53 protein-coding genes, 2 tRNA genes and 1 pseudogene (1 of these 56 running past the window's edge) are annotated in these 57,671 nt (G+C 67.8%); 20 read left to right on the plus strand and 36 right to left on the minus strand.

What is annotated here, in order from left to right; translation table 11 throughout:
• Together VNF92_09120 and VNF92_09125 are read right to left on the minus strand one after the other, a co-directional pair.
• The coding region (locus VNF92_09120) for a hypothetical protein (protein ID HVA58039.1) at positions 1-2,600 on the minus strand (2,600 nt) is incomplete at its 3' end.
• 345 nt (positions 2,601-2,945) lie between these two features.
• Positions 2,946-3,317: a hypothetical protein gene (locus tag VNF92_09125; GenBank protein ID HVA58040.1), complete on the minus strand. Its 372-nt coding sequence runs from the start codon at positions 3,315-3,317 to the stop codon at positions 2,946-2,948.
• Between the two features lie 832 nt (positions 3,318-4,149).
• On the opposite strand from VNF92_09125, the gene VNF92_09130 reads away from it, so the two are divergent.
• Positions 4,150-4,542 carry a hypothetical protein gene (locus tag VNF92_09130; GenBank protein HVA58041.1) on the plus strand — a complete coding sequence of 131 codons (393 nt, stop codon included), beginning with the start codon at positions 4,150-4,152 and terminating at the stop codon, positions 4,540-4,542.
• A gap of 501 nt (positions 4,543-5,043) precedes the next feature.
• Here VNF92_09130 and VNF92_09135 read toward each other — a convergent pair.
• From VNF92_09135 to VNF92_09165, 7 genes are all read right to left on the minus strand, one after another.
• A complete protein-coding gene (locus tag VNF92_09135) occupies positions 5,044-5,166 on the minus strand; it encodes a hypothetical protein (protein HVA58042.1) in 123 nt (40 codons plus the stop codon).
• Between the two features lie 43 nt (positions 5,167-5,209).
• Positions 5,210-5,479, minus strand: a complete 270-nt coding sequence (locus tag VNF92_09140) for a hypothetical protein (GenBank protein HVA58043.1) — start codon at positions 5,477-5,479, stop codon at positions 5,210-5,212.
• Between the two features lie 6 nt (positions 5,480-5,485).
• Positions 5,486-5,692 carry a heavy-metal-associated domain-containing protein gene (locus tag VNF92_09145; GenBank protein HVA58044.1) on the minus strand — a complete coding sequence of 69 codons (207 nt, stop codon included), beginning with the start codon at positions 5,690-5,692 and terminating at the stop codon, positions 5,486-5,488.
• 373 nt (positions 5,693-6,065) lie between these two features.
• Positions 6,066-6,281, minus strand: coding sequence for a hypothetical protein (locus tag VNF92_09150; GenBank protein ID HVA58045.1), 216 nt, complete (start codon positions 6,279-6,281; stop codon positions 6,066-6,068).
• A 295-nt stretch (positions 6,282-6,576) separates the two neighbouring features.
• On the minus strand, positions 6,577-7,215 hold the full coding sequence (locus VNF92_09155; protein HVA58046.1) for a response regulator transcription factor: 639 nt from the start codon (positions 7,213-7,215) through the stop codon (positions 6,577-6,579).
• A gap of 286 nt (positions 7,216-7,501) precedes the next feature.
• Positions 7,502-7,816, minus strand: coding sequence for a heavy-metal-associated domain-containing protein (locus tag VNF92_09160; GenBank protein HVA58047.1), 315 nt, complete (start codon positions 7,814-7,816; stop codon positions 7,502-7,504).
• Positions 7,817-7,964: 148 nt separating this feature from the next.
• Entirely contained in the window at positions 7,965-8,465 is a 501-nt protein-coding gene (locus VNF92_09165; protein ID HVA58048.1) for a hypothetical protein, read from the minus strand.
• 199 nt (positions 8,466-8,664) lie between these two features.
• On the opposite strand from VNF92_09165, the gene VNF92_09170 reads away from it, so the two are divergent.
• From VNF92_09170 to VNF92_09180, 3 genes are all read left to right on the plus strand, one after another.
• Entirely contained in the window at positions 8,665-11,025 is a 2,361-nt protein-coding gene (locus tag VNF92_09170) for a heavy metal translocating P-type ATPase (GenBank protein HVA58049.1), read from the plus strand.
• A gap of 56 nt (positions 11,026-11,081) precedes the next feature.
• On the plus strand, positions 11,082-12,401 hold the full coding sequence (locus VNF92_09175; GenBank protein HVA58050.1) for a hypothetical protein: 1,320 nt from the start codon (positions 11,082-11,084) through the stop codon (positions 12,399-12,401).
• Positions 12,402-12,473: 72 nt separating this feature from the next.
• A complete protein-coding gene (locus tag VNF92_09180; protein HVA58051.1) occupies positions 12,474-13,049 on the plus strand; it encodes a cytochrome c in 576 nt (191 codons plus the stop codon).
• Here VNF92_09180 and VNF92_09185 read toward each other — a convergent pair.
• On the minus strand, positions 13,043-13,579 hold the full coding sequence (locus tag VNF92_09185) for an Ig-like domain-containing protein (GenBank protein ID HVA58052.1): 537 nt from the start codon (positions 13,577-13,579) through the stop codon (positions 13,043-13,045). The two genes, VNF92_09180 and VNF92_09185, sit on opposite strands and share 7 nt — an antisense overlap.
• 333 nt (positions 13,580-13,912) lie before the next feature.
• Here VNF92_09185 and VNF92_09190 point away from each other — a divergent pair, with 333 nt between their 5' ends.
• The 8 genes from VNF92_09190 (at position 13,913) to VNF92_09225 (ending at position 24,313) form a co-directional block, all read left to right on the plus strand.
• Positions 13,913-14,590: a response regulator transcription factor gene (locus tag VNF92_09190; GenBank protein HVA58053.1), complete on the plus strand. Its 678-nt coding sequence runs from the start codon at positions 13,913-13,915 to the stop codon at positions 14,588-14,590.
• Positions 14,587-16,065: a HAMP domain-containing sensor histidine kinase gene (locus VNF92_09195; protein HVA58054.1), complete on the plus strand. Its 1,479-nt coding sequence runs from the start codon at positions 14,587-14,589 to the stop codon at positions 16,063-16,065. The genes VNF92_09190 and VNF92_09195 overlap by 4 nt, the downstream gene beginning before the upstream one ends.
• A gap of 165 nt (positions 16,066-16,230) precedes the next feature.
• On the plus strand, positions 16,231-17,028 hold the full coding sequence (locus VNF92_09200; protein ID HVA58055.1) for a DUF4396 domain-containing protein: 798 nt from the start codon (positions 16,231-16,233) through the stop codon (positions 17,026-17,028).
• A gap of 149 nt (positions 17,029-17,177) precedes the next feature.
• On the plus strand, positions 17,178-17,546 hold the full coding sequence (locus VNF92_09205) for a hypothetical protein (GenBank protein ID HVA58056.1): 369 nt from the start codon (positions 17,178-17,180) through the stop codon (positions 17,544-17,546).
• Positions 17,547-17,644: 98 nt separating this feature from the next.
• Complete coding sequence (locus VNF92_09210) at positions 17,645-19,003, plus strand: TolC family protein (GenBank protein HVA58057.1); 1,359 nt, start codon at positions 17,645-17,647, stop codon at positions 19,001-19,003.
• Positions 19,000-20,364: an efflux RND transporter periplasmic adaptor subunit gene (locus tag VNF92_09215; protein HVA58058.1), complete on the plus strand. Its 1,365-nt coding sequence runs from the start codon at positions 19,000-19,002 to the stop codon at positions 20,362-20,364. The genes VNF92_09210 and VNF92_09215 overlap by 4 nt, the downstream gene beginning before the upstream one ends.
• Positions 20,365-20,373: 9 nt before the next feature.
• Positions 20,374-23,718, plus strand: coding sequence for a CusA/CzcA family heavy metal efflux RND transporter (locus VNF92_09220; GenBank protein HVA58059.1), 3,345 nt, complete (start codon positions 20,374-20,376; stop codon positions 23,716-23,718).
• A gap of 280 nt (positions 23,719-23,998) precedes the next feature.
• Positions 23,999-24,313, plus strand: a complete 315-nt coding sequence (locus tag VNF92_09225) for a DUF411 domain-containing protein (protein HVA58060.1) — start codon at positions 23,999-24,001, stop codon at positions 24,311-24,313.
• A 43-nt stretch (positions 24,314-24,356) separates the two neighbouring features.
• Here the strand turns inward: VNF92_09225 and VNF92_09230 are convergent, their stop codons facing one another.
• Entirely contained in the window at positions 24,357-24,773 is a 417-nt protein-coding gene (locus tag VNF92_09230) for a c-type cytochrome (GenBank protein HVA58061.1), read from the minus strand.
• A gap of 380 nt (positions 24,774-25,153) precedes the next feature.
• Here VNF92_09230 and VNF92_09235 point away from each other — a divergent pair, with 380 nt between their 5' ends.
• From VNF92_09235 to VNF92_09250, 4 genes and pseudogenes are all read left to right on the plus strand, one after another.
• On the plus strand, positions 25,154-26,344 hold the full coding sequence (locus tag VNF92_09235) for a permease (protein HVA58062.1): 1,191 nt from the start codon (positions 25,154-25,156) through the stop codon (positions 26,342-26,344).
• A 34-nt stretch (positions 26,345-26,378) separates the two neighbouring features.
• A complete protein-coding gene (locus VNF92_09240) occupies positions 26,379-27,020 on the plus strand; it encodes a hypothetical protein (GenBank protein ID HVA58063.1) in 642 nt (213 codons plus the stop codon).
• A 150-nt stretch (positions 27,021-27,170) separates the two neighbouring features.
• Complete coding sequence (locus VNF92_09245; GenBank protein HVA58064.1) at positions 27,171-27,809, plus strand: cation transporter; 639 nt, start codon at positions 27,171-27,173, stop codon at positions 27,807-27,809.
• Positions 27,810-28,133: 324 nt separating this feature from the next.
• Positions 28,134-28,502: pseudogene (locus VNF92_09250) on the plus strand (DUF2127 domain-containing protein).
• A 100-nt stretch (positions 28,503-28,602) separates the two neighbouring features.
• Here the strand turns inward: VNF92_09250 and VNF92_09255 are convergent.
• Positions 28,603-29,475: an undecaprenyl-diphosphate phosphatase gene (locus VNF92_09255; protein HVA58065.1), complete on the minus strand. Its 873-nt coding sequence runs from the start codon at positions 29,473-29,475 to the stop codon at positions 28,603-28,605.
• A 197-nt stretch (positions 29,476-29,672) separates the two neighbouring features.
• Between VNF92_09255 and VNF92_09260 the strand changes: the two genes are divergently transcribed.
• Both VNF92_09260 and VNF92_09265 read left to right on the plus strand, forming a co-directional pair.
• Positions 29,673-30,464: an isocitrate lyase/phosphoenolpyruvate mutase family protein gene (locus VNF92_09260; GenBank protein HVA58066.1), complete on the plus strand. Its 792-nt coding sequence runs from the start codon at positions 29,673-29,675 to the stop codon at positions 30,462-30,464.
• 192 nt (positions 30,465-30,656) lie between these two features.
• Positions 30,657-31,727, plus strand: coding sequence for a hypothetical protein (locus VNF92_09265; protein ID HVA58067.1), 1,071 nt, complete (start codon positions 30,657-30,659; stop codon positions 31,725-31,727).
• A 427-nt stretch (positions 31,728-32,154) separates the two neighbouring features.
• Here the strand turns inward: VNF92_09265 and VNF92_09270 are convergent.
• From VNF92_09270 to VNF92_09385, 24 genes are all read right to left on the minus strand, one after another.
• Positions 32,155-32,228: transfer RNA gene (locus tag VNF92_09270), tRNA-Met, on the minus strand.
• An 80-nt stretch (positions 32,229-32,308) separates the two neighbouring features.
• Positions 32,309-32,382: transfer RNA gene (locus VNF92_09275), tRNA-Met, on the minus strand.
• A 35-nt stretch (positions 32,383-32,417) separates the two neighbouring features.
• Positions 32,418-34,274: a heavy metal translocating P-type ATPase gene (locus VNF92_09280; GenBank protein ID HVA58068.1), complete on the minus strand. Its 1,857-nt coding sequence runs from the start codon at positions 34,272-34,274 to the stop codon at positions 32,418-32,420.
• Positions 34,264-35,160 carry a universal stress protein gene (locus tag VNF92_09285; GenBank protein ID HVA58069.1) on the minus strand — a complete coding sequence of 299 codons (897 nt, stop codon included), beginning with the start codon at positions 35,158-35,160 and terminating at the stop codon, positions 34,264-34,266. The genes VNF92_09280 and VNF92_09285 overlap by 11 nt, the downstream gene beginning before the upstream one ends.
• Positions 35,161-35,307: 147 nt before the next feature.
• The gene (locus VNF92_09290; GenBank protein HVA58070.1) at positions 35,308-35,625 is read right to left on the minus strand and encodes a hypothetical protein; all 318 of its coding nucleotides are present in this window, start codon (positions 35,623-35,625) and stop codon (positions 35,308-35,310) included.
• Positions 35,622-36,902, minus strand: a complete 1,281-nt coding sequence (eno, locus tag VNF92_09295; protein ID HVA58071.1) for a phosphopyruvate hydratase — start codon at positions 36,900-36,902, stop codon at positions 35,622-35,624. The genes VNF92_09290 and eno overlap by 4 nt, the downstream gene beginning before the upstream one ends.
• A 16-nt stretch (positions 36,903-36,918) precedes the next feature.
• Entirely contained in the window at positions 36,919-37,680 is a 762-nt protein-coding gene (locus VNF92_09300; protein HVA58072.1) for a lysophospholipid acyltransferase family protein, read from the minus strand.
• Complete coding sequence (gene thiL, locus VNF92_09305) at positions 37,680-38,627, minus strand: thiamine-phosphate kinase (protein HVA58073.1); 948 nt, start codon at positions 38,625-38,627, stop codon at positions 37,680-37,682. Before thiL ends, VNF92_09300 begins: the two co-directional genes overlap by 1 nt.
• Positions 38,624-40,309 (minus strand): NAD(P)H-hydrate dehydratase, encoded by a 1,686-nt coding sequence (locus VNF92_09310; GenBank protein ID HVA58074.1) that lies wholly within the window; start codon positions 40,307-40,309, stop codon positions 38,624-38,626. The genes thiL and VNF92_09310 overlap by 4 nt, the downstream gene beginning before the upstream one ends.
• A 42-nt stretch (positions 40,310-40,351) precedes the next feature.
• Entirely contained in the window at positions 40,352-40,552 is a 201-nt protein-coding gene (locus tag VNF92_09315; GenBank protein HVA58075.1) for a hypothetical protein, read from the minus strand.
• The gene (locus VNF92_09320) at positions 40,549-40,935 is read right to left on the minus strand and encodes a Minf_1886 family protein (GenBank protein ID HVA58076.1); all 387 of its coding nucleotides are present in this window, start codon (positions 40,933-40,935) and stop codon (positions 40,549-40,551) included. Before VNF92_09320 ends, VNF92_09315 begins: the two co-directional genes overlap by 4 nt.
• 138 nt (positions 40,936-41,073) lie before the next feature.
• Positions 41,074-42,423 carry an amino acid permease gene (locus tag VNF92_09325; protein ID HVA58077.1) on the minus strand — a complete coding sequence of 450 codons (1,350 nt, stop codon included), beginning with the start codon at positions 42,421-42,423 and terminating at the stop codon, positions 41,074-41,076.
• Positions 42,420-43,718, minus strand: a complete 1,299-nt coding sequence (gene glyA / locus VNF92_09330) for a serine hydroxymethyltransferase (GenBank protein ID HVA58078.1) — start codon at positions 43,716-43,718, stop codon at positions 42,420-42,422. The genes VNF92_09325 and glyA overlap by 4 nt, the downstream gene beginning before the upstream one ends.
• Positions 43,715-44,182 (minus strand): ribose 5-phosphate isomerase B, encoded by a 468-nt coding sequence (gene rpiB / locus VNF92_09335; protein ID HVA58079.1) that lies wholly within the window; start codon positions 44,180-44,182, stop codon positions 43,715-43,717. Before rpiB ends, glyA begins: the two co-directional genes overlap by 4 nt.
• 6 nt (positions 44,183-44,188) lie before the next feature.
• A complete protein-coding gene (locus tag VNF92_09340; protein ID HVA58080.1) occupies positions 44,189-45,262 on the minus strand; it encodes a Glu/Leu/Phe/Val dehydrogenase in 1,074 nt (357 codons plus the stop codon).
• 14 nt (positions 45,263-45,276) lie between these two features.
• Positions 45,277-46,455: an acyl-CoA dehydrogenase family protein gene (locus VNF92_09345; protein ID HVA58081.1), complete on the minus strand. Its 1,179-nt coding sequence runs from the start codon at positions 46,453-46,455 to the stop codon at positions 45,277-45,279.
• A 4-nt stretch (positions 46,456-46,459) separates the two neighbouring features.
• A complete protein-coding gene (locus VNF92_09350; GenBank protein HVA58082.1) occupies positions 46,460-47,305 on the minus strand; it encodes a 3-hydroxybutyryl-CoA dehydrogenase in 846 nt (281 codons plus the stop codon).
• A 1-nt stretch (position 47,306) separates the two neighbouring features.
• On the minus strand, positions 47,307-48,170 hold the full coding sequence (locus tag VNF92_09355; protein HVA58083.1) for a CPBP family intramembrane glutamic endopeptidase: 864 nt from the start codon (positions 48,168-48,170) through the stop codon (positions 47,307-47,309).
• Positions 48,167-48,712: a biotin transporter BioY gene (locus VNF92_09360; GenBank protein ID HVA58084.1), complete on the minus strand. Its 546-nt coding sequence runs from the start codon at positions 48,710-48,712 to the stop codon at positions 48,167-48,169. Before VNF92_09360 ends, VNF92_09355 begins: the two co-directional genes overlap by 4 nt.
• Before the next feature lie 5 nt (positions 48,713-48,717).
• Complete coding sequence (locus tag VNF92_09365) at positions 48,718-49,926, minus strand: acetyl-CoA C-acetyltransferase (protein ID HVA58085.1); 1,209 nt, start codon at positions 49,924-49,926, stop codon at positions 48,718-48,720.
• Between the two features lie 80 nt (positions 49,927-50,006).
• Positions 50,007-51,938: a threonine--tRNA ligase gene (gene thrS, locus VNF92_09370; GenBank protein ID HVA58086.1), complete on the minus strand. Its 1,932-nt coding sequence runs from the start codon at positions 51,936-51,938 to the stop codon at positions 50,007-50,009.
• Positions 51,939-51,952: 14 nt separating this feature from the next.
• A complete protein-coding gene (locus VNF92_09375; protein ID HVA58087.1) occupies positions 51,953-52,108 on the minus strand; it encodes a hypothetical protein in 156 nt (51 codons plus the stop codon).
• 246 nt (positions 52,109-52,354) lie between these two features.
• Positions 52,355-53,356 carry a hypothetical protein gene (locus VNF92_09380; protein HVA58088.1) on the minus strand — a complete coding sequence of 334 codons (1,002 nt, stop codon included), beginning with the start codon at positions 53,354-53,356 and terminating at the stop codon, positions 52,355-52,357.
• 422 nt (positions 53,357-53,778) lie between these two features.
• A complete protein-coding gene (locus tag VNF92_09385; GenBank protein ID HVA58089.1) occupies positions 53,779-53,979 on the minus strand; it encodes a hypothetical protein in 201 nt (66 codons plus the stop codon).
• A 1,142-nt stretch (positions 53,980-55,121) separates the two neighbouring features.
• Between VNF92_09385 and VNF92_09390 the strand changes: the two genes are divergently transcribed.
• On the plus strand, positions 55,122-55,589 hold the full coding sequence (locus VNF92_09390; protein HVA58090.1) for a BON domain-containing protein: 468 nt from the start codon (positions 55,122-55,124) through the stop codon (positions 55,587-55,589).
• Positions 55,590-55,722: 133 nt separating this feature from the next.
• On the plus strand, positions 55,723-57,671 hold the 5' portion of the coding sequence (locus VNF92_09395) for a valine--tRNA ligase (GenBank protein HVA58091.1). Its footprint extends 841 nt past the window's final position; only the first 1,949 of its 2,790 coding nucleotides appear in the window; it begins with the start codon at positions 55,723-55,725; its stop codon lies beyond the right edge, outside the window.

Consider the following 57,671-nt stretch of genomic DNA (forward strand, 5'->3'; position numbering starts at 1 on the left):
AGCGTCATCGACCGCACGTCCTGACCGCAGTAGACGTCCGCTGTGAGCTTGATGTCGGTATGGTCGAGTAGCCGCGAGCATACGAGAAGGTTCCGGCGTGCCCAGTAGCTGCCGAACAGTCGACGGACCGTGTGATAGCCGAGCGCTCCTTCGATCTTCTGCAGTACGGCGAGGTTGATTGAGAGTGACACCGCATGCCGGGTGACAATGCGCTTGAAAGCCGCGCTCAATCGTGTGCGCCGCCAACGCCCGGGCGCGGCGTTCACCTTTCGCCCTTTTGCGGCGTGCCCCCGGACCGGCGGCCGGCCCCGCGCCGTCCCATACTCGTCGCCAACGGCGTCCGGAAAGAGCCACGGCACGTCCTGCAGCGTCCGGCGGCCGGTCCGAGCGTCGACCTGCGTACGGCACACATCGCGACCTCCTCCTTCCATGAACCACAACTCGAACAGGTCGCGCCGCAGACGGTGTTCCCGCATGGGGTCACCCTCTCGCTCCGGCGTCCGCACGAACTCAGCCTGGATGAGGCGGCCAGGAAAATCTCGCTTCGACTTCATCTTGCGTCCTGGCACATCGATCCCCAGCTGGCCTTCCCAGGCCGCTAGCGCCCCCATGTTGGCGAGCGCTTGCTGCGCGGGGCCCACGGGAAGGTTGAGCCATTCGGGCGTCGTCAGCCGGACCAACGTTCCCGCACGGAGTGGGAGGCGCTGGGCGATCAACAACACGACCATCATGCGAAGGGTCTTACCCCACTGGCTTCCCGGATTAAAGCTGCCGGTTCGAATCGCACCGATCTGATCGGCGATCGACTGGCCACCGGCGTGGCCGACCAGTTCGGCTTCCATGCACTCGACCAACTGCTCGAGTTTGACGAGCCCATCGACACCATCACCGCCCTTCCATCCGTTGGCGATTGCAAGCACATGCGCGGCGACCGCTCGCCGGTCCAGATGTTTGGGCCGCGGCAAACCCGCGCAGATTGACTCCAGATCTCGATACCACACTCCAAGTTGCTCCACCCGCTCGCTATCACCGACACGCTCCGCCTCGCCGGCGAGGAATCCATTCACGAGCCACGTAATCGTTCGCACGCGCTGAGCGAGCGAGTTGTAGCGGGTTCCCCGCGAGTCTTCTGGCAACTCAAGCATCCATCGCATGAAGTCGTCCACGAACTTGGGATCGGCGAGCACCAGCAAGCCCGGCACGTTCTCATCCGTCCAGTCGACGCCGCGCATCTTTGCCGCGAATCCCGCCAAGTACGCGAACATCGCGAGCCGCGACCGAAGGGTCTCTGCCGACACGCGGAAGGGGGCCGCCCCCTTTCGCCGGGTGGTGAGCGAGGAGGGCCACTTCCAGACACGCGCAGCGAGCGGGGGATTACTGAGTCGCAACTTGAGATCTTCCAATGTGCTCCACGCCGCCCAGCGGCGGAGACCATATTGGCCCTCAACGAGTCCAGCGGCGAACCGGCCGTCCGGCAATACCCATCCGGAGAAGTCACGGTCTCGCTCCGACGTGTCCGGGTCGGCCGCGGCCTCGATCGCACGAGCCCCGACGAGCGTCACGGGGGCCGTGGACTTTAGCGCCCAAGTATACTCGTCCCCGAGGCCCAACCGGGGCCCGAAGTGCGCGACGACCGCGCGCCACACCCAGCGGGCCGCGATCACCCGGTGCGTCGGGAGGATGTGTTGCGCACCGTCCGTGAGGATGAGGTCCCGAACGGCGAGCCAGTCGGTGCTACGCAAATCCACCCCGCCGAGCTTGGTCGCATAGGTTGCGAGAACCCGTGCACCATGGCTCGCCCGCGACGGATTCGTCGCGCCGCTGTATCGTTTCATCCAGTGGATGACCCGCTCCAGGATGGGGATCCATCCCGGCGAGTACATGTAGGGCCCACCGGCCTCCATGGCCGGGGCGCGTGAAATCAACCCGTACGTTGCCGCCAGGTACATGAGATTCTGCGCGGCCCCAACGTTCTTGCTGACCGATTCCTCGGCCATGTCCGGCTGCCATGGCGTCTGACTGCGCTTCGCCACGTGCTTCTCGCGGTGCTGGTCTCGCGTGAGGTTCCGCACCGTTTCGACGAGGGCCCACTCCCCTTGACCGCCCCGGGCCTCGGGGGCCCACGTGAGCAGCGCCCCTGTGACCGTATACAGGTTGCCGTGCGCGCCGGGCAATCGGGACGCCACCAAGGTAGCCATTCGTTCGATGTCGTCCCACTGGGCGTTGGACAACACCCACACCTCCCGATTCGCATCGAGAGCCTTCCGCCCCTTCGGCGCCGCGTAGGTCGGGTCCGTGTGTTCGCGCGCGATGTCCAGGAGCGCGGCCAGCGACGTCGGCATGAACGCCCGGTGCGGCGCCGTCGCCAATACCCATCCTCCATGACCGATCATCTGCTGGATGGCCCCGCGGTCTGCCAGCAGCTTGATTGCGCGGCGAGCAGCGTTCGTTGAACAGCCACAGACGGACCGGAGTTTGCCGATGTGGATGGGAAGGCCGCGCTGTGCCTGACGCTCGGCATGCGCCAGGATGCGATCCTCCAACGGCGCGTCGGCCAGATCGGTGAGTGCGGGCGGTTGGGGAGCGAGTACGGTGGTCATAGTGTGTTGCCGGTAGCTGGGGGTGGCTGAAGGCTTCTTTTCTGTTTATTCACGCAACGGACCGGTGCCATTCTGTTGCCTGCGAAATGGAAATCAGCTGCGGGACCGGTCGGCGGCGCAGCGTAGGCTCTTCGCCGGCCGATGGTTGGAGCCGGTAGCCATCGGTAGCCACCGGCCGCCGCCTTAGAGAAAGGCCCGGCATGGCGTTCCGGCGCGAGAAATTAGAGAATCCGTTTGACGGCAAGTACTTAGCTACGATGGACGGGGTGGGCGCAGGACCGACTACTAGGGTGGCCCGGAGCTGGGCGCGGGCGCCGCGAGCCATTGTTTCTATTTCCACGGCGCTCATACGGCGGCCCCCGCGTGTTGCATTCGGCCGCGCCACGTGCGGCAGGCAGCGAGCGAGTAGCGCCACTCCCCGCCCGGCGGCCGAACGCCACCCCAACAGGGGACGCGCATCCACTGCGTCTTCGTCCACGCGATCCGCTCGGTCCGGTTGGCGAGGTACCCCTCGCGCTCATGCGCCGGCAGTTTCGCGATCTGGGCGCCAGTGAGGTATGGAACAGCCAACGACGCCGGCATCGGCACGGTCTCCTGACTCGCGGGATCCACGAGTTCCTCGAGGCCCCAGCGGAGTCGGTTGAATTCCTCGGAGTAGCCGAGGCCGCATGCTTCCGCGGCGCGGGAAGCGCTGATCAGGTCGGGGTCGCGGTGCATAGGATTCTGAGGACGGTGCTGTCGGTGGGGGTGGCCGTTTGCATGAACGCGAGGCTCTACGACAGCAAGCGGGCTCGTCGGGGCCCCCGTCAAGGCCCCCCGCGCGAACGAACGCCGCCGCTGCTGCGGCCCTCTTCTGCTGGTCCCGGAGTAGGCGCGCTCCCGACTTCACATCCATATAGAGGGCTGGCGCTGGGCCTCGCCCCCCCGGTATCCGTGGACATGAAGGCCGATCGGTCCTGGTCGGCCGCACCTACGACCCAAGACGCCAGGCTGGCGCACCAGTTCGGCGTGCCCGAGAGCTCGATGCGGGCACTCCTGAGCTGCGGCCTCTGCGGGGACCCATCCCAGTTCAAACCCAGTGGGCCTCGAACGGCTTACCGAGTGCCCGCGCACATCGTGGCCGCCATCCGCGCAGAGATGGCCAGTGGACATTCGCTCGGAACCGTCTGCCTCGTCCACCTGACCCCGCCCTGGCCCGATCTCGGCCCGCGCAAAGAATTGACGGATTCAGCCTCGACTCAGGATCCCAAAGCGATCATCGAACCGTATCCCGTCGAGCAGGAGTCGCCGACCAATGCCCGAGACATCGCACCACTGGCGCCTCGGAACCCAGAACGCCAGAGCCAGGGAGAGCCCACGCCGGCGGCGGCCCGCCAGCAGACGACTGCCCGTGGTGCTACCAAAGGCCGGGCCGGGCGACGGACCTCGGTGGGTGGCGGAAAGTTCTGGCCAAGCGCGGGCCCACCACCGTCGCGTGATTGCCGTCGTGTCGTGGCCGGAGCCGCGCACGGGATTGGGGGTTCGTCAAACCCCAGGTAGACTTCCGAGTATGCCTGACCGCGACCCAGAAGACCCGTCGCTCCCAGTGCCCCGGGCCCCGGACAATCCCGGGCTCGACGATCTTGGTATCCAGTTCGACGCGCTGCTGGAGATGATGCAGCAGCCCGGTGTGCGCGACGCGGTTGACCGGGCCTTGAGGACGACATCTCAAGAGATGGGGCGCGCGGCGGTCCAGGCGGCGCGAGGCGCCGCCACGCCGATCTTGATGCGCCACCGTATTCGCCTCGGCGTCGAGATTCAGACGGCCGCCGACCTCGCCGTGCACTTCCGTGATCTCGCCGGGCGCGTGCCCGATGATCCGGAACTGGCCGCCGCGCTCACCTCGGCCGCCGAAGGCCTCGAGCGCCAGCAGCCGCCAGGCCAGATTGCCTCGGCGCTCTAACAGCAGGCGGTCCACGTGTCCGCGGGCCCTCCCAGCGCGCTCCGCGGCGTGGCCGAGGCGCTCAGGCGGATAGCGGCGCCCGTTGACCGGCCGTAAGGGGGCGACTGCAGCCGCGTTGGCGGGCGCGCGCCGGATTCCATTGACACATCTCTCAGGAGGTGCGCCTCGAATACATCGAAACTTCCCATGCGGCGTGCGAACCCGCGTCCGCCCCCGTTGGAACGCTCATGACTGGGGACGGCCCTGGTGACGGGACTCCGGGCCGAGGCGTGAGTCCGGCTGGACCCGATCTTAGGGACCCGGGCCGAGCGGCTGGCCGGAACATCATAACTGGATCAGCGCTTGCAGGTCACGTCACGTTACGGGACACATGCGCCAAACAGTGACCGCATTCGGTCGCGCAATCGTTGCATGCGTCGATGCGGTCCTTTCCGGTCGAAGTCAGATGTTCACTCAAGGGGTTTCGTCCAGAAGCGAGATTGCCGGCGAATCGCGTCGCCTTCACTGCCGTTTCGAGATCCTGATGATCGCGTAGACGAGAAACACGATCAGCAACACGCCGATGATCGGCCACCACCCATATCCGCCCATCATGCCCGATCCGTAGTTCATATTGTTTTGCATATGTGCCTTGGGCTTGTCCGCGTGCGTGGACGTTTTGGCGGAGTCATCGACCCTCGAGATCGCGTTCGCCGGGAATACTACGCGTGACGCGCCCTTCCCCGGGGTGCCCCAGCGCTTCATACAAGCGGTCGCCTATCAATAGCAATTCCTGCATCAGTCCGGCGAACTCGCGGGGCGTGAGTTCGCTTGCCGTGCGCGGGATAAGTCCTTTGAAGAGCGCGATGCGGTCCGCGAGCGGCAGTTGATTGGCGCCGTCTATGAGCTCGCGGAGAACGGTGTAGTTGAGGCCCGCAGTCTCGGGAGTTGTCGTCATGGCGGCCTAGGCGGCGGCCACGCCGTATCCCGCCTGTGCAATTGCCCGGCGTAGCGCCTCGGGATTCGTGAGTGTCGGCTCGTAGGTGACCGTGGCAGCACCCACGGTCACGTGAGCATCGGTCACACCGGCAATCTTGGTGACCGCATTGCGGACATTGTTCACGCAACCGCCGCAACTCATGCCGGTGATTGGAATCGTGAGACTCTGCATGATGATCTCCAGTGAAGACACATAGATATCGCGCGTGTGCGGGCGCTGCCATCGCACGAACGTGTTACTCCGTACGCGATGCTTGAGGTGCAAGCCGCGCGGCAAGTGTTTGACGGGTTCGGCGGATTGACCGTGTCCACGCGTTGAGCGCGGTGGCTTCTGGGTCTCAGCGAACAGGACTCCGTCCGGCCTGCAAACCCGCTATGCGCAGGTTCGATTCCGGCCCGCACCTGTATAGGGTAGGTCTGGATATGCTGGCACCAACGGATGATCCGGGCTACGACCAGACCGACGTCTTTCGCGCGCTCGAAGCGCTCCGGCTGGAGAGGCTCGGCCCGCTCGAACCCGCCGGGGACAGCCGCCCGAGGAAGGGTCAGCGGAGGCGACGTTCGCGCCGCCAGGTCCCGAATCGGGTGATGAGCATCCCCGCAACCCCGGCGGCGATCATCGTGAGGCCGAGCGTGTCGTGCCAGTCGCTCATCGGGGTCATCAGCAGCATGGAACCGCCCACGACGAGTGCTGCGAACGCGACGGCGCCAGCCAAGCGTTCGAGATTGTGAATCACGCGGGCGCCCGTGGCTTCCAACATGGGGGCCTGCACCCGCTCCAGACTTCCCTGGCCCACCCGCTGGAGGATGCGTGGGGTGTCGCCGCGCGCATCGCTCAGCAGGCGCTCGAGCTCCCGCGCCAGCTTGGTAGTGTGTTCCTTGACCTGCGACGGCGCGATGCCGTCGACGGTGGCTAGTGGGCTCGGCGAGCGCGTCTCGCGAATTGGGGCGCAGGCGAGCGTGCCGAGAGTATCGCAACCCCCGTCTTAGCGACCGCAATTGACGTTGGCCGCGGACCCGTCGGCTTCCCAGCGCCCTATGCAGCAGGAGACCGGTCTAGTCGTCCTGCTCGTGCGCGAAGGCGGCGATCTGCAGGCGGGTGTGCAGGGCCAGCTTGTCCATGATGTTGCGCACGTGGCTCTTCACCGTGTGCGTCGCGATGTTCAAGCGCTGGGCGATTTCCGTGTTGCTCATTCCCGCCGCGATCAGCCCGATCACCTCGCGCTCGCGCTGGGTCATCCGGACCGATTCCAGCGCCGCCGCCCCGCCCCGTTGTACCGCCGCCTTGGCGATCTGCGAGAACAGGGTACCCGTCATCGGCGCCGGCAGTACTCGCGCGCCCTCGGCCACCGATCGGATGGTGCCCACGAAGTCGTCGAACGTGGCGTCCTTCAGGATGAATCCGGCCACGCCCGCGTTCACGAACTGGGCGATCTCCTCGTGCACGGGAAGCAGATCCATCACGATCACCCGTGATTCCGTCATCTCCCGCTGCACCGTCTCCGCCAGGCAAAGGCTGCTCCGGTCCTGCAATCCCACGTCGAGCAGCAGCACGCGCGGATTCACATCCTTCAGCATCGCCATATCGAGGCTCGTCGCGGCGAGCACGACGTTCACGTCGGGCAGGTCGTTGAGCATCTCGGCGATGCCTTCACGAACGAGACGATTGTCCTCGATGATCGCGACGCTGATCATGTGGCCCCTGACACTGCGCGGGAGATGGGGCCGCCGTGGCGGCGGCGGCGGTCAGCGCCCCACGTAGTCCTATCCATGATACGCAATCTCTGGGGGCTTCGCTCGGTTTGCTGGCGGTCGGTCAGGTCCACGCAGGATCCCGACCCCCTCGGAATGCGGGACCGGGGTGACGAGTCTGGGGGGCAACTCGGCTAGGCGCGCGTCGTTCCTTGCGGTTTAGGCCCGATGACGGCCCCCCAAGCAGAGATTCTGCGACTCTTGTGGTGGTGGGTTCCACCACAAACTGTTACGCCACGTCGATCACCGCCGCCTCGTACCGGTGCCCACTTTCCTCGCCCGCCCGCGCAACGATATCGGGGAGCGTATCCGGGCGAATGCGACGCGGGTCGATCCGGACCGCCGCGGTACTGCTCGGCAGATCGACGTGCACGAATGTCACCCCGGGGGCAGACAGCAGCCCGTTGTGCACGCGATTCGCGCAATTGGCGCACCCCATCCCGTGGATGCGCAGGGCAACCATCTGGCTCTCGGCCGATGCCGAAGGAGCAGGGGCAGGCACTTTCTCGACATGGCAGCCACAGCTGCCGGCGCTCGTGGTCATGATGTCTCCTGTATCGGCGACACGCCGATCGGCTGTGCCGCCCTCGAGTTTGGATATTGCTGAATCGCGGGCAGAGCCCCGACCCGCGTCACCGACGCTGAACCAGCGGCGGCGCACGGGCCGGGGTCACGCGCCCCCCCAGGCGCGGTTACGGCTTCTTGATCGGCGGCGACATGCCCATGTGCTGGTGCATCTGTTGCATCGTCTCGATCATCGGGGCCATCGCGCCTATCATGGCACCCATGTGCTGTTGCATGTCTCGCAGGCTCTGCATCAGTGTCGGATCGTGGACGACGCTGGAATCCTGCATCAGCGCCTGCATCTGGCCCATGTAGGCCTGCATGTCGCCGAGCATCTGGCCCATATGATCGGCCATCTGTCCCATGGCGTGCCCGGAAGCCCCCATCGGCATCATGCCGGACATTCCGGACATTCCACCCATCGCTCCATTCCCACCCGGCATCATCGGTGTGGACATCGAGTCCACCTGGTGGTGCATCGCGGTCATGTGCTGCATCATCTGGCCCATGGACGGCATCGCCATTCCCGGCGACATCGCATGGGTCGAGTCAGACTTCTGCGCCGGCAGGGCGGCAGCTGCGACGAACAGCAGCGATACCGCGGCAAACCGAATGGCTATGCGTGACATCAATCTCTCCTTTGGTCGGGGCGGCTTCCCACCTGGGCGCCGCCGCATCAGTCCGTCTGTTGCGATTGTAAGTTCATCCGGTCGCCTGAAGACTGCCTGAACGGCCCGTGAAGCCCCGGGCGCTCAGCGCGCCTTCAGCGGACGTTCAGCAAGTACGCACATCTTGCGTCAGGCGCACCGACAATCGAGGAGAACCTCCGTGCACGATCACGCCCATGATCACGCGACGCCGGCAGGGCAACAGGTAACCGACCCCGTATGCGGGATGACCGTATCCGCGGAGTCGGAATACCGCGCGGCGAATCTGGGCAGCGAGTATCGATTCTGCAGCGCGCATTGTCGGGATCGGTTTCTCGCCGACCCCTCGGCGTTCGCGGTGGACCGCGCCGCAACCTCAACGGTGACTGCGCCCGCCGCTAAGCCGGACGCCCCGCCCGTGAGCGGCGTGAAGTACACCTGCCCCATGCACCCGCAGATCGTGCGCGACGCGCCGGGGGCATGCCCGATCTGCGGTATGGCCCTCGAACCCATGATGCCGACGGCGGACGACGGTGAAAACACCGAACTCCGCGACATGACGCGACGCTTCTGGGGCGCGACGGCGCTCGCCGTTCCCCTGTTGGTGCTGGCCATGGGCGACGCCATGTTCGGATCAGCGCTCGCCGGCGCCATCGCGCCACGCACGCGGATTCTGCTCGAATTCCTCCTTGCAACACCGATCTGCACATGGGCGGCATGGCCATTCTACACCCGCGCCGTCCAGTCCGTTCGCACTTGGAACCTCAACATGTTCACGCTGATCGGACTCGGCGTCGCCGTCGCCTACGGGTATAGCCTGGTCGCGACGCTGCTCCCGGGGATCTTCCCGGCGGCGTTCCGGGATGCCAGCGGTCAGGTCGCCGTGTACTTCGAGGCGGCCGGGGTGATCGTCACCCTCATTCTACTCGGGCAGGTGCTGGAACTGCGGGCCCGCAGTCAAACGAGCGCGGCGATCAAGCAACTACTCGGCCTCGCCCCGAAAACCGCCCGCCGCCTGCGGGACGACGAGACCGAGGAGGACGTCCCGCTGGATCAGGTCCAGGTCGGCGACCGACTCCGCGTCCGGCCCGGCGAGAAGGTCCCGGTGGACGGCATCGTGCTCGACGGCTCCAGCACGATCGACGAGTCCATGGTGAGCGGCGAGCCGATTCCGGTGGAGAAGCGGTCCGGAGACCGCGTGGTCGGTGCGACCATCAACGGCACGGGATCCCTCGTGATGCGGGCCGAAAAGGTGGGGGCGGACACGCTGCTCGCGCGGATCGTGGCGATGGTCGCCGACGCGCAGCGATCGCGCGCCCCCATTCAGAAGCTCGCCGACATCGTCGCCAGCTATTTCGTGCCGACGGTGATCGTGGTCTCGGTCATCACCTTCGTCGTCTGGGCGTGGATCGGACCGGATCCCAAGATGGCCCACGCGCTGATCAACGCCGTGGCCGTGCTCATCATCGCCTGCCCGTGCGCGCTCGGCCTCGCGACGCCGATGTCCATCATGGTGGCCACGGGCAAGGGCGCGACGATGGGCGTGCTGTTCCGCAACGCCGAGGCCATCGAGGTGATGCGGAAGGTCGACACGCTGGTGGTGGACAAGACGGGTACGCTGACGGAGGGACGGCCCAAGGTCGTTACCGTGATCCCCGCCCCGGGATTCAGCGACGCTAAGTTGCTCCGCTTTGCCGGGAGTCTCGAGCGCGGCAGCGAGCACCCGCTGGCCGCGGCGATCGTCCAGGGCGCGACGGATCGAGCGGTCCCGATGGGTACGGCCACCAACTTCGCGAGCGTGACGGGTAAGGGCGTGCGCGGCACCGTGGACAACCAAGCGGTCGCCCTCGGGAACCAGAGTCTCATGGACGACCTGCGCCTCGACGCCGGCCTGTTCGCGATTCGGGCCGAGGAGCTCCGCGGCGAGGGACAGACCGTCATGTTCGTGGTCGTGGGCGGTGTCCTGGCCGGCCTCATCGGCGTCGCCGATCCGATCAAGGCGAGCACCGCGGAGGCCGTGGACGCGCTGCACGCCGAGGGCATCCACATCGTCATGCTCACCGGTGATAGCCAGACGACCGCGGATGCGGTCGGACGGCGGCTCCGCCTCGACGAAGTCATTGCCGGAGTGCTCCCGGACCAGAAGGCCGCGGTCGTCAAGCGGCTCCAGAGCGAGGGTCGCATCGTGGCAATGGCGGGGGACGGGATCAACGATGCCCCGGCGCTGGCGCAAGCGCAGGTGGGGATCGCCATGGGCACCGGGACGGACATCGCGATGGAAAGCGCGAGCGTGACGCTGGTCAAGGGTGACCTCCGGGGCATCGTCCGGGCCCGGCGCCTCAGCCGCCGAACGCTCCGGAATATCAAGCAGAATCTGTTCTTCGCGTTCGTCTACAACACCGTCGGCATCCCGATCGCCGCCGGCGTTCTGTACCCGGCGTTCGGGCTGTTGTTGAGCCCGATGATCGCCGCGGCCGCGATGAGCTTGAGTTCGGTGTCCGTGATCAGCAACGCGCTGCGCCTGCGGAGCGCCGTCGTCTGAGTCAGAATGCGACGGCACCCGGTACGGCGCAAACACCCCCGAACCCCGGTCCCCGAATGCGCTCACGACTCCACGTGCTGCTGTTGGTCTCCGCGCTCGTGTCAGGAACGCCCCGGCATGCGGCTGCCCAGACGGCGATGCCCTCCGAATCGATGCGGCGCATGGGATCTGGAACCAGTTGGATTCCGGCCGCGGTTGGTCTCCCGGCCCGCGGCCTGATGCTCGGCCAGTGGGACGTGATGCTCCACGGCGCAGCGAACGCACAGTTCGACCGCCAGTCCGGACCTCGGGGTGGCACCCAGGTCGGAAGCATCAACTGGGGAATGGTGATGGCCAGTCGCCCGCTGAGCGGCGGGACACTGACCCTGCGCGGCATGTTCAGTCTCGACGTGCTCGGCGTCACGCCGCGCGGCTATCCGCTGCTCCTGCAATCGGGGGAGACCTACCGCGGTCTTCCGCTCCACGATCGGCAACATCCGCACGATGCGCTCATGGAAACGGCAGTGATGTTCAGCCATCCGCTGGCCGGGCCGTTTGGCCTGGAACTCTATGCGGCGCCGGTCGGTGAACCCGCCCTCGGGCCGCCGGCGTTCATGCACCGCCCGTCGGCGATGGACAATCCGGCGGCCCCGATCGGCCACCACTGGCAGGACGCCACCCACATCTCGTATGGCGTCGTCACGGCGGGCCTCACCGGATCCCGCTGGAAGCTCGAGGGATCGGCCTTCAACGGACGCGAGCCCGATGCGAACCGCTGGAATGTCGATCCCATTCGCCTCGACTCGTACGCCGGTCGGGCCTCCTACGCGCCGAGCGACCGATGGACGGCGAGCGCCAGCTATGGGTACCTGGCGAGCCCCGAAGCGCTGCACCCCGAGGATTCGGAACATCGAATCACGGCGGCACTGTTGTACGGCCGTGAGCTCCCCCGCGGCGGGTTCTGGGCAACCACGGCCGTGTGGGGAGCGAACGCGCATGCCACGACTCCCGGCCTCGCGCACAGCGTGCTGATTGAATCGGAGCGCACGCTAGGCGCGAACGCGGTCTTCGCGCGCGCCGAGTTCGTGCAGAAGAGCGCGGACGAGTTGGCCGTGGACCCCGCACGTATCGGCGTTCCCGCCGACCATCTATTCCCGGTCTCGGCCTGGTCGCTGGGGTACGTACGCGAGGTCCATCAGTGGGCCGCGCTTTCCGCGGGCCTCGGCACCATGGCGACGCTCAACGTTGTGCCGGCCAATCTGGCCGGCGCGTACGGATCGCGGACGCCGGCAGGGCTCTTCGTGTTCCTCCGCATCCGCCCCTCGAGCGCCGCGACGGCTCCCATGATGATGATGCACGACATGGGGTCGACGCAAGCGTTGCATCCGGAGCCATAGGTCACACGAGCGTGACCCCCAACCGCACCGCGCTGGTGCGGGAATCACCTGTCGAACAGCGAGGCCTGTCCCATGCGGAAGTTCAGTCTCGGTTTCGTGACCGCGTTGGTGTTGGTGCCGGTGGCGGGCTTTGCCTTCGTCCGCCTCGGATTCATGGATCCGCGGGCCGACATCCCGATCAATCCGCTGGAGCGTCACATCGCCATGCCGTCGTTGGATGCGGCGATCGGCCGCCGCGCCCCTGTCGTGCAAGGTCGCCTGGACGCGAGCGATAGTTCACTGGCCGCCGGGATGACCGTCTACCAGAGCAACTGCGCGGTCTGCCACGGTGATGTCGCGCATGAACGCGCCGCGCTCGCCGACGCGATGTATCCGCGCGCGCCGCAGTTCGTGCGCGACGCCCCCGACATGCCAGAGCACGAGAACCTCTACATCATCGCGCACGGCGTGCGCCTCAGCGGCATGCCGGCGTGGGGGCGGATCCTGTCCGCGCAACAGTTGCGGCAGGTGACGGCGTTCCTGGCCCACATGGACAGCCTTCCCACGCCGGTCGCTGAACAGTGGAGGCGCCGTGCCGGCAGTTCCGCCGACACGGCGCCTCCCACCCGTTCAGTCGCCCTCGGGTCGCGCGCGAACCGACCCTATTGAGTCGTGAACGTGAACACCATCCCATAGCTGTTGCCGCCGGGCGTCTGCCAGCCCGACCCCATCTCGCTTCCGCCCATCATGCCGCCGCTCATCATCTGGCTCGTCGCCGCCTGGCCGCCGAACTGCGGGCACTTGCTCAGGTCGGCCGGTTTGCCGGCGTCATCCATCATATTGCCACCAATATGGAGCGCGTACATCGTATGGGCGGCGAGGGGCGCCGTCGGCGTGAACGTGAGTTGGGTGGAATCGGCGGACCACATGGCGTGTCCGGCCACGAGCGTCCCGGTGGCCGTGCCCTGGTGAAGCGTGACGTACATTTCCGAGCCGGCGTGCATGGCGTGCGAGAATCCGACCACGACGGGGCCGGCCGTACTCACGTTGATGGCGCCGCCAACCGGGCTTACCGAGACGACCTGCGCCGCGGCGGCCGGGCCATCGGGCGTCGTGGACGTGATCGCACTTCCACCGCACGCCGCCAAGCCGAAGGTGGCGGCGAGCGAGACCAACGAGAACCGGGCAAGTGAAGACATATGACGCCTCGAAGAACTGACAGTATGGTGACAACGGGCCGCGGATGGGCGACGAAGTGCCGACGCGCATCATCGATCCGGAATACTAGAGCACGCGCGACGCCGCGCAGTCGGGGAATCCGGCATTCGGCGTGAGGCAGACGCCGGACCACCGCTTCCGGAGTGACCTGACCCAGATGAATAGTCTTCAGCTACCGTTCAGCGGGCATTCAGCTTGACGCCCGGTCGTTGAAGGCACATTTGACTTCACCGTGGGCGCCGGCGGGTCCGCCGCCGGCAGGCGGCCGCGCACGGAGCGCTGATACGCGCACCAAAGGTCTCGGAGATTGATTGATGCAGCGCATACTCGTGATCGACGATGATCCGGCAGTAACGAGCGTCCTGAAACGCGGGCTGGCGTACGAGGGCTTTACCGTGGACACGGCGGCGACCGGTGTCCAGGGGTTGGCCATCGCGCGCGACCGGGTGCCGGACCTCGTGATCCTGGACGTCATGCTGCCCGGCCTGGACGGGTTCGACGTACTGGCCCGGCTACGCGAGGCGGATGCACATCTGCCGGTCCTGATGTTGACGGCGCGCGACGCCCCGATGGATCAGGTGAAGGGCCTGGAGGCCGGGGCCGACGACTACGTCGTGAAGCCATTCACCTTCGACATCCTCGTGGCGCACGTGAAGGCGCTGCTCCGCCGCCACGAATCCGACCGACCGGAGGTGCTGCACTTTGCGGACCTGTCGCTGGACACGGGAACGCGGCGCGCCCGGCGGGGGGAACGCGAGATCGATCTGACGACGACCGAGTATGAGGTCCTGCGCCAGTTCCTGCTGCACCCGCGGCGCGTGCTGGCCAAGCACACGCTGATGGACCGCGTCTGGGGCTATGATCTGGACAATGGTTCCAATCTCCTGGAGGTGTACGTCAAACAGCTCCGGCAGAAACTGGAGGGCCCCGATCGGGAGCCACGGCTGCTACACACGATCCGTGGCGCCGGCTACGTCCTTCGAGAACCATGATCCGGACCGTACGCTTCCGGCTCGCGGCATGGCACGGCGCCCTGACGGGTGCCGTGGTGATCATCGTGTGCAGCTACGCGTACGCGGTGCACGCCCGGGCCCACTACGACCAGGCAGATCAATTGCTCGCCGATGCGGCACATCACGTGGCGGAGGAACTCTCCGCGACCCATACGACCGCCGAGGAACAGTCCGTACTCGTCGCGGCGCGCATGCTCGACTCGCGGATGCGCGTGTACACGGCCGATGGCGCCCTGCAACTCGGAAGCGATGTGGGGCTACCGCCCGTGGATCCGCGGACGCTCGGCCATCCGCAACGTGCCCCGTTCGGCTGGCTGCCGTCGCTCGCCCCGTCGCTGTATCACGGACGCGATACGTCGGGCGTTTACGACGTCGCGCCTGCGGCCAGCGGCGAGCGATGGCGCCTGTTCGGCTACCCGCTACCGCACGGCCGGCTGCTCGTCGCGGCCTCACCGCTCGGGCCGATCGATGAGTCCGTGGCGGCATTCGCCCGCCTCATGGCGATCATGGCGCTGCTGGGCAGCGCCCTGAGCTTCGGAGCCGGATGGCTGCTCGCGCGCCGTGCGCTGCGCCCCGTCGCCGCGATGGGCGAAACCGCGGACGGGATCGCCCGGTCGCGCGAACTCTCCCGTCGCATCGACGTCCCGGTTACCGACGACGAACTCTCACGGCTCGCCGCGACGTTCAACCATATGCTGGCCAGCATCGAGGAGGCGTACGTGGCGCAGCAGCGATTCGTCGCCGACGCGTCACACGAACTGCGCGCGCCCCTCACCGCGATCCAGGCGAACCTCGAACTGCTACGCCGCGGCGACCGCATGCCCGCGGAGGATCGGGCGGGCGCGATCGAGGAAGCGTTCGCGGAAGCCACGCGGATGACGCGGCTGGTCGCCGACCTGTTGGTGCTGGCGCGCGCCGACGCCGGCGTGCCCCTTCGCCGAATCGAGGTCGAACTGGATCGCACGCTCCTCGACGTGGTCGGCGAGGCTCGCCACATGACTCGGGGCCACCAGCTCGAAGTAGAGCACGTGGAGCCGGCGGCGATGAGCGGCGATCCGGACCGCATCCGGCAACTGCTGCTCATCCTGATCGACAACGCCGTCCGCTACACGCCCCCGTCGGGCAGCGTACTCGTCAGTCTGCGCACGGCCGAGGGGTGGGCAACCATCAGCGTTCGGGATACCGGCGTCGGCATCAGCTCGGATGCCCTGCCCCACGTCTTCGAACGCTTCTACCGGGGCGACCGCGCACGGGCCCGCGACCCGGGCGGCACGGGCCTCGGCCTTCCCATCGCGCGGTGGGTGGCCGAACAGCATGGTGGGACACTGGCGCTCGAGAGCGAGCTCGGGCGAGGCACGGTCGCGCGGGTCCGGCTGCCGCTCACGGTGCCATCGGCGGTGGCCGGTGGCGCCGGCGGACTCAGCGACCGCTCAGCCGGCGCTCAGCGTGAGTAACGACCGTTCCTCCGTAGCGCCCGGGGCCGAGGCGGCATTCGTCATCCAACCGGTGCGACGGTGCGGCCCGGGATCTCCCGGCCCAGGAGACATTCGGATGACGCGTGGTTCACAGGACACAACGCACGCCCCCCGGACGGATCGCACCCCCGCGGGTGCGTGTCCATGACCGGGATTGACGGCGCGCTCCGGCTCTGGTTCGTTCTGACGTTCGCCTCCCTGGCGCTCGTCGTGTTCGATCTGGCGAGAAGCGCCGAGATCACGACGGTCATGAAGTGGGGCTGGGCCCTGGTCGTGGCATACACGGGCCCGGTGGGCCTGGTGATCTATCTGCTCTCCTGCCGGGAACCCCTTCCGGGGATGCACGGGAAGTACATCGCGCCCCTGTGGAAGCAGGCGGTCGGCTCGACCATTCATTGCCTGGCCGGCGACGCGACGGGAATCATCGTCGGCGCTTTGGTGGGGACGGCGCTCGCGATGCCGGCGCGGGTGGATGCGGTGTTCGAATACACCGCCGGATTCGGCTTCGGCCTATTCATCTTCCAGGCGCTGTTCATGAAGATCACCATGGGCGGTGGATACGTGGCGGCCCTCCGGCGCACTCTGTTTCCCGAGTGGCTTTCCATGAACGCGCTCATGGGCGGCATGTTTCCCACCATGTCAATTCTCATGCACCACGATCCCGCAGCCATGTCCCCCAGTGGCCTACGGTTCTGGGGCGTGATGTCGAGCGCCATCCTCGTGGGTGCCGTGACGGCATACCCATTCAACGCCTGGCTCGTGGCGCACGGGCTGAAGCACGGAATGGGGTCGGCGAAGGCCCTTGGCCGCGGCGGTGCCGATGACGTGCTCCAACACGTGGCCCACGCCCCGAGCCGAACGTCCATGGTTGTCGTCACCAGCTTCAGCCTATTGATGTTGGCTGTCGGCGTGGCATTGGCCATGAGATTCGGAAACCTGTGACGCGCGCGCGCATCGGAATGCTCGCGGAGGCAGCATGGGGACGCAGCGCGCGCTCCCGGGCGACGAGTTCCGGGCGTCGGGGAATGTCGCACACCGCCCCGGCGAGTTCCCGACAGCACCGCCGCGCCCGCCTGCACTTATTCCCGCCCATGCGTTCTCGAGTCTTCCGCGCCGCCGCGCTCACCGTTGCCCTCGTCTTCACGCAGATCGCCGTGGTGTCGGGCTCCGGAATGTGCGTGTGCGGGAACGTGGACATGGGGCCGATGCCCGGGATGCCGACCACGGCGTCGCATCAGCACGCGCCGATTCCATCCGGAACGCATCACCAGGCGCCCTGCTCGCACCCGATGTCGCAGAGCGAGTGCGCGAGCATGACGGCCTGCGGCGTTCCCGTCATGGCGGTGCGCGTGGCGGCCACGCCCGTCGAGTCCACACCGACTGTTACGAAGTCGGTGATGATCGCCGCAGCCCCGGGCACGGTGACCCGCGCACCAGAACCTCCCCCTCCGCGGGCCTAGTCCTCTCTATCTGACAGGCACCGCCGCAGCGCATTCCGCGCCTGCGGCCCACGGAAACGCGCCACGATCAAGCCGTCGGGCGCTACGGGGAGAACACCATGCACGCAATCACGCGGCGCATCGCGCGCCGCGTCCGCACCGCCCTCGGGGCATGCGGACTGATCGGGGGCGCATCCGCCGCGCTCGTCGCCGGCGCGGCACGCGCGGCCGCGGCGCAGGCCAGCGATACGACGCCCACGCTGCGATTGGGCGACGCCTATGGCGAACTCGCGAGCCGCAACCCGCGCGTCGCCGCCGCCAAGGCGCTGGCCGCCGCGACCAACGCCACCGTGCGTTCGGCGTCGCTCCCGCCCGACCCCCAGGTCCAACTCGGATTCATGAACTACGCCCTGCCCGACCTGCGTCCGATGGCGCCGCTCGGCATGATGCAGCTCCAGATCATGCAGATGATCCCGCTGCCCGGGAAACTCGGGTTGGCGGGCGGCGCTGCCCGCGCCCGAAGCGACGCGGCGCACGACCGTGCGGACGGCACGTATTGGACGGCGCGCGTCGGACTCGCCGACGCGTTCTACGAACTCTACCGCCTCGACGCCCAGCTCGGCGTGGCGCGGCGCACGATCGCCCTGCTCGGCGACATCGAGCAGACCGCGCAGGCGATGTACAGGGTGGGCCAGGCCAGCCAGCCCGACGTGCTGCGGGCGCAGGTGGAGATCGCGCGCATGACCGAGGACACGCTGCGGATGGTCGCCATGCGCAGCGGCGCGGCGGCACGGTTCAACGCCCAACTCGACCGCACGGCCGACAGCACGCGCGGCACGCCGGTGCTGCCGGCCTTCCCCGATACGGCGCCGTCGCTGGACTCGCTCCTCGCCCTCGCCACGCGCGATCGCCCGGTGGTGCAAGCAGGGAGGGCCGACGTCACGGCCGCCGAGCGCCAACGCGACCTCGCGGCGCGCGACATGTGGCCGAACATCGCCGTCGGCGTCCAACTCGGACGGCGGCCCGGCGGCGTGGGCAACCTGATGGGGAGTCTCATGGTCGGCGCGTCGATCCCGGTGTTCATGAATGCGCGGCAGGGCGGCGCGCGGGATGCGGCGGCCGCGATAGCGGAGATGAGCCGCGCCGACCTCCGGGCCACCGAAGCCGAGACGCGCGCGTCGGTGTTCACGGCGTACGCCGATCTTCTGCGCGCCCGCCGGCTCACCGCGCTCTACCGCAACACCGTGCTTCCCCAGGCCGAAGCGACCGCCGCCTCGGCGCTCGCCAGCTATCGCGTGGGACACGTGGACTTCATGACGGTGCTCGACGATCGCATGACGGTGAACACGTACGAACAGGACCTGCACCAGCTCGAGTCCGACGAGGGCAACGCGTGGGCCCAGCTCGAAGCCCTCGTTGCTCGCAATCTGATCAACGCCAATTCCAGGGCCGCGCACGCGTCCGGAGGTTCACAATGAGCGAAGTTCTCCAGCCCCACGGACCGCGTCGCGGAACGATCCTCCGCTGGGGCGGCAGTCTCGTCGTCGTCGTGGCCGCGGCCGCCGCCGCGTACGTCCTCGGCCGGAAGCCGGAGACCCAGGCCGCCCCGCTGGCGATGGCCTCTGATTCCACCGGCGTCGCCGGTCGCCAGACCGTCATGCTCTCGCCCGCCGAGGCCCACCGTATTGGCGTGACCTACGCGCCGGTGACCATGGGCCCGGTCGTTCATGAGGTGCGGACCGTCGGCCAGGTGTCGTACAACGAGGAAACCGTCACCACCATCGCGCCCAAGCTGGACGGGTGGGTGGACTCCCTGGTCGTGAACTACACCGGTCAGACGGTGACGCGCGGGGAGCCCCTGCTCACCATCTACGCGCCGATGGCGGTGGCCGCCGAGGAGGAACTCGTGCTCGCCCGACACCTGCGCGACCGGGTGGCGCAGGGTACGGCCGACGCCAGGAGCGGCGCCGACGACCTGCTGGCAGGCGCGCGGCGCCGGCTGGCGTATTGGGACATTCCGGCGTCCGACATCGCGCAAATCGAATCCACGGGGGTCGTGCGCAAGACGCTCACGCTGCGCTCGCCGGCCACCGGTGTCGTCGTGCAGAAATCGGTGGTGGCCGGCCAGCGCATCATGGCCGGTCAGGCCCTGTACCAGATCGTGGACCTGCGCACGGTCTGGGTGCAGGGCGAGGTGTTCGAGCGCGATCTTCCCGCCGTGCAACTCGGGCAGCGTGTAAACGCGACGTTCGAAGCGCTGCCGGGCACGGTGCGCACGGGGCGCATCACCTTCATCGACCCCGTGATCAATCCCGACACGCGGACCGCGCGTGTGCGCATCGCGCTGGCCAATGCCGACCTCGCGCTCAAGCCGGGGATGTATGCCACGCTCACCGCGGATGCGCACGAGGATCCGCATGCGCTCAGCGTGCCGCGCAACGCCGTGCTCTCTACCGGCGAGCGCAACGTGGTATTCGTGAAACGGCCCGACGGCATGCTGGAGCCGCGCGAGATCACGGTCGGGATGGCCGGCGACGAGCGCATCACCGTGCTCCACGGCCTCGCGATGGGCGACACCGTCGTGGCCTCCGCCACCTTCCTCGTGGACGCCGAGTCGAACCTCGCCGAGGCCATGGGTGGCATGGGCGGGATGCCGGGCATGGACATGTCGCCGCCGGGCAAACAGTCCGCCCCACCGCGCAAGTCCGATACCACAAAGGCAATGCCGGGCATGCCCGGGATGAAGATGCCCGCGCCCGTCAAGCACGACACGATGCCGGACATGCCAGGCATGCCCGGCATGAAATCCCCCAAGCCCGCCGCCGGCGGGCGCCGTTAGGAGCCGACCATGTTGAATCGTGTGATCAGCTGGTCGGTGCGCAATCCGCTGCTCGTACTGCTGGGCACGGCGGCGGCGGTGGCGATCGGCATCTGGGCCGTGGAGCGCACGCCGCTCGACGCCCTGCCCGACCTCAGCGACGTACAGGTCATCGTGCAGGCCGACTATGAAGGCCAGGCGCCGCGGATCGTCGAGGACCAGGTCACCTATCCGGTGGCCGCGGAGATGCTCAAGGTGCCGGGCGCCAAGACCGTGCGCGGGTACTCGTTCTTTGGCGTGTCGTTCGTGTACGTGATTTTCGAGGACGGCACCGATCTGTACTGGGCGCGCTCGCGCGTGCTCGAATACCTGAGCGGGATCAAGGCCAAGCTGCCGGCCACCGTCACCCCCGTGCTGGGGCCCGACGCCACGGGGCTCGGCTGGGTCTATCAGTACGCGCTCGAGGACACGAGCGGCCGGATGTCCATTGCCGACCTGCGGAGCCTGCAGGACTGGAACATTCGCTACGCGCTCACCGGCGTGCCCGGCGTGTCGGAAGTCGCGTCGGTGGGTGGCTTCGAGAAGCAGTATCAGGTTGACGTGGATCCCACCAAGCTGCTCGCCTACGGCATTCCGATCACGCGCGTGATGAGCGCCATTCGCAACGCCAACAGCGACGTGGGCGCGATGGTGATGGAGCTCTCCGAGCGCGAGAACATGGTGCGCGGCCTGGGCTATCTGAAGTCGGTGGCCGACATCGAGAACGTGGACGTGGGCGCCACGGCAAGCGGCACCCCGATCACCGTGCGCGACGTGGCCAACGTGACCGTGGGCCCCGCGGTGCGGCGCGGCATCGCCGACCTGGACGGCCGCGGCGACGCGGTGGGCGGCATCGTGATCATGCGCTTCGGGCAGAACGCGCTGACCACCATTCACGCGGTGAAGCAGCGGCTGGCCGAGGTGGCCAAGTCGCTGCCGCACGGCGTGGTGGTGATACCCGTGTACGACCGCAGCACGCTCATCGAGCGGGCCATCGAGACGCTGCGCGGCAAGCTGTTCGAGGAGTCGATCATCGTCGCGCTGGTGTGCCTGATCTTCCTGCTCCATGCGCAGTCCGCGCTGGTGGCCATTCTGACGCTGCCCGTGGGGATCCTGCTCGGCTTCATCGCCATGCGGCTCGCCGGTGTGGGCGCCGACATCATGAGTCTGGGCGGCATCGCGATCGCGATCGGGGCGATGATCGACGCGGCGATCGTGATGATCGAGAACATGCACAAGCATCTGGAGCGGGCCGCGGGGCCGGGCGACGGCGGCGCCGATGCCCGCGTATTCGACACGCGAACGCTCACCGCGGCGCAGCGCTGGCAAGTGGCGCTTGACGCCGCCCGCGAGGTCGGCCCGTCGCTTTTCTTCTCGCTGCTCGTGATCACGGTCTCGTTTCTTCCCGTGTTCACCCTCCAGGGGCAGGAAGGGCGGCTGTTCCGGCCGCTCGCGTTCACCAAGACCTTCGCGATGGCGTCCGCGAGTCTGCTGTCCGTCACGCTCGTGCCGGTCACCATGGGCTTGTTCATTCGCGGGCGCATCTACCGCGAGCGTGCCAACCCGATCAACCGGTGGCTGATTCGCCTCTATCGCCCGATCATCGACGGTGTGCTCCGCCACCGGCTGGCCGTGGTCACGGCGGCGCTGGCCATTCTCGCGCTCAGCTGGGTGCCCTGGGCGCGCATGGGCGGCGAGTTCATGCCGCCGCTCTACGAGGGATCGCTGCTGTACATGCCCACCACCATGCCCGGCATCAGCGTGGCGCGGGCACGCGAGATCCTCCAGGTCGAAGACTCGATCCTCAAGAGCTTCCCGGAGGTGGAACACGTATTCGGCAAGACCGGGCGCGCCAACACGGCCACCGACCCCGCCGGGCTCGACATGACCGAGACCACGATCATGCTCAAGCCGGAATCCGCATGGCCGGCGGGGATGACGCACGACAAGCTCGTGGCCGACATGGATTCGGCCGTGCGGACCCCGGGCATCATCAATGCGTGGACCATGCCCATCAAGGGACGGATGGACATGCTGGCTACGGGGATCCGCACGCCAGTGGGGGTGAAGATCTTCGGCCCCGATCTCGACACGCTGCAACGGATCGGCCAGGACGTGGAGCGGGCCGCGCGGATGGTGGCGGGCACGCGCAGCGCCTTCGCCGAGCGCGCGGTGTCGGGCTACTACGTGGACATCAGCATCGATCGGGAGCAGGCGGCCCGCCACGGACTCAACGTCGGCGACGTGCAGAGCGTGATCGCGGCGGCGATCGGCGGCATGACTGTGACGCAGACCGTCGAGGGGCGCGAGCGCTATGCCGTGCGCGTACGGTACCCGGAGGAATTGCGGGACACGCCCGAGCGGCTGGCCGAGGTGCTCGTGCCCATGGCCCATCAGGCCAGCCGGCCACCGGGGATGACTGCGGCGTCGATGGCCATGCCCTCCGCCACGGCCAGCGAGGGTCCGCTGCCGACCATGGCGGGTCGTGTCGGGCAGGTGCCGCTGGGCGAGGTCGCCACGATTCGGCAGGAGACCGGACCGATGGTGGTCCGCACCGAGAACGCGACGCCCACCGCCTGGGTGTACATCGACGTCGCCGGACGCGACATCGGGAGCTACGTCGCCGATGCCCAGCGTACGGTGGAGCGCGAAGTGAAGCTCCCCACCGGCTACCGGATCGAGTGGAGCGGGGAGTACGAGTACATGCAGCGCGCGCGGGCCCGGATGACGATCGTGATCCCGGCCACGCTGGCCATCATCTTCCTGCTGTTGTTCCTCAACTTCCGGACGGTCGGCGATTCGCTGCTGGTGATGGCGTCGCTCCCGTTCGCGCTGGTGGGCGGGCTCTGGTTCGTCTGGGGGCTGGGCTACAACTGGTCGGTGGCGGTGGCCATCGGATTCATTGCACTGGCCGGTGTGGCCGCGGAGACCGGAGTGGTGATGCTCATCTACCTGAACCAAGCGTGGGAAGAGAAACTCGCGCACGGCGGCACACCGACGGTGCAGGCCCTGTACGCTGCGGTCATCGAGGGCGCGGTTGATCGCGTCCGGCCCAAGATGATGACCGTGGTGGCGATCATGGCCGGGTTGCTGCCGATTCTATGGGGCAACGGCACCGGCGCCAGCGTGATGAAGCGCATCGCCGCGCCGATGGTGGGCGGCATGGTGTCGAGCACCATCCTCACGCTGGTCGTCATCCCCGCCCTGTATTCATGGTGGAAGGAGTGGGAACTCCGGCGCGCGACCTCGGCGGCGCTGAGCCCCGCGCCCATGCCTGGACTTCCACTCGGCGCGCCCCTGGCGTCGAGCGTCATTCACCCTGAGCGCGCCGAATGAGCGCGCCTGACGGAGGCTGGATCATGAGTCATCATCGCAATCGGAACGGGAACGCTTCGCCGGCAGGTGCCGCCCCGTCTGCCTCGCCATCGGTGTCCATTTCGCGCCGCGCGTGGCTCACGCGGGCCGCTGGGATCGCCGGAGCCGGGGTCGTGTAGCCGGCATACTGGGCGACCGGCTGTGGGCGGCCCACAGTGTCGGCGCCACCGCGGGATCCGCCGCGGACGCCACGCTCGCCACCATATACGCGAACGAGAGTTGCGGCTGCTGCCATGGGTGGATGGCGCACCTCAAGGACAACGGCTTCAAGGTGGATGTCCACTACGTGGCGGACGTGACCCCCTACAAGACGCAGTACGGCGTGCCGCAGGATCTGTGGTCGTGCCACACGGCGCGGATCGGCGGATACACCATCGAGGGGCACGTGCCGGCGGACGTGATCCGCAAGTTGCTCGCCGGGGCCGGTGCCATCGTCGGACTCGCCGTCCCCGGAATGCCCACGGGCTCGCCCGGCATGGAGGGGCCGAATCCGCAGCCGTACGAGGTGGTGGCGTTCACCGCGGCCGGGAAGACCTCGGTGTTCGCAAAACGGTAGCGCGGAAATGGCGCCGCGTTGCGCGTGCGGTGCGGCCCCTGAATCAGTGATGACCGAGCGAATAGACGTACGCCGCGACGGCGCACACCTGGGCGCCGGTCAACGTCGCGCCGCCCAGGGCCGGCATCGGCGCGGCGTGCTGCTTGGGCTTCGGGACTCCCGTGCGTACCAGCCCAACGATCGAGGCGTACGAGCCGTCGATATTGAGCCACTGCGGGTCGGTCAGGTTGGGCGCCAGGGCTGTGCCCTTGGCGTTCGGGCCGTGGCAGGCGAAACAGGTGCCCGAACCACTGAAGACGGCGCGCCCGCGGTCGACCAGCGCCTGATCCACCGGGGGACAGTCGGGGGTCCCCGCCGCGTGGGTCGCCTTCGGCGTCGGCGCGGCGCTCGTATCGGCACGGGCGGCTCCCATCGTCATCGGCATGGATCCCGTCGCACCACCCATCATGCCACCGGACATGGCGCCTCCATATCCGGCTGGCGTCCTCCCTGCGGCCGCCGACGAGGTCGTCGCTGCGGTGGCCGACGTGGAGCTCCCCCCACCCGCGCCGGGTGTTGAGGGCGAACAACCGAAGATGAACGCTGTCAACAAGAGGGTCAGGACCTTCATGGGAACCTCATGCTCCGGTACGAATGGCCGAGGCTCCCGCTCGCAGGGCTCCTCGCACGTGATCTCACGCTGCGTCGGCTGGCCCGGCGTGTCAAGCGTCCCCCCTCGGCAAGCGTGGATCGGGAGGCTGGCCCGATCCCGTTCCGGCCGTATACTGCTGTCGTACGGCGAGCGCGACGCGAGAGGATCTGGCAGCGCAGGGCCGAAACACTAGGTGCGGGGGCTGACTCATGAGACTCATTGCCGCGGTCGCACACGCCCTCTGGACGTCGTTCGCGATGTTCTGGCAGATCCTGTGGCCGTTGATTCTTGGCTTCGGGATCTCCGCCGCCATCCAGGCCGTCGTGTCGAAGGAAGCGATCGTGCGGATGTTGGGCGACCACCGCCCGAAGACCCTCCTCCGCGCATGCGGGCTCGGCGCCGCCTCGTCGTCCTGCTCGTACGCCGCCGTGGCCATCGCCCGGTCGATCTTCCGGAAAGGTGCTGACTTCACCGCCGCGATGACGTTCCAGGTCGCCTCGACGAACCTCGTGCTCGAGTTGACGATCGTCATGATCGTCTTTCTGGGCTGGCAGTTCGCCTTGGCCGAGGTGGTGGGGGCCGCCGCGATGGTGACCATCCTCGCCGTGCTCTACCGGTGGTTCCTGAGCCCGCAGATGGTGGCCGAGGCGAGAACCCAGGCCGACCGCGGCATCGCCGGACGGATGGAAGGACACGCCGCAATGCACATGGCCGTCCCGACCGGCCGCGGCCTGCTAGGTCGCCTCTGGTCGCCGGGCGGCCGAACGGCCATCGCCCACTATTTCGTCATGGACTGGGCGTCCGTGTGGCTTGATGTGGCCGGCGGCCTCGTGATCGCCGGTGCCCTCGCCGCCTGGGTCCCGCGCACCTGGTGGGCGCAGATCTTTTTCGTGTCCCACCCGGTCCTGGCGAGATTCTGGGGGCCCGCCATCGGCCCCCTGATCGCGGTCCTCACCTTCGTGTGCTCGGTGGGCAACATTCCGCTCGCGGCGGTGCTCTGGAACGGCGGCATCAGCTTCGGCGGCGTGATCGCCTTCGTGTTCGCCGATCTGATCATCCTGCCGATTCTCGATATCTACCGCCGGTACTACGGCCGGCGCGTGATGTGGTTCATCTTCGGCACTTTCTATGTCGCGATGGCGGGCGCCGCGCTGCTGGTGGAGTTTCTCTTTCAGGCGCTCGGGCTGATACCGGCTCCCGGCGGCGCGCACGCGGCCGCGATGCCGATCACGTTCAACTACACCACGGTGCTCAACCTGGTGTTTCTTGTAATCGCCGCCGCGCTCATGCAGCGCTTCCTGACAACCGGTGGACCGGCCATGCTGCGGATGATGAAGGCGCCGCCGGGTGCCGCACTGCACGAGCCTGCGCCGGAGCACGGCCACCACGGGGGGATGTGAACCCCGTTCGCGATTTCACGACCACGAGAAGCCCATGAGACGAATGCTGGCCCCAGCGGCCGCGTTGATCGCCGGCGTCAACTTTGGTGGCGCGGACCAGCCGGCAAAGACGCCCGCACCGTCGTGCGCCGCTACCTCCACCTCGCTCACGCCAGCGGCGTGGGCCCCGGCACCGCGCGCCGCCGCGCCGATTCCTCGCCGGGCGCTCACCGTCGTCGAGGACATTCCCATCCCCGGCCCCGCGAACCGCTTCGATTATCAGAGCTACGATCCGGCCACGCACCGCATCTATATAAATCACATGGATGCGGGCGTCACGCTGGTGTTCGACACCGACAACGGGCGCGTCGTGGCGCAGATCGGTGATTTGCCGCGCGCCACCGGCGTGCTCGCCGTGCCCGCGCACCACGCGGTGTACGTGTCCGCTGCGGGCTCGCACGAAGTGGCGATCATCGATGACCGAACACTGAAGGTCACCGCCCGCGTGGGGGGGGCATTCGCTTTCCCGACGGCACCGTTGTTGCTCCGGAGGCCGACAAGGTGTTCGTCTCCGACGAGTCGGGTGCCGCCGACGTCGTCATCGACCCGCGAACCGAGGCCAAACGCTCGACGATTGCGTTGGGTGGTGAAGCGGGCAATGCGCACTACGATTCGGTGTCGCACTGCATCCTCGTGACCGTCCAGACCCGGAACCAGCTCGTCGCGATCGATCCAGTGTCGGAGGCAATCTGGACCAGGAATCGGAGGCCGAGGCCACTGGCATCCGCGACTGCTCGCCGCGGACTCCCCATCCCGGTGGTATAGATTGCACCACATGGACGATTCAGTGACCAGCGCACCCGACACCGCGGCGCGCGCCTCGTTGATTCGGCGCGGACTTCGGCTCAATTACCTCACGATCGGGTACAACGCCCTCGAGGCCGCGGCGGCGCTGGCCGCCGGGATCCTGGCGGGCAGCGTCGCGCTGGTCGGCTTCGGCTTCGATAGCGTGATCGAAGTGTCGGCCAGCCTCGCGGCGCAGTGGCGGCTGCGGGTGGACAGCGAGGTGCGGCATCGGCAGCGCGTGGAGGTGACAGCGCGCCGCCTCGTGGGCGCGTGTTTTCTGGCGCTCGCCGCCTATGTCACGTTCGACAGCATGAAGTCGCTCGTGCTTCGCGAAACTCCGGCGCCCAGCCCGCTGGGCGTCGTCGTCCTGGCGCTGTCGGTGGTGGTAATGCCGCTGCTTGCCCGGGCCAAGCGACGCGTGGCCCGCGGGCTGGGCAGCCGAGCGCTGGAGAGCGAGGCGGCGCAGACTTCGCTCTGCGCGTATCTCTCCGTCATCGCGCTCGCCGGCGTCGCGCTGAACGCGGCCGCGGGATGGTGGTGGGCCGATCCCGCGGCGGCGATCGTCATGGTACCGATCATCGCGAAGGAGGGTGTGGAAGGCCTCCGCGGGAAGGCGTGCGACGATGACGGGTGCGCGTAAGCCGCGATCACTGGCGGTCCGTAACCCGGAAAGATTCGGAGCACAAATCGCACGCCGCCCCTATCCATAACGACGGTGTTCTTCAGCGTGTTGGTTTTCTACGAAGCGCTCATCGGTACCACCGATCTCGACGTCGCGCGCGTCGGGGGAGCCGCTCCTCGCGTCGGAAGGCCGATCCGCGCTATGCTTGGATCATGCGCCTGCTCCTGATCGAGGACGAAGAGAAGACGGCGACCGCGCTCCGCCAGGGGTTCTCCGAGGCCGGCTTCGACGTCGCCACCGCTCGGCGCGGGGACGAGGGGCTCGCCCTGGCTCGCGCTCTCCCCTCGTTCAATCAACGCGATCGTCCAGTTCTTCATTCGAGGGGAGCTACGCGAAGATCCCAAGGACCTCCTGGCCAACCTGTTTCTACATGCCAGCCACGGGGTCGTGCGCGTTCGCATATTCGCGGGCATCCTGCTCATGGCCCACGGGGCGGTCAAGTTGGGTTTGGTGGGCGCGGTCGTGCGGCGTCATCTGTGGGCGTACCTGACGGCCGTCGTCATTTTCAGTGGCTTCGCCGTGTATCAGTTGTATCAGATCGCGGTGGGCCCACCAGTGTTTCGCTGGTTGGTCACCATCGTCGATATCGCCGTCATCGCCTTGATCGCGCATGAGTACCACACGATGACCAACACCGACACCACGGACTGAAGTGCCGGCCCGGTGCGCGGCGCGCGTCACCCACAGTTACGGTTGTCCGTGGTATCCGACCCATTGACCTTGCCGAGATGCACCCGGACCCGCCACGCCCTCACCACCCGCGGGAAGATAGCCAGCCAACGAACGCGGCAAACGCAAGGCAATAGATGCCGAATCGGTACCAGCGCCCCTGCTCGAGCCAGCGTGACAGCCATCGGAGCGCGAGCAGGCCGGCCAGGAAGGAGAAACCCATGCCCACCAAGCCTGGGCCAATCAACACACCCCAATGGAGTCCACCGGCGGCATGCGCTGACCGAATCGCCCGGCGCAATTCCCAGAGGATGGCGAACGGCGTTATCACTACGACCATGGCGAAGCTGAACGACTCGACTTCCGTGCGCGGCCGATCGGTGAGCATGCCACCCGAGATCGTGGCCCCTGACCGCGAGAACCCGCGGAATGGGATGGCCAACCCCTGAAGAGCTCCCATCACGACCGCGTCGGCCCACCGAAGGCCGGGCGGCCCAGCAGCCTCGGCGGCGGACGACCTTCGTAACTCACGCACACCAGCAACGAGAATCAGCAGGCCGACGGCGGCCAGCGCCGGCGCAATCCAGTCAAGCCGATTGAACAACGATTCGATGTCCACCGCTTGCCCGCCGCCGCCGAGGATGCGCTTTACACCGGCCTGGACCGGCAGGAATACCACGGCCGAGCATGTGGAGGCGATTGCAATGAGCCTGGCGAACGGATAGAACCGCGACCACGATGAGAAGAACTCCGTCATCCAGCGCCGCCAGAAGTAGGCGATTACGGCGAACATGGTGCCGGTGTGCAGCAACACGAGCAGGAGCGAGTTGGCCGGCGTCGACATGTTCTCATGCAGCAGCTTTGCAACCACGATCACGTGCGCCGAACTCGAGACCGGGAGAAGCTCCGCCATCCCTTGGACGATTGAGAGGACGATGACATGGAGAAGGGACATGGTAGGGTGTCGCGGGATTTGCGGTTATGGTGCGCGATGGAGAACTTGGTAGGTTCAGTGTGTAGCCCCGCCTGTCCAAGATTATAACCGCGGTCCAGCGAATCCTCCGCATCGCGGCCGTCGGCCCGGAAACCGTCGGTGGGAATTTGTAACCGGACAGAAGATGCTTCTTTATGGAGTCGAGGTGCCTGATGACGATGCAGGATCGTAGAGCAGAGGCATTTCGCACGTTGCACGCGGGGCCACCGTTCGTGATGCCGAACCCGTGGGACGCGGGTTCGGCGCGCGTCTTCGAAGCGCTGGGATTCCGCGCCCTGGCCACGACCAGCTCGGGCTTCGCGTTCACCCTGGGCCGGCTCGATGGCCGGACAACGCTCGACGATGTTGCCGCACACGTCGAAATGTTGAGCCGCATCACCGCGCTGCCGGTTTCTGCGGACCTCGAGAACGGCTACGGCGCCGAGCCGGCGAGTGCGGCGCGCGCCGTCACGCACATTGCTTCGGCCGGTGCGGTCGGCGGTTCCATCGAAGACTGGGACAGCGCGCAGCATCGACTCTACGATCGCTTGCATGCAGTAGAACGAGTCACGGCCGCCGTCGAGGCAGCGCGCGCGCTCCCCTTTTCGTTCACGCTGACTGCGCGCACCGAGAACCACATTCGCGGTAATCCTGATCTCGACGACACGATCACTCGGCTGCATGCGTTCGAACAGGCCGGCGCCGACGTCCTCTATGCGCCAGGACTGACCACGCTGGAACAGATCCGGACCGTCTGCGCCGCGCTGTCCAAGCCGGTGAACGTGCTGGCGAGGCCAGATTTCTCGTTCGACCAGCTCGTGGAGGCGGGGGCCAAACGCGTGAGCGTCGGTGGCGCCCTGGCGTGGGTTGCCGCACGAGCGATGGCCGATGCGGCGATCGCCATCCGCGACCACGGCGATTTCTCGGCGCTGTCGGCGCGGGTGCCGCTAGTCGATTGGTTCAGATCTTGATATGGCAGGACGGAGCGGCACGTGCGCACGCCTGAAGGCTTGATCCACAACCACGGCACCATTCGCTCTGCCCTAGCAGTACGGGCACGGGGGCTCATCGCCAATACGGCATTACCCACATGGCCGCCTGACGCGAGATCCTGCATGCGGGAAACCCGCATCGCGCAATCTCTCTCCAGCCTAAGACCAACGATGCGTACCACGTTCGGAGTGTTGTTAGCCGGCGCCACGCTGATCGGCGCCGTGCCGCTCGCGGCCCAGGGGACGTCTTGCTTCGCCACCGCAACATCGATGACGCCAGCCGGGTGGCACGCCGTCGCCCTGGCATCACCCCGCGCCCCGCGAGGGCCCCTGCGGCTCGTCGCGGACATCCCGCTTCCCGGGCCCGCGAACCGCTTCGACTACCAGAGCATCGATCCGGCGGCTGGCCGGCTGTACATCAGTCATATGGACGCTGGGCAGTTGGTCGTGTTCGATCTCAATTCGTCGCGTGTGGTCGGCGAGGTTGACGGCGTCGCACGAGTCACCGGAGTATTGGCCGTTCCCGCCGTTCATTCCGTTTACGTCTCGGCACCGGGCGGCCACCAAGTCGCGGTAATCGATGACCGCACGCTCGCCATCAAGGGGCGCGTCGGCCCCATCCGATTCCCGGATGGGATCGCGTATGCGCCGTTGGTGCACAAGGTATTCGTGTCGGACGAATCGGGCGGGGCGGACGTCGTGATCGATGCAGCCACGAACACCAAGCGCGCCACCATCGCGCTGGGGGGCGAGGCCGGCAACACCCACTACGACTCGGTGTCGCACTGCGTGTTGGCGGCGGTCCAGACGAAGAACCAACTCGTGGCCATCGACCCCGTGCGCGAGCGCGTCGTCCAGCGGTACGACCTACCTGGATCGGACGGGCCTCACGGCTTCACGCTCGACGAGGCGGGGCGCCTGGCGTTTGTGTCGAGTGAGGGGAGTGGCGTGCTGCAGGTGGTGGACCTGCGCACCATGCGGGTGCTGTCCACGCACCGGGTGGGAGACGATCCCGACGTGCTGGCCTGGGATCCGGGATGGCGCCGACTCTACGTCGCGTCGGAATCCGGCGTCGTGAGCGCGTTCGAGGCGGACGGGGCGGTGGTCCGGCCGCTCGGCGATCTACGTGCCCCGCATGCCCACACCGTGGCCGTGGATCCGCGAACGCACCTCGTGTATCTCCCGCTGCAGAACCTGGGCGGGCGGCCCGTCCTTCGGGTGCTCACGCCGCTGCCTCAATGACCGGACTGGGCCGCATGATCATCGGGCCCCACCTTGGATCCTGTACGGCGGAACGAACGTTCGATGACGCGTCGGCGCGCGCCACGAGCCGTGAGCCGCCTGCTTGGACCAGGGTCCCGGAACAGGTGCCCCGCCGGGGAAGGCCCGCGGGCCAATTCGCGCCCTTGACAGCAACCGGGGCAGATAGAGCGCAATGCGTGGTCTCCCGGAACTCCGTGAGCACGCTCGACGGGCCTATGGGCCACAACAAAACCGGAGAACTGATGCCAGATATTCTCCAGATAGTCTATGCCCTTTTTTATGCCCGACGCGTCTTGCCACAGAGGGGCAAGCACACTCGCCAACAGAGGCCCGCCGGGGGCATAAACCGACGACTCGCGCCAAAACGCTTGATCGTAAAGCATTAACCAACAATAACTTACAAAAGTAGCAGGGGTGGGACTCGAACCCACGACCCCGGCATTATGAGTGCCGTGCTCTAACCACCTGAGCTACCCTGCCCCACGTCCTACGCTGGCCGATAACCTAATCACGGCCTTGCTCAACAGAAACCGGCCGGCCCTTTCGGACCGGCCGGTAAATAGCGGGGGCGGGATTTGAACCCGCGACCTTCGGGTTATGAGCCCGACGAGCTACCAGGCTGCTCCACCCCGCGCCAGTGCCTGAAAGGTAGCCCCGATCAACTGCCGGTCAAGCCCGTGCGGCAGCCGACGAACTCGTTCTGAGCGCGTTCAAGATCACTGCCACATCGATCGCTTCCTGCAACAGCGCGCCCACGGTCGGCACGATGTCCCCTCGCGCCGCGAACACCATCGCCACCGCGCTCAGCCCCAACCCGACCCAGATACTCTGGCGCGCCACGCGCAGCGTGCGCTGGCCGATGCGGATGGCCTCGACGACGCGCGCCGGTTCATCCACCAGGATCACGACGTCCGCCGCCTCGGCGGTGATGCCCCCGCCGTGCCCGGCCAGGGCAATCCCCACGTTGGCCGCGGTAAGCGCGGGCGCGTCGTTGACGCCGTCTCCCACCATCACCACGCGCGCCCCCTCGTGCACCAACCGGTTCACCACAGCCACCTTGTCCTCGGGCAGCAGGTCGCCGTGCACCTCGGAGATCCCGACTTCCTGCGCCACCTGCCGCGCGTTGGGCGTGTGGTCCCCCGAGAGCAGCACGGTGTGGTGAATGCCAAGCCGTCCCAGGTCGATCAACACGGCGGCGATGCCGGGGCGGAGCTGGTCGGCATAGTCCACGATGCCCGCCAGGCACCCGTCCACGGCCACGTAGGCCCGAAGCCCGTCTCCCCCGTGTTCGAGCGCCGCCACCGACTCGAGCGACACGCCGTGCCGTTCCAGGATGTAGGTTCGCGCGCCCACCGCCACTTCGCGCCCGTCCACGTCTCCCACGAGCCCGCGACCCGGCGTCTCGCGCAGGTGGCGCGGCGTGGGCAGCCGGCCCACCCGCCGCTCGCCCTCGCGCACGACGGTGCGTGCCAGCAGATGGCTCGAACCCTGCTCCAATGCGGCGGCCAACCGGAACACTTCGTCTTCGGTGAAGCCGGGCGCGGGCACCACGCGATTCACCTCGGGCATGCCCACGGTCAACGTGCCGGTCTTGTCGAACACCGCGGTGTCCACGCGGCTCAACTGCTCCAGCGCACCGCCGTTGCGCACGATCACCATGCGCCGGGCGGCGGCGTTGATTCCACCGATGATCGCGATGGGCGTGGCGAGGATGAGTGGACAGGGCGTGGCCACGACGAGCACCGCCAACACGCGCACCCAATCGTGCGTGGCGAAGTACGCCCCGGCGCACACGACGAGCGTGAGGGGCGTGAACCACACGGCGTAACGGTCGGCCACGCGCTGCAGGGGCGACTTGCTCGCCTGCGCGTGCCGCACCAGGTCCACGATGCGCGCGTACTGGCTCTCCTTGGCCAGCGTCGTCGCGCGCACGGTCAGCGCCCCATCGCCGTTGACGCTGCCGCTCATGAGGCCCGCCCCGGGCTCGGCGCTCACCGGCATCGGTTCTCCGGTGAGGCGCGACGCGTCGACCAGCGAGTGCCCGTCGGTCACGACGCCGTCGCAGGGGACGAGTTCGCCGGCGCGCACCATCAACAGATCGCCAACTTGGACGTCGTCCACCACGATGTCGGTCACGCCGCTGCCGTCCAGCCGGTGGGCCGTGCGCGGGGCGGCGGCCTCGAGTTCGTGGATGGCGCGAGACGCGCGCCCTTCGGCGTAGTGCTCGAGCGCCTCGCCCCCGGTCTGCATGAGCACGATGACCAACCCGGCCAGCGGCTGGCCGATTGCCACGGCGCCCACGATGGCGAGCATCGCCACGACGTCGGTGGCGAAGTGGCCGGACAACGCCCCGCGCACCGTGCGCCAGACCACGGGAGCGCCCACCACGACGAGTCCCCCGAGCCATACCCAGTGACTGGCCGCTACCCCGTTGGCTCCGGCGCGCGCCACGACGCCCATGCCGATGACGAACAGAGTCGCCGCCGGCAGGAGAACGGCACGGATTCTGAATCCGTCAGCCCGCACGCGCCTCCGGCGGCACTGCGAACACCGAGCAGCGCGCACCCCTGATCAGTTTGGTCGACACGCGGCCCAGGACGGCACGGACCACGAGGCCGTGGCCGTGCGTGCCGGTGACGATGAGATCGGCCTGCGTCCGCTCGGCCTGGGCGAGCAGCTCCCGGGCCGGGTCGCCATAGAGGATGACATCCTCGGCCGCCACCCATGAGGGAATCGTAATACGCTTGCGCAACTCCCGGAAGCTGGCCCGCACCGCGTTCTCGTACGCGTCGTCCCAGGCCGGCCACACCCCCATGGAAATGTCGCGCGGCACCACGTGCGCCAGGGCAAGCTTGGTCCCGTCGCCGAACAGGGGCATGGCGGCCGCCAACGCCCGCTCGCTCGTCTCGCTGAAATCCATCGCCGCCACCACGCGCGTGGGAAGCGCCTCGGCCGCCGGCGCCACGGCGAGCACGGGAACGCCGGCCAGGCGCAGCACGCGCAGCGCGGTCTCGCCGCCGAACCAGCGGTCGATCACGCCGTGTTCACCCAGGCCGAGCACGATCAGATCGGCGTTGGCTTCGTGCGCCACCCGGGCGATGGTCGCGTCGGGGCGCCCGTCGATCTGCTCCACCGACCAGGAGGCCGATTCGGGAGCGCCGCGGGCCAGTTGGTCGAGTACGTGCCGTTTCAACTCGTCGTGCCGCGCCGTCTCGATCTCGGGCACCAGGGGCAGGTTGCCCTCGGGAGTCACGAACGGCATCGGCTCGACGGCCGTGACCACGCGGATCTGCGCCCCGTCCCGTTGCGCGATGAGGCGCACGATGTGAATGGTCGCGTCCATGGCCGGCGAGCCATCGCTGGCCAACAGCAAGACCGAGAACTTGCGGCGCGACTCCGATGCAGTGGTCATGGCGTCTCCGGCTGTCCTTGGCAGGCAGGCAATAGAGGTTCCGAGGGAAGCCTACCACGCGCCGCGCAGCGGGAGTGTCGCACAATCACCGATTCTCTGCCCGGAAAACGCGTGACGGCTGTCCGGCATTCCCCCACGGACCAGCGATCATTGCAAGGTGCTATCGGGCGCGTCGAAGCGGTAGAGGATTTCCTTATCGCCCCGCACCCACCCGAACTCCTCGCGGCCGATGCGTTCCTGCAGCGCCGGATCGTGCAGCACGCGGTCGCGATAACGGCCCAGCGAATCGACGATCCGTTGCAGCGAGTCGACCTGGATGCGCAGCGTACCGGTCAGGCTGCGCTGCCGCACGAGATCGAGCGTGCTGTACTCTCCGCCCTGCACCGCGAACACGAGCGCGACGGCGCCCACCACGATCCAGATCGCGCGCTTGGCGCCGAGCGGGAGCCGACGCTTGGCGCTCACAGCCCGTAGAGAGCTCCGCCCGGGAATTCGGCGGCGCCCCCCAACTCCTCTTCGATGCGCAGCAACTGGTTGTACTTGGCAATGCGATCGGTGCGGCTGGCCGATCCGGTCTTGATCTGTCCCACGCCGCTCGCCACGGCCAGATCGGCGATGAACGTGTCTTCGGTCTCGCCCGAGCGATGCGAGATCACGGACAGGTACCCCGCGCCGCGCGCCAGATCGATGGTCTCGAGCGTCTCGCTGAGCGTGCCGATCTGGTTCACTTTGATGAGAATCGAATTGGCCACGCCGCGCTCGATGCCTTGCGAGAGGAGTTCCGGATTGGTGCAGAAGATGTCGTCGCCAACCAACTGGCACCGTTCGCCGATCGCCTCGGTGAGCTGGTGCCAACCGTCCCAGTCGTCCTCCGCCAGCCCGTCCTCGATCGAGATGATGGGGAATTCCTCCAGCCAGCCGGCGTACAGCTCTACCATAGCCGCGGCGTCCTTGCGCGCGCCGCCGCTCTTCTTGAACGTGTACACGCCGTCTTTGTAGAACTCGCTCGCAGCAGGATCGAGCGCGAGCGCGACCTCCTGGCCCGGCGCGAAGCCGGCCGCTTCGATCGCTTCGATCACCACGCGTAACGCTTCCTCGTCGTTCTTGAGATCGGGAGCGAAGCCGCCCTCGTCGCCCACACCGGTGGACAGCTTGCGCTTGACGAGCACCTTCTTGAGCGCGTGGAACACCTCGGCCCCCATCCGCAGGGCCTCGCCGAACGTCTCGGCGCCTACCGGGACGATCATGAATTCCTGAAAATCCACCGTGTTCGTCGCGTGGGCGCCACCGTTGAGGATGTTCATCATCGGCACGGGCATCACACGGGCAAGCGGGCCGCCCAGGTACCGGTAGAGCGGCAGGTTGACCAGTTGCGCCGCCGCCCGCGCGGTGGCCAGCGACACGGCGAGAATGGCGTTGGCCCCCAGGTTGGCCTTGTTCGGTGTGCCGTCGAGTTCCAGCATCGCCGCGTCGATCTCGAGTTGCCGCGTGGGATCCATGCCGACGAGCGCGGGGCCGATGGTCTCCTCGACGTTGCGCACGGCATCGAGCACGCCCTTGCCGCCGTAGCGCGCCGCATCGCCGTCGCGCAGTTCCACGGCTTCGTTTTCACCGGTGCTGGCGCCGCTGGGCACGGCGGCGCGCCCTTTGATGCCGTTGGTGAGGAAGACGTCGGCTTCGACGGTGGGATTGCCGCGGCTGTCGAGAATCTCGCGCGCGTGGATGTGCGAAATGTTTGTCATGGTCGGATGAGTGCGGTCAGACAGGACGTTCGTTGGCTTTGGCGATGGCACGATCGGACGGCCGCACCCCGTATCGCGTATGCAACGCGTCGTCCATGCGCTGCCAGACGCGCGTCATCACATCGCCGCGGTCCGCATACTGCAGCCCCGCGGTGGGGATCGGCTCCAGGAAATGTAAGTGAATCACGCCCGGACGGATGCGGAAGGTGCCCTTGCCCATGACCTCGCGAGCGCCGTACACGACCGTCGGCACGATGAGCGCCTCCGACGCGATGGCCAGCACGAACGGCCCCTTCTTGAACGGTCGCAGCGGGTAGTCGTATCCGCGGGTGCCCTCGGGGTAGACCACCACCGAACGCCCATCGCGCACCTTCGCCGCGGCGTCCTTGTACGATTCGAACGCGCGCTTCCGGTTGTCCCGCTCCAGAAAGACGATGCCGGCCGCGGCCGCCGCCGGTCCGAACAGCGGAATCCTGCGCAACTCGCTCTTGGCCACGAAGCTGTAGCGCGGCAGCGTGGCAGCAAGCGCGAATACGTCGAACCAACTCACGTGGTTCACGATGTACACGACCCCTTCCAACCCGACCGCACCCGCATCGTCGTGCACCTCCACCCGCGCGCCGGCCGCCCAACAGGCCGCGCGCGCCCAGAGATGCATACACCGCTGGTAGATGCCGTCGCGCTTGTCGCGCACCCCCAGCAGGCCCGCCACCAGCACCACCGGACCCAGCGTGCACGTGGCCAGCGTGACGACGACCAACGTGAGAACGGTTCGCATCAGACCGAAAGGTGATCGTGGCCGCGGCCCGCCGCAACGCGACGTCCCGCGTCCCGCACCTCCACGATGCCGGGATGGTCGGCCACAGCGCGGCCCACGGCCGTCAACGGCAGGCCGAACAGCGACGCGAACGCCGTCGAGTCGAGCCCCTGGGGCGCGGCCACCAGCAGTTCGTACTCCTCTCCACTGGCCAGTGCGTCGCGCGGCGAAACACCGGCACCCACCGGCACGGCTCCCAACTCGAGTTCGATGCCCACGCCGCTCGCGGCGGCGAGATGCCCGGCGTCGGCCGCCAGGCCGTCGGAAATATCGATGGCCGCCGTGGCGCCCGCGGCCGCCATCCAGCGTGCCTCGGCAATCCGGGCCACCGGGCGAGCGAACCGCTCGCGCTGCTCGGGGGACGGCGCGCGGCCGGCGAGGAACGCGGAGAGCGCGGCCCCCACTGCCCCCACACGACCGGTCAGGTAGAGCGTATCGCCCGGCCGCACGGCATCGCGGCGCAACACGGCGCCCGCGTGGCCGAGCACCGTGGTCGTGATGCTGAACTCGGCGCCCGCCGAAAGGTTACCACCCAGAACCTTCGTCTCGGCATTCGATACGGCGACGCCGATGCCCTCGGCGATCTCGGAGAGCTTGTCGCGCCACGGCTCGGGGAGCACGATGGCGGTGAGCACGCCCAACGGCTGCGCAGCCATGGCGGCGAGATCGCTGAGCGCGGCCGTCACGGCGCGATAGCCGATCTCGGCGGGGGTGAGCCAGCCGCGGCGAAAGTGCACCCCCTCGACCGCGGTGTCGACGCTCGCGATGAGATGCTCGCCCGGCGGAACGTCGAGCACGGCCGCGTCGTCGCCGGCGCCGGCGCTGTGCGGGCCCCACTGCTCGAGGAGCCGGCGGATGGCGTCGAACTCCGCGCCCGGCCCCATGCCGGTGTGTCCCGGATTGCTCACGCGCGGTGCTCCACCGCCGGCAACTCCACGAGCACCGGCGGCCGGGGTGCGGCACTGCTCAACCGCCAGGCGTCGGGGAGCGCCGCCACGACGTCGTCGAGAATGAGGCCGCGCGCGTCGCGCCGCGGCGGCACCCGCGCCCCCGCAACGCGCACACCGGAGCGATCGTCGCCGTCATCGAGCGGTTCGTCCAGGTCGGCGTCGAACGGTGCCTCGCCGTGTGCGGGACCGAGTTGCACCAGTTCGGCGGCGCGGCCGTGCACCCAGGCGGCGCAGGCGGCGGCCGGCGCGGACGCGCCCATCTGGGCGAGCAAGGTCACGGTGATGCCGGTGAGCACGTCGCCGCTGCCGCCGGTGGCGAGCACGGGCGTGCCCGCGGCGCTCACGAAGCGCGCGGCGCCATCCGATGCGAAGATCACCGTGGGCGTGCCCTTGAGGAGCACGGTGGCGCCCAGCCGCACGGCGAGGCGGCGTCCGATATCGAAGCGGTGGTCGAGAACTTCGGGTACCGTGGTACCGGTGAGACGGGCGAACTCCGCCGGGTGGGGGGTGAGCACGGCGTTCCGGCCGCCGAGCAGCGCGGCCAGCGCATCGAGCGCTCCTGCGAATACGTTGAGCGCGTCGGCATCGAGCACCACGGGACCGCGCCAGTCCGTGAGCACGCGATGCACCAGGGCGCGCGAGCGCGGTGTGTGCCCCAGGCCCGGCCCCACCGCCACCGCATCGGCCCAGCCGGTGATCTCGCGTTCCACATCGTCCCCCGTCGCGGGCCAGCCGGCGCTGAGCACGGCGGCCTCGGCGCGCCGCACCGCGTCGAGCGACGACGCATCGGCGATCACCTTCACGAGGCCGGCGCCTGCGCGGAGGGCCGCGCGCGCCGCCAGGATGACCGCGCCCGACATGCCCTCGCCGCCGCCGATCACGGCCACCTTGCACCGCGTACCCTTGTGCGCGTCGGCGTGGATCACGGGAACCTGCGCGGCCACCCAGGGCTCGTCCACGAGCAGCGGCGCGTCGTCGCCGAGCGCCGCGTGCGCCCCGAGTCCGATGTCGAGCACCACGAGGTCGCCGCATACGCCACGCGAGACGAGCTGTCCGCGTTTCACGCTGCCGTACGTGAGCGTGAGATCGGCAATGAGGGCGTGCGTCGCGTCGCCGGTCGTCGCGTCGAGACCGGTGGGAAGGTCCACCGCGGCCACCCTGGCGCCGCGCGCTCGTTGCGCGGTGACGATCGCCGCCACTTCGGCGATCGCGCCGCGCGGCGCACCCGACGAACCCGTGCCGAGCAGCGCATCGATCACCACGTCATACGCCGCGGTGCGCGCCGCGTCGACGGCGACCTCGTGCAGCGTGCGTCCACCCTCCGTGCGCGCTCGGGCGCGGGCGGCGATCGCGTCATGCGATCTGCCGGGCGCCGCCTCGCAGACATCCACCTCGATGCCGCCGGCGGCCAGCACCCGCGCCACCACCCAGCCGTCGCCCCCGTTGTTGCCCGGCCCACAGCATACGAGCACGCGCCGTCCGACGAGCGGGCCGAAGCGGCGTTGGATCTCGTGCGCCGTGGCCGTGCCGGCGCGGTCCATGAGCGCGGCCGACGGAGTGCCCGCCGCGATGGCCGCCGCATCGCGCGCCGCGGCCTGCGCGGCAGTGACTACACGAACGAGAAGGCGGGGATCGGTCATACGGCGTGCCGGAGGCCGGCGGCGCCGCGCGGCGTCACGGGCCTACTTCTGGGACGTACCGACGGTGCGGCCGTAGCTCAATTCGCCGTTGTCGATGCGCAGGTTGAACCCACAGTCAGGATTGCTGCAGGCCCAGGCCTTGTACATGATCGGGGCGCCGTCGCGGCCGTAGTCGCTGAGCGGCAGCAGCACACCGGCGCCGCACTTGCGGCAGGCGGGCCATTCCACCGTGGCCGTGGTCATGCGGGAATCGCCCCGCACCACGGGTAGGCGCGTTCGAACGCCTCATCGAAGTCGAAGGCGCCCGCGAATTCGTCGCGCGTGTCACTGGGCTGGCTGAGCAGGAAGCCGAGGTCGACGAGCGTGAACACGACGTCGCCGATGTCGCTGCTCGTGCGCACGCCCCAGTGTTCCAGCACTGGACGCGCCATCACGCCGAACCGATCGAGCGCCAGGTCACGGCAGGCCCAGGACAACTCGCGCCCCGTGATATGGCGTCGCTCCGACAGCCGTTGCTGGCAATACTCGAGCGCCGCGAGCACGAAGAGGTATGCTCGCTCGTCGAACCGCCGCTCATAGAGCAGGATGCGGTCCATGATGCCGTCGCGAAAGGTCAGTTCAGCCACTGGATCTCAGGCGGTCAGGATCGTGCCGGGCCCCATGCCCGACGTGGACATTATGCGGCGTTTGCTTCGCAATCACAACTCCCCGGCGCTCTTGACATGGTGCGATACAGGGCCCGATATGTTGACACTGTCTCCGAACTACCCTCGCCGCCGACCGACGGAGGCGTAGTACACCGGGATACCCGCCACGACCACACCGAGCACGGCGGCCGTGGCCCACCGGCTGGACGGCGACCAGAGGGCATTGACGAGCAGGTAGACCGTCGAGAGCACGAACAGCGCGGGCACCACGGGATAGCCCGGCACGCGGAACGGCGGCTGGTAGCCGGCGCGCCGCCGCAAGACGAACACCGAGGCCACGCCCAGCGCGTAGAACGGCACGATTGCGGTGACGAACGTGTCGGCCAGCTGCTCGAAGCTCCGCAGCAATACGAAGATGATGCCGAGCAGGCTGCTCAGTCCGATGGCGACGTAGGGCGTCTCGAACCTGTGGTGCACCGCCGCCACGCGACGGAAGAAGAGCCCGTCCTCGGCCATCGCGAAGAAGATGCGCGGCGCGGTGAGCAGCGAGCCGGTGAGGGTACCGAAGGTGGAGAGCATCACCGTGACGCCCACGAACACCACGCCGGGCTGGCCGATCAGGCGCTGGGCCACGTCGGCCGCGACCAGCGGCGACTGCCGCACCTCGCTCACCGGCATGACCGCCAGGTACGCGATGTTGGCCAGGAGGTAGATGCCGATCACGGCGAGCGTGCCCGTGATGAGCGCACGCGGCACGTTGCGTTGCGGATCGCGGACCTCGCCGGCCACGAAGCTCAGATCGGCCCAACCGTCATACGCCCAGAGCGTCGATACGAGCGCGAGCCCGAACGCCGGCAGCGTGAAGCTCCCCGCAGGCGCCACCGGCGTATAGTAGCCGCCGGTGTGCGGTAGCCCGATGGCGAGCGCGAACAGGATGATGAAGAGCAACCCGCCGTACTTGGCCAGCGTGGTCGCGTTGAGTACCAGCGCGCTCCACCTGACCCCGACGATGTTCACCGTGCCGAGCAGCGCGATGGCCGCCGCTGCCAGGTAGTGGGCGTACGCGTCGTACGGCGCGAGCGCCGGATTGTACCCTGCCACGCGCAGGGCGTACTCGGCGAAGGTGATGGCGATGGCGCCGAGCGACGCGGCGCGGATGACCGTCAGCTCGGACCATCCGAACAGAAAGGCCGGCATGCGCCCGAACCCCTCGCGGATGAACACGTACACGCCGCCGGTCTCGGGAAAGGCCGATCCGACTTCGGCCAGCGTGAGCGCGCCGCACAGCGCAAACAGGCCGCCCGTGACCCACACGCCGGCCAATGGCAACGGGCCGGGAAGCCGGTCGGCGATGCCGGCCGGCGAGCGGAAGATGCCCGACCCGATTGTCGAACCCACGAGAACCGCGACGGCGCTCCAGAAGCCCAACCGCCTCGGTAGCGCGCTGCGTTCCGTGGATCCGGTCATGCCAGCACGGGGACGTCCGGCGCCGGATAGAGCGGGAAGGCGCCGGCCAGGGCGTGCACCTCGGCGCGCACGACGTCGGCGGTGGCCGCATCGCCGGGCGCGCGCAGCACGCGGTCGATCAGCTCGGCGATGCGTACCATCTCCGGTTCCTTCATGCCGCGCGTGGTGACGGCACTGGTGCCGATGCGGATGCCGCTGGTCACGAACGGCGACTGCGTTTCGCGGGGCACCGTGTTCTTGTTCACCGTGATGCCGGCGGCGTTGAGCGCCGACTCGGCCACCTTGCCGGTGAGCGTATCGCCGCGATTGCGCAGGTCCACGAGCATCAGATGGTTGTCGGTGCCGCCCGACACGATCTGGAAGCCACGGGCGAGGAGCGCGGCAGCCAGCGCCTGGGCGTTGCGCACGACCTGCCGGCAGTAGGTCTTGAACGACGGGTCGAGCGCTTCTTTGAACGCCACCGCCTTGGCGGCGATCACATGTTCGAGCGGTCCGCCCTGCGTGCCGGGGAAGACGGCCTTGTCGACCGCCTTGGCGTGCTCGGCCCGGCACAAGATGAGTCCGCCGCGCGGGCCGCGCAGCGTCTTGTGCGTGGTGCTGGTGACGAAATCCGCGTGCGGCACCGGCGACGGGTACACCCCGGCGGCAACGAGGCCCGCGAAGTGGGCCATGTCGACCATCAACAGGGCGCCCACCTCGCGCGCGATGTCGGCGAACGCCGCGAAGTCCACGATCCGCGAGTACGCGCTGTACCCGGCGATGATCAGACGCGGTTTATGCGCGCGGGCCTTGGCGCGCATGTCGTCGTAGTCGATCAGGCCCTCCTCGGTCACGCCGTACGACACGGCGTTGTAGAGCAGCCCCGAGAAGTTCACCGGCGACCCGTGGGTGAGGTGGCCGCCGTTGGAGAGCGCCATGCCGAGGAACGTGTCGCCGGGCTTGAGGACGGCCATGAACACCGCCATGTTGGCCTGGGCGCCGGCGTGCGGCTGCACGTTGGCGTGCTCGGCGCCGAACAGCTGCTTGGCGCGGTCGATGGCCAGCTGTTCCACCTGGTCCACGACTTCGCACCCGCCGTAGTAGCGCTTGCCGGGCAGCCCTTCGGCGTATTTGTTGGTGAGCGGAGAGCCCATCGCCTCGAGCACGGCTGGCGAGACGAAGTTCTCGCTGGCGATCAGTTCGAGGCCGTCGTTCTGCCGTGCGATCTCCTGCATGATGAGGCCGGCGATGTCGGGATCGGCAATGCGTAGCGCTCCGCCCGGCGGACAGCGGTCCCAATCGACCCAGTCATTCATGGTGTGGTTCCACCTTCGGGTGAGCCCCGTTCGATCTTGACGACGCGCCGGTGGTGGCGGCCGCCCTCGAACGGGGTATCGAGCCAGGTTCTGAGGATCGCCACCGCTGCGTCGTCGTCCACGAACCGCGCCGGCAGCACGAGCACGTTGGCGTCGTTGTGGCGCCGCGCCAGTTCGGCGATTTCGGGTGACCAGCTGACGGCAGCCCGCACGCCCTGGTAGCGATTGGCCACATAGCTCATGCCCAGGCCGGTGCCGCAGAGCAACACGCCCCGCGCCACCCGTCCCTCGGACACCCGCGCCGCCAGCGGATGCGCGAAATCGGCGTAGTCCGTGGACGCCGCGGAATCGGTACCCAGGTCGTCCACCACGTAGCCGAGGCCGGCGAGCACGGCTTCGAGCTTCTCCTTCAGCTCGAAGCCGGCGTGATCGGCGGCGATGGCGATCCGGTTGGCGTCGGTCATTATTATTTACTTATTGGGCCATTGGGGCCACGTGCGGATCATCGAGCCCACGGCCCGGATGCGGATCTCGGCCAACCGGTCGGCGGCCTCGTACGTCGGCACCTTGTCGTGCTTGGCGATGTGGAACACCCGGAGCACGGTATCGTAGATCTCGTCAGCCTTGCGGAAGGCGCGTTCCGGGGTCCAGCCGGCGAGTTCGCTGTACACGTTGATCACGCCGCCGGCATTGGCCACGTAGTCGGGCGCGTAGAGAATGCCCTTCTTCTCCAGCGCCGTGCCGTGCTTCTCTTCCTCGAGCAGCTGGTTGTTGGCGGCGCCGGCCACGATCTCGACCTTGAGCTGGGGGATCGTCTTGTCGTTGATCACCGCGCCCAGCGCACACGGCGCGAAGATGTCGGCCTGGGCCGAGTAAATGTCGTTCAGATCCACCCCCCGCGCGCCGAATTCGCCGACCACACGCTTCACGCGTTCGGCGTCGATGTCCGTGACGATGAGCTTGGCCCCGGCCTCGTGCAACTCCTTGGACACGTAATAGCCGACGTGGCCGCAGCCCTGCACCGACACCGTCTTGCCGCTCAGGTCGTCCGAGCCCCACTTCTCCTTGGCAGCCGCCTGGATGGAACGGAACACGCCGTGCGCCGTCACCGGGCTGGGATCGCCCGACCGGCCGGCGAGGCCCGTCACGTAGTCGGTCTCCATGTGCACGAAGTCCATGTCGGCGGTGCTCGTGCCGACGTCCTCGGCGGTGATGTAGCGCCCGCCCATCGACTCCACGAATCGACCGTGGGCGCGGAACAGCATCTCCCGGCTGGCCGTCTTGTTGTCGCCGATGATCACGGACTTGCCGCCCCCCAGATTGAGACCGGCCACGGCGTTCTTGTACGTCATACCTCGAGCCAGGCGCAGGGCGTCGACAATCGCGTCGTCGTCGGACGCGTAGCTCCAGAACCGCGTGCCGCCGAGGGCGGGCCCGAGGGTCGTGCTGTGAATGGCGATGATGCCGCGGTATCCCGAGGCCGCGTCCTGGCAGAGCACGAGCTGTTCGTGACCCATGCCGGCGATCGTGTCGAAGAGTTTCATTGGCTGGCTCGAAATCAGAGGGAAGTGGAACCATGCTGGGAGTACAACTCACGCGCGATCACAATGCGCTGGATCTCCGAAGTGCCCTCGTAGATCTCGGTCACCTTTGCGTCGCGGAACAACCGTTCGACGGGATAGCCCTTCACGTATCCGTACCCGCCGAAGATCTGCACCGCCTGGGTGGTCACCCACATGGCGGACTCGCTGGCCATCAACTTGGCCATAGAACTGAACTGTGTCACGTGGGCCCCCCGATCCTTGGCCGTGGCGGCGGCGTGGAGGAGCGCCCGGGCGGCCGACACGCGGGTCGCCATGTCGGCCAGCTTGAACTGGATGGCCTGGAATTCCTTGATCGGCTTGCCGAACTGCCGCCGCTCGGCGGCATAGGCCGCCGAGTGCGCCAGCGCCGCGCGGGCGATCCCCACGGACTGGGCGGCGATGCCCAGGCGCCCGTTGTCCAGCGACTGCATGGCGTAGATGAAGCCCTTGCCGGCCTCGCCCAGCAGGTTGGCCGCTGGCACGCGCAGGTTGTCGAACACGAGCTGCACCGTTGGCGAGGCGCGCAGCCCCATCTTGTCCTCCTTCTTGCCGACCTTGAAACCCGGCATGTCGGGGGTGACGATGAAGGTGCTGATGCCGCGCGCGCCGCGGCGGTCGCCCGGCGCATCGGTGCGCGCCATGGCCAGGACCACGTCGCTCCTGGTCCCGCTCGACACCCATGCCTTGGTGCCGTTGAGGACCCAGTGGTCGCCGTCGTGCACGGCCTGGGTGCGCAGCGACGCCGCGTCGGAGCCGGCGTCGGGCTCCGAAAGCGCGAAGGCGCCCAGCATCTCGCCGCGCGCCATCGGTTTCAAGTATCGCTGCTTCTGGTCCTCGTTCCCCCATCGCAGGAGCATCTGCGTGGGCATCGAGTTGTGCACGCTCATCATCACCGCCACCGACGCGTCGACGGCGGCGATCTCCTCGAGCGCGAGCAGGTAGGTGAGCGTGTCGAGCCCCAGGCCGTCGTACGCCTCGGGGATCATCATGCCGAGAAGCCCCAACGCGCCCATTTTGGGCACGAGCGCGGGCTCGAAGTACGCGTCGCGGTCCCAGGCCGCGCTGTTCGGCGCGAGCTCGGCCAGCGCGAAGTCGCGCACCGCCTTCTGAATCGCCCGCTGCTGCTCGTCGAGCGGCGTGAGAGCCCAGGTCATGCGGTCAGTACTGGTAGAAGCCGCGGCCGGACTTGCGCCCCAGCCAGCCGGCGGCGACGTACTTGCGGAGCAGCGGGCAGGGCCGGTACTTGGGGTCGCCGAGACCGCTGTATAAGACTTCAAGAATAGCCAGGCAGGTGTCGAGCCCGATGAAGTCGGCCAGCGTGAGTGGCCCCATGGGGTGGTTCATGCCGAGCTTCATCACCGTGTCGATCGCTTCGGCGGTGCCGACGCCTTCCATGAGGCAGTACACCGCCTCGTTGATCATCGGCATCAGGATCCGATTGGCGATGAACCCGGGGTAGTCGGCGGCTTGCACCGGCGTCTTGCCGACGGCGATGGTGAGGTCCACCACCCTGGCAGCGGTCGCGTCGCTGGTGGCCAGGCCACGGATGATCTCCACCAGCTGCATCACCGGCACGGGATTCATGAAGTGCATGCCGATCACCGCATCGGGGCGCTTGGTGCGGCCGGCGATCTCGGTGATCGAGATCGAACTGGTGTTCGTGGCGAGGATGGCGCCGGCGTCGGCCTTGGCGTCGAGTTCGGCGAAGATCTTCGCCTTGAGTTCCCGGTTCTCGGTCACCGCCTCGATCACGAGCGACGCGCCGGCCACGGCGTCCAGCCCGGCGTGATCGGTGATGCGAGCGAGGATGGCGTCCTTGTCGGCCGACTGGAGGGCGCCCTTCTTGATCTGCCGGTCGAGGTTCTTGGCGATCGTCTCGCGTCCCTTGGCCGCCGCGGCCTTGGAGATGTCGATCATCGCCACCGGGTATCCGGCCTGGGCGAACACATGCGCGATACCATTGCCCATCTGGCCGGCACCGAGCACCGCAATCCGATCCGTCATACTATGACTCCTCGCGACGCCCGCGTCGCGCATAGAGATACGTGAGTGCCGCCATCATGCCCACCGCCGCGGCCAGGCCCCCTTCGGGGCCCCACGCGCCGCCGGTGAGCCACCGCGGTCCCGCGTCGAGCAACTGGTAATTTGGTGTGGCGAGCGGAAATCCGCTCACCGGCGAGTGGAAGGGGACGGCCATGACCCAGTTCCACGCGAAATGCGCCATCCACGCGGCGTACAGGCTGCCCGTGGCCAGGATGACCGCCCCCAGCATCACGCCGGCCAGCGTCACCATGGTGATCGACTCCACCGTGGCGCCGTTGTTGGGCAGATGCATCAGGCCGAACGCCACGCTCATCACGCCCAGCGCGACCGGCCACCGCACGGACTCGCAGAGCACCGCGAACACGTACCCGCGGGTGAGCAGCTCCTCCAGCAGCGCAGCGGGCAGCAGGAACCAGGTCACCCGCACCGCAGCGCCCACCCAGGACCCGGGCGCCGCCGGCGCGAAGTGGAGCGCCCCGGCCGCCACGAGCACCAGACACGGAATCCCGATGGCCGATGCGCCCAGCCCCCACCCTTCCAGCCAAGCCGTGGGGCGCGCCGCGTTCCGGCCCAGCCACACGGCCGACCAGGGGCGTTGGTCTACCCATCGCACGCACACCAGGTGCGCGCACAACAGACCGACAACCCCGACGTCGCTCTCCACGGCGCCCGGCACGCCGGCGCGCGCGGTGAGCGTCGACAACCACGGGGCCGCCAGCGCGGCGGCGAACGTCCACGCCACGAACGTCACCGCAACGAAGATCGCGATGCGCCATGGCGCCCGGAGCGCGCCGTTGGGCGCGTAGAGGAATGGAGAGTGGTTCAATCCGCCCGATCGGGCGCGGGCGATCGGGTCACGGCGGCCGCGACGAGCGACTTGGCGGCATCGAACGCCACGAACGGCAGCACGCCGAGCACCGCGGCCCGGGGCAAGCTGCCCGTAAGCAGGGCCAATTGTGAGAGTCCGCCCAGGTACAGCACGAGCACCCCGGCGCCGGCGGCCAAGGCCCGACCGCCAAAGGTCCGCGCGCGGAGCGCCATCGCGCCCGCCACGTACGCCGCCACCGGATACGCCAGCAGGTATCCCCCGGTGGGGCCGAAGAAGCGCATCATGCCTGGCGCGCCCATGGGCGCGAATACGGGCAGGCCCAGGGCGCCGGCCGCAAGGTACACCAGCATGCTCACCGCGCCGGTCACCGGGCCGAGCATCATCCCCGCCAGGACCACGAGCAGGGGCTGGAGGGTGATCGGCACCGGAGTACCCGGCAGCGGAATCGCCACCTGGGATGCGGCCGCCAGGGCCGCTGCGAATCCAGCGACACCGAGCAGGGTGAGCCTGCGGTCTTCGACGAGCGCGTAGGTCTTCATGGTCGTCAGTCCCGGGTGACACTGAGGGCTACGGCATCGCCGCCGCCCAGACAGAGCGTGGCGAGTCCCGCGTGGACTCCGCGATCCTGCATGGCGTAGAGTAGCGTCGTGAGCACGCGCGCGCCGCTGGCCCCGATCGGGTGGCCGAGGGCGATCGCCCCGCCGTTGACGTTGACGCGATTCCAATCCCATCCGAGGCCGGCCCCGTCGGCCAGCGCCTGGGTGGCGAACGCCTCGTTTGCCTCGATCAGATCGTAGTCACCGATCTTCGTGCCGCTCTTCTTCATCAGGTTCTGCACCGCGAGGATCGGCGCGAAGAACAGCTCCTGAGGCTCCACGGCGCCGGTGGCGTAGCCATTGATGCGCGCCATGATCGTCAGCCCGTGCGCATTCGCGTAGGCCTCGGACGTCACGACCAGCGCGGCGCCGCCGTCGTTGAGGCTCGACGCATTCCCCGCCGTGACGCTCAACTCCTCGCTCTTGCTGGTCTTGTCGCCGAAGGCGGGGCGCAGCTTACCCAGCGACTCGGCGGTGGTGTCCTTGCGCGGGCTCTCGTCGGTATCGACGATGGTGGGGCCTTTGCGCCCAGGCACCTCGACCGGCACGATCTCGCCCTTGAACTTGCCGCTTTCCATGGCAGCCACGGCCTTGCGGTGCGAGTTCGCGGCGAACTCGTCCTGCATTTGCCGGGTGATCTTGGCCTTGCGCGCCGTGTACTCCGCGTGTCCGCCCATGTGCACGTCGCAGGCCGCGCACCAGAGCCCGTCGCGGATCATGCCGTCGACCATCGTCTGGTCGCCGAGCTTCACGCCGTTTCGCATACCATATACGTAGTACGGGGCGTTGGACATCGATTCCTGGCCCCCGGCCACCACGACTTCGCGGTCGCCGGCCTTGATAGCCTGCGCGGCGAGCATGACGGCCTTGAGCCCCGAGCCGCACACCTTGTTGACGGTCAGGGCCGAGACGCCGGCGGGGATCCCCGCCTTGAGCTGGGCCTGTCGCGCGGGAGCCTGCCCCACGCCGCCCTGGATGACGTTGCCCATGATGACTTCCTGGATTTCGGAAGCCGGGACGCCGGCGCGTTCGAGCGCGCCTCTGATGGCCGCCGCGCCGAGATCGGGCGCGGAGAGCGTGGCAAGGCCGCCCAGGAATTTCCCGATAGGGGTTCGGGCGGCCGAAACGATGACGGGAGTCGTGGAGGGGTTGGACATGGCTGGAAACTACAGGGGGGGCACAGGGCCGAAAAGGCGCTGGCAAAAACTGCGCCGGCGAGGACCGCGCCGGCGCGGCTCTAGAGCTTCCTCGCCTTCGCCTCGTCCACGACCCGGGCAATGAACTCGTCCACGAGCCCCACCTCCTGCTTCTTCCCTTCCCCGCGGGCGCGCACCGCCACCATATCCGCCTCCGCCTCGCGCTTTCCGACCACCGCCATGTACGGCACCTTCATCATTTCGCCGTCGCGAATGCGGTAATTCAGGGTTTCCTTGCGGTCGTCGAGGTGGGCCCGGATACCCACGGCCCGCATCCGGCCCACGATCGCCTGCGCCACGTCGGCCACCTCGTCGGTGATCGGCAGCACGCGCACCTGCTCGGGCGCCAGCCACACCGGGAAGGCGCCGGCGAAGTGCTCGATGAGGATGGCGATGAACCGCTCGAAACTGCCGCTCACCGCACGGTGGATCACCACCGGCCGGTGCATCGTGTTGTCCTCGCCTACGTATTCGAGGTCGAACCGCTCAGGCGCGTTGTAGTCGAGCTGAATCGTGCCCAACTGCCACAGGCGGCCGATGGAGTCGGTGACGTCGAAGTCGATCTTGGGGCCATAGAACGCGCCGTCGCCTGGCTTCAGTTCATACGGCATCCCGGTGGCTTCGAGCGCCGACCGCAGCGCGCCCTCGGCTCGATCCCAGAGGGCGTCATCGCCGATGCGCGTTTCGGGGCGCGTCGCGAACCGCACCGTGGCCGTGAGGCCGAACGTCTTGTAGTAATCGAGAATCAGGCCGGCGAGAAAGCGCACCTCATCGGCGATCTGGTCTTCGGTGAGGAAGATGTGGCAGTCATCCTGCTGGAACTGGCGCACGCGCGTGAGCCCGGAGAGCGCACCCGTCACCTCATTACGGTGCAGCACGTCGAAGGTCGCCAGGCGGAGCGGCAGTTCGCGATAGGAATGCTTCTTGGCCAGGTACAGCAGGTAGTGCGACGGGCAGTTCATGGGCTTGAGCGACATGTCATGCTCCTGCGTCTCGGTGTCGAGCACGAGGAACATGTTCTCGCGGTACTTGCCCCAGTGTCCCGAGATCTCCCACAGCCCCTTGTTGTACAGCAGCGGCGTGCGCACTTCCTGAAACTTGTCGCGCTGCAGCTCGCGGACGTAATCCACCAGCGCGTTGTAGATCGTGGTGCCGCGCTCGGTCCAGAACGGAGCCCCCGGCGAGAACTGGTGAAACAGGAACAGATCCAGTTGCTTGCCGAGCACTCGGTGGTCGCGGCGCTTGGCCTCCTCGATCCGGTGCAGGTACGCGTCGAGGTCCTCCTTCTTGAACCAGGCCGTCCCATAGATGCGCTGCAGCATCTGACGGTGCTCGTCGCCCCGCCAGTAGGCGCCCGCCGTGTGCAGCAGCTTGAAGTGCTTGAGGTGGGACGTGTCGGGCACGTGCGGGCCGCGGCATAGGTCTACGAACGGGCCGTCGGTGTAGGTCGAGATCACCTCGTCCTCCCCCAGTTCGCTCAGGCGCTCGAGCTTGAGCGGGTCGTCGGCGAACACCTGCTCGGCCTCGCGGCGCGAGACCTCGGCGCGCACGAACGGCAGTTTCTCGCGCACCACCTTGGCCATCTCCTCCTCGAAGCGGACCAGATCCTCGGGGGTGAACGGGTGCTCCACCTCGAAGTCGTAGTAAAAGCCGTCCTCGATGGAAGGGCCGAAGCCGATCTTCGCCTCGGGGCGCACGCGCCGTACGGCCGTGGCCAGTAGATGGGCCGTGGAGTGGCGCAGCACGTCGAGCGCCCTGGCGTCCCGGGACGTGAGCACGCGGAACGTTCCGCTCTCGCGCAGCGGCGTCATCAGGTCCTGCACCTTGCCGTTCACCTCGACCGCGACCGCTGCCTGCAGCAGCCGTTCGCCGATCGACCTGACCACCTCACCGGGGAGCGTGCCGGGCGCGACGTCGCGTGTCGCGCCGTCGGGCAGCGTGAGCGTCAGCATGTCCGAAGGCCGATCGATCATCGTTCCATACGTGTTTAGAGAAGCGGCGTCAGGAAGCGCTCGTACCGGAAGTACAACGCGAGTCCACCGAGGATCACCAGTCCGATCACGGCCCACGCGACGATGCGCGACGCCGGGAACTCCTCGGCCTCGACTTCCTCTTCCTTCTGGTACAGCCGGGAAACGCGCATCGAGGGGCCGGGGTGTGATGTGGGCGCCGGAAGGTCGCCGAACGCCGTGTTTCAAGTTATCGTTCCGGAGCAGCCTCCGCCACGGGCATCCCCGCATGGGTCACCGTGCATACACGCGACCCGGCGGGGAGTGTGGGGACCGCTCGTGCATGAAGGACGCGGGACGCGGAGCAGGGCGCCGGGATCGTGCCTTGACGCGCGAATGACCTGAGACGCTCGAAAAAGCGACCCGGCACACCGCCTGCCCTATCCGCCAGTTCCTGCCGCGCGCACTCCGCCGGCGCGTATCTCCGGACAGTTGTGAAGCCGGGGAAGGCAGACGGTAACGTATGTCGAGTCGGCAGCGGTGTCCGGAACCTGGTCGACCACGTGCAACGTCAAGTATCCGGATTCCGTGGGGGAACCCGAGAGCGAGGATCCGCTACCGAACAGCGTCCCCGTCCACCACCAGGTATAGGGTGGCTCGCCTGCGTGCGCGAGGTCGGCATCCCAAAACCCGACCGTGCCCGAATCGATCTGGGTCGGACCGTCAATGTAGGGAGCGACCAGTTGGTATGGTGCCGTCGAAACGGCCAGGAAGGCGGTCGTGGCAGTCGTGTCCACCCCGAATCCGCATTGCGGCGACGAGCTAGTATCGACTTCTGGCCCCCAGCTGGGCGTGATAATCCCGTTGTCCTGATAGAGCGCAATACTGGTAAACTTGAGGCCGCCCCACGGGAATTGTCCGCAATTCGTGAGGCCATATACCTCCAGTACTCCCCCGTACCCATTCTTGAAATCGTCGTCAAAGTCGGCGCCTGTCATGATCGTGGTGTCCCGCAGCGTCTTATCGATGGAATACAACTCCCAGTCGCATCCGCCGCCACCGCAGGTTATCGGTACAATTCGACCGCGGAGTGAGTCCCCCGGGTTCGGGTAGACAATCGACGCGCTATAGCCAAGCACGTGAGCACCAACCCACCAATTGGTGAACGACCAGTAGTTGCCTCCAAAGGAATTATTGTAGCCCCACTGCAAGACCGGCTGCAGGATATAGCTCGGATCTTCGATGGCCGGGAACGTGTAAAGCAGATCCCCTCCGCTGTACGACGAGTCCGGATTGGATGGGACGCCCCAATCCGCATCGATCTCGCGAAACGTGTGCCCTACCGCGGCGTACTCTTTCGAGTCTTCGATCCATCCATTGTCGGCCGGAGGCAGCAAGGGCGGCCGCCACGGATGCCCCGATGATTTGATAGTGTCATTCATCGCTGCCGCACATCCGACCGGACGCGTAATGCTCCCGTCGGCATGTTGGACCGAACCGTCGGGATGCCATGTCGCGCCCCGCGGGACCTCGATCACGCAGCCCTGCGGATAAAGTCCGAATGGCGTCCGGACCATGCCGGAGGGCATGGACGCGACTGAGTGCGCCCGAACCAGTGGCGCCATGATGGAGGGGCGTGTGGCCGAGTCTGTGCACGAGGCGAGCAAGACGGCACCGACAAACAGCGGGAGCTTTGAACGCATATGGAATCCATCTCCGCTGATTGAAAAGCCAACGGCGCAGTGATCACAGTTTTCGCGTCTGGCATTTCCAAGCACACCGCCAACCGGCGTGCCACTACGCTTGATCGTGGCGCCGCGGCCGCACGGCCGCCGATGCCACGATCCTCACCACAGGCCGTTACTTAGTGTTCGTGAAGGTCCACCGGCTGCTCGGGAATCGGGGTACCCGGCGCGTAGAAGTACACGGTCGCTACCGTGTCCGCCCGCGCGCCGGTCGAGTCGGTCGCCGAGAATGCGCAAGGCACGCGGCCATTCGACACCGAACCCATCGTGGCCGCAGATACTTGCAGAAACGTGAAATAGTCGCCGTCCCCGTTCGTCACGGATGTCGCAGCCGCACTGTCGGTGGGACATGACACGGATACTGCGATCCCCGGAACCAGCGCCCCCGAAGGGCTCAAGAGCCGCCCGGCGACCTCGGCGATACCGGGGCTCGGATCCGTCGGATCGGAATGGCCACAGGCCATACACAGCACGACGGACGCCACGATCAACTGACAAGGCACTCGCATAGTTGCAACTCCGCATTGATGTTGCCTGCTCGTGTAACGGCGTCGCCACCTCCCGTATTATATGCATATTTACAACTTAGGACGCAGACGATCTTGGGTACGTACCTCTCCGCAAGTAAAGTGCAAAGAATGACTTGGCGTGTGCCTTCCGCCGCTGGCTGGCGATCCCGAAATTCCGTCGTATGAGAGGATGCGCGCGGATCTTGATGTCACGCCGCGCCGTCGGGATTCGCGGATACCCCGACGATTGGAACGGACATCGCTACGGACGTGAGGGTGAGGGCCGGAATGGCGCCGCGGATGAGCGAGGCCCCGCAAGCGCGTGGGGCGGGGATCGCACGCGCCGGGGCGTCGCTGCGAGCGCGGCTCCGAGGGCGTGCCCACGAGCGCGCCCGCCCGACACGTCACCGAGTCCAGTGTCAACACCGGAATAGAATTGCGCACTCCCAGCTTCTGAGCAATTTCACGCCGCTGCTTACATCCAGAAGGTGAAAGGCCAACTCGATGTACGTCCAGGCCTTCAGGCGGCGCACCAGAATGGGCCGAAGCATCTGCTCCCCGGCCAGTTTTGCGCGCCCCTTCCGGGCATTGGTCCGGAACCCGGCTTCGAGGTCCGGCTTCGAGGTCTTGCTGAACGGCCGCGGTCAGCGCAGGTTGAGCATCCAGCGGCGTGCACAAGGCCGCCAGGTCGCCGCGTGCGCGGGTGCGATCCACGGCGCGGTCGGGGGCAGTTTGGGGCGAAGAGTGACGGATTCGGCGGCGCCTCCCCGTGATGCGATTGGACGCCCCGATAACGCCAGCGTACATCGACATCGGAAGACTACGTTTCCCGGATGCGTCACTCGCGTCCAGGCCATTTTGGTCTCAATGAGAGTTTCACGAGCGGCCCGAGCTGGCGAGTCTCGACACAGAGGCGATGAATGCTACGACTCAAACTGGCCCCCTGACCCCGCATGTCTACACCACACGAATCGCACGACCGCTCCACCCCCGGCTCCCAGATCGCGAGCATTCTCGTGGGCGGGGCGCTGGGCGTGGGCGTGGGCTTGGTGCTCGCGCAGACGCTCGGCGGCACATCGGGAATCGCGACGCGGCTCTCGCGCCGCACGCCCACCCCCGCCGGCCTCGAGCCGGGCTTCGACGCCGACGACGAGGAGCCAGACGACCCATTCGCGGACGCGTGGGAACGGTCGGACGACGACGCGGACGACACATTGGGTGAACGCGTGCTCGAGGCGTTCGCCAATGACCCCATCCTGTCCGGCCGCGCCGTCGATATCGAAGCGCACCCGGGGGCCGCCGTCGAACTGAGCGGCTCGGTGGATACGCTGCACGAGATCGCGTACGCCGGCACCCTCGCCGGTGGGGTGCCGGGGGTGGACCACGTGATCAACCGGCTGCGCGTCGATCGCAACGCATAGCGCGGCGCGCGGGCGCACCGGCGCCGAGTCTGCGCGATCTTCCGCCCATGCCCGCCCGCCGCGGGCTCTTCATGCCCCTCCCACGCAGCGTTAGCTTTAGAGTTCCCCGCGATCACCCCGGCGACTCGACCTGATGGCCAGCTCCACCACGGAACTCCCCGACCACTACGATCCCGCCTCCACGGAGTCGGAGATCTACCGCCGCTGGCGCGACGCCGGTGCGTTCGGCGCCGACGCCGGCGCGTCGCGCCGCGCGGGCGGCGACCGCGAGCCGTTCACGCTCGTCATGCCGCCGCCCAACGTCACCGCGGTGCTCCACGTGGGCCACGGGCTCAACAATACCGTGCAGGACGTGATCGTCCGCTGGGCACGCATGCAGGCCGGCACCGAAGCGCTGTGGGTGCCCGGCACCGACCACGCCGGCATCGCCACGCAGAACGTCATCGAGAAGCAACTCACCGTCGAAGGCAAGACGCGCTTCGACCTGGGGCGCGCCGCGTTCGTCGAACGCACCGAGGCCTTCGTGGCGCAGACCGGCGGCACCATCCTCGAGCAGTTGGCCGCGCTCGGTTGTTCCGCCGACTGGTTGCGCACCGCCTATACGTTCAGCCCCTCCCTCTCGCGCGGCGTGCGCGAGGCGTTCGTGCGCCTGTTCGACGACGGCCTCATCTACCGCGGCCACCGCGTCATCCACTGGTGCCCGCGGTGCCTCACCTCCCTCAGCGACGAGGAGGCGGAGTTCCAGGAAGAGACCGGCACGCTATACCACGTGGCGTACCCGGTCTCGGGCCAGCCATCCCGCACCGTCGTCGTGGCGACGACCCGTCCCGAGACGATGCTCGGCGACGTGGCCGTGGCGGTGAATCCGGCCGACGACCGCTACCGCGACCTCGTTGGGAAATCGGTGCGGCTTCCGATCGTGGACCGCGACATTCCGGTGATCGCCGACGAGTACGCCGATCCCACGTTCGGTACCGGCGTGGTGAAGATCACGCCCGCGCACGACGCCAACGACTTCGAGGTGGGCCGGCGCCACCGCCTCACGATGCCGGTGGTGATCGACGAGACCGCGCACATGACGGAAGTGGCCGACGCGGACGGACGCGTGCCGCCGTGGCTCGCGGGGCTCGACCGGTTCGAGGCGCGCGACCAGATCGTCGAAGCGCTGCGCCGGTCGGGCGCTCTCGTCAAGACCGAGACGCACCGCCACAACGTGCGCCACTGCTACCGCTGCGACACGGTGGTGGAACCGCGACTCTCCGATCAGTGGTTCGTGAAGATGGCGCCGCTCGCCAAGCCGGCGCTCGACGCGGTGCGCACGGGCGCCATCCGCATCCTCCCCGAACGGTGGGAGGCCGTGTACGTGAACTGGCTTGAGAACATCCGCGACTGGAACATTTCGCGGCAGCTCTGGTGGGGGCATCGCGTGCCCGTATGGTACTGCGACGAGTGCGATCCGCCCAACGTGTTCGCCAGCCGCGAGGACCTCACCGAATGCCCCAACTGCGGCTGCCCGGTGCGCCAGGACGAGGACGTGCTCGATACCTGGTTCTCGTCGTGGCTGTGGCCCATCTCGACCCTTGGCTGGCCCGACGCACAGGCGCCCGATCTGAAGGCGTTCTACCCCACGGACGTGCTCGTCACAGCCCCGGAGATCCTGTTCTTCTGGGTGGCGCGCATGATCATGGCCGGCTACCAGTTCGAGGGCCGCGCCCCGTTCCACACCGTCCTGTTGCACGGCACGGTGCGCGACACGAACCACGTGAAGATGTCCAAGTCGCTGGGCAACGGCATCGACCCGCTGGACGTGATCCGGCTGTACGGCGCCGACGCCCTGCGGTGGACGCTGATCTCCGGCATGGGCCTCGGGGCCGACGTCATTCTCGATCCAAGCGATCTCGAGAAGTCGTTCGCCACGGGGCGCAACTTCGCCACCAAGCTCTGGAACATCGGACGTTTTCTGTTGGCCAACGTGGGCGATGCCCCCGTGCCCGCCCTCGATGCGATCGCGCCTGACCGGCTCACCCGCGCCGACACGTGGATTCTGGCGCGGCTCGATGCCGCGATCGCCGAGTGCGACGC

This window comes from Gemmatimonadaceae bacterium, from assembly GCA_035533015.1.
Lineage (GTDB): Bacteria > Gemmatimonadota > Gemmatimonadetes > Gemmatimonadales > Gemmatimonadaceae > JAGWRI01.

Excerpts from the sequence above, each read along its gene's own strand:
- VNF92_09125 (HVA58040.1), bottom strand. The coding sequence starts at position 3,317 with ATGCACCGCGACCCCGACCTGATCAGCGCTTCCCGCGCCGCGGAAGCA.
- VNF92_09130 (HVA58041.1), top strand. The coding sequence starts at position 4,150 with ATGCCTGACCGCGACCCAGAAGACCCGTCGCTCCCAGTGCCCCGGGCC.
- VNF92_09135 (HVA58042.1), bottom strand. The coding sequence starts at position 5,166 with ATGCAAAACAATATGAACTACGGATCGGGCATGATGGGCGGATATGGG.
- VNF92_09140 (HVA58043.1), bottom strand. The coding sequence starts at position 5,479 with ATGACGACAACTCCCGAGACTGCGGGCCTCAACTACACCGTTCTCCGC.
- VNF92_09145 (HVA58044.1), bottom strand. The coding sequence starts at position 5,692 with ATGCAGAGTCTCACGATTCCAATCACCGGCATGAGTTGCGGCGGTTGC.
- VNF92_09150 (HVA58045.1), bottom strand. The coding sequence starts at position 6,281 with ATGTTGGAAGCCACGGGCGCCCGCGTGATTCACAATCTCGAACGCTTG.
- VNF92_09155 (HVA58046.1), bottom strand. The coding sequence starts at position 7,215 with ATGATCAGCGTCGCGATCATCGAGGACAATCGTCTCGTTCGTGAAGGC.
- VNF92_09160 (HVA58047.1), bottom strand. The coding sequence starts at position 7,816 with ATGACCACGAGCGCCGGCAGCTGTGGCTGCCATGTCGAGAAAGTGCCT.
- VNF92_09165 (HVA58048.1), bottom strand. The coding sequence starts at position 8,465 with ATGTCACGCATAGCCATTCGGTTTGCCGCGGTATCGCTGCTGTTCGTC.
- VNF92_09175 (HVA58050.1), top strand. The coding sequence starts at position 11,082 with ATGCGCTCACGACTCCACGTGCTGCTGTTGGTCTCCGCGCTCGTGTCA.
- VNF92_09180 (HVA58051.1), top strand. The coding sequence starts at position 12,474 with ATGCGGAAGTTCAGTCTCGGTTTCGTGACCGCGTTGGTGTTGGTGCCG.
- VNF92_09185 (HVA58052.1), bottom strand. The coding sequence starts at position 13,579 with ATGTCTTCACTTGCCCGGTTCTCGTTGGTCTCGCTCGCCGCCACCTTC.
- VNF92_09190 (HVA58053.1), top strand. The coding sequence starts at position 13,913 with ATGCAGCGCATACTCGTGATCGACGATGATCCGGCAGTAACGAGCGTC.
- VNF92_09195 (HVA58054.1), top strand. The coding sequence starts at position 14,587 with ATGATCCGGACCGTACGCTTCCGGCTCGCGGCATGGCACGGCGCCCTG.
- VNF92_09200 (HVA58055.1), top strand. The coding sequence starts at position 16,231 with ATGACCGGGATTGACGGCGCGCTCCGGCTCTGGTTCGTTCTGACGTTC.
- VNF92_09205 (HVA58056.1), top strand. The coding sequence starts at position 17,178 with ATGCGTTCTCGAGTCTTCCGCGCCGCCGCGCTCACCGTTGCCCTCGTC.
- VNF92_09210 (HVA58057.1), top strand. The coding sequence starts at position 17,645 with ATGCACGCAATCACGCGGCGCATCGCGCGCCGCGTCCGCACCGCCCTC.
- VNF92_09215 (HVA58058.1), top strand. The coding sequence starts at position 19,000 with ATGAGCGAAGTTCTCCAGCCCCACGGACCGCGTCGCGGAACGATCCTC.
- VNF92_09220 (HVA58059.1), top strand. The coding sequence starts at position 20,374 with ATGTTGAATCGTGTGATCAGCTGGTCGGTGCGCAATCCGCTGCTCGTA.
- VNF92_09225 (HVA58060.1), top strand. The coding sequence starts at position 23,999 with ATGGCGCACCTCAAGGACAACGGCTTCAAGGTGGATGTCCACTACGTG.
- VNF92_09230 (HVA58061.1), bottom strand. The coding sequence starts at position 24,773 with ATGTCCGGTGGCATGATGGGTGGTGCGACGGGATCCATGCCGATGACG.
- VNF92_09235 (HVA58062.1), top strand. The coding sequence starts at position 25,154 with ATGAGACTCATTGCCGCGGTCGCACACGCCCTCTGGACGTCGTTCGCG.
- VNF92_09240 (HVA58063.1), top strand. The coding sequence starts at position 26,379 with ATGAGACGAATGCTGGCCCCAGCGGCCGCGTTGATCGCCGGCGTCAAC.
- VNF92_09255 (HVA58065.1), bottom strand. The coding sequence starts at position 29,475 with ATGTCCCTTCTCCATGTCATCGTCCTCTCAATCGTCCAAGGGATGGCG.
- VNF92_09260 (HVA58066.1), top strand. The coding sequence starts at position 29,673 with ATGCAGGATCGTAGAGCAGAGGCATTTCGCACGTTGCACGCGGGGCCA.
- VNF92_09265 (HVA58067.1), top strand. The coding sequence starts at position 30,657 with ATGCGTACCACGTTCGGAGTGTTGTTAGCCGGCGCCACGCTGATCGGC.
- VNF92_09285 (HVA58069.1), bottom strand. The coding sequence starts at position 35,160 with ATGACCACTGCATCGGAGTCGCGCCGCAAGTTCTCGGTCTTGCTGTTG.
- eno (HVA58071.1), bottom strand. The coding sequence starts at position 36,902 with ATGACAAACATTTCGCACATCCACGCGCGCGAGATTCTCGACAGCCGC.
- VNF92_09300 (HVA58072.1), bottom strand. The coding sequence starts at position 37,680 with ATGCGAACCGTTCTCACGTTGGTCGTCGTCACGCTGGCCACGTGCACG.
- VNF92_09310 (HVA58074.1), bottom strand. The coding sequence starts at position 40,309 with ATGACCGATCCCCGCCTTCTCGTTCGTGTAGTCACTGCCGCGCAGGCC.
- VNF92_09315 (HVA58075.1), bottom strand. The coding sequence starts at position 40,552 with ATGACCACGGCCACGGTGGAATGGCCCGCCTGCCGCAAGTGCGGCGCC.
- VNF92_09325 (HVA58077.1), bottom strand. The coding sequence starts at position 42,423 with ATGACCGGATCCACGGAACGCAGCGCGCTACCGAGGCGGTTGGGCTTC.
- glyA (HVA58078.1), bottom strand. The coding sequence starts at position 43,718 with ATGAATGACTGGGTCGATTGGGACCGCTGTCCGCCGGGCGGAGCGCTA.
- rpiB (HVA58079.1), bottom strand. The coding sequence starts at position 44,182 with ATGACCGACGCCAACCGGATCGCCATCGCCGCCGATCACGCCGGCTTC.
- VNF92_09340 (HVA58080.1), bottom strand. The coding sequence starts at position 45,262 with ATGAAACTCTTCGACACGATCGCCGGCATGGGTCACGAACAGCTCGTG.
- VNF92_09345 (HVA58081.1), bottom strand. The coding sequence starts at position 46,455 with ATGACCTGGGCTCTCACGCCGCTCGACGAGCAGCAGCGGGCGATTCAG.
- VNF92_09350 (HVA58082.1), bottom strand. The coding sequence starts at position 47,305 with ATGACGGATCGGATTGCGGTGCTCGGTGCCGGCCAGATGGGCAATGGT.
- VNF92_09360 (HVA58084.1), bottom strand. The coding sequence starts at position 48,712 with ATGAAGACCTACGCGCTCGTCGAAGACCGCAGGCTCACCCTGCTCGGT.
- VNF92_09365 (HVA58085.1), bottom strand. The coding sequence starts at position 49,926 with ATGTCCAACCCCTCCACGACTCCCGTCATCGTTTCGGCCGCCCGAACC.
- thrS (HVA58086.1), bottom strand. The coding sequence starts at position 51,938 with ATGATCGATCGGCCTTCGGACATGCTGACGCTCACGCTGCCCGACGGC.
- VNF92_09375 (HVA58087.1), bottom strand. The coding sequence starts at position 52,108 with ATGCGCGTTTCCCGGCTGTACCAGAAGGAAGAGGAAGTCGAGGCCGAG.
- VNF92_09380 (HVA58088.1), bottom strand. The coding sequence starts at position 53,356 with ATGAATGACACTATCAAATCATCGGGGCATCCGTGGCGGCCGCCCTTG.
- VNF92_09390 (HVA58090.1), top strand. The coding sequence starts at position 55,122 with ATGTCTACACCACACGAATCGCACGACCGCTCCACCCCCGGCTCCCAG.